The sequence below is a fragment of the bacterium genome (genome assembly GCA_037128595.1).
Lineage (GTDB): Bacteria > Verrucomicrobiota > Kiritimatiellia > CAIKKV01 > CAITUY01 > JAABPW01.
The window spans coordinates 1-57,671 of record JBAXWB010000014.1 but is presented as its reverse complement, the minus strand read 5'-3'; the positions used below and the strand labels follow the sequence as shown (position 1 = coordinate 57,671).

Genomic DNA, 57,671 nt, shown 5'->3' with positions numbered 1-57,671 from the left:
CCCATACCGGCGGAGAAGGCCGCATTGCCGCAGGGTGTGCTCATCATCACAGATGACGGGAATGGACTTGCCGAAACAGTGGCGGACGCCCTCCGCGCTGAGGGGGCCCGTGCGGTGGTGGTTTCGGCAAATGACAAACCGGACGGTACGACCCCCCATTACCCGGCCAATTTTTCAAGCCCGACGAACCTGCATGAGCTAGTCGCCACCATCCGCCGTAACGAGGGCCGGATCGCAGGCCTGATTCACCTGCGGCCACTCCGCCATCTCCCCCCGACCAACGCCATGTCCCTGGACCTGTGGCGCCGGACGATCCAGGAAGACGTCAAAGCGCTCTTCTATCTGGCCCAGGCGGCCGCAGCGGATTTACAAATTCCTCCCGCAGGCCACCAGTGCGTATTCGCGGCCATCGGGACCGCAGACCGGTTCCCTGGCCACGGGGGCCTGACGGGGCTGATCAACACCCTTGCCACGGAATGGCCCGGTCTCAGGGGCCGCACCCTCGCCCTCGACAACCGCGAACCCATTCTCACGCTGGCACACGGGATTATGGATGAACTCCACCGCGATGACCAGGCCCGGTTCATCGTTTTCAATCAAGGCCGGCGACAACAGGTCCGGATCGAGCCGGCCGAGCTGGACTTGAATAAAGGAGAACCCCTGCGCATCGGCCAGGACTGGGTCATCCTGATAACCGGGGGCGCCTGCGGCATCACCGCACAGGTCGCGCTGGAACTTGCGGAACGCTTCAACCCCACGCTCGTGCTGGCGGGACGCTCCGCCTTGCCCGCCGCCACGGAAGCCGACCCGACGCGGGGCGTCGTGGAGCCAGGGGAACTTCGTCGTATTCTTGCTGGAAAATTATCCCACCCCGGCGGCAAGGCAACCATGGCCGAGATCGAGTCCGCCTATCGTCGTCTGTGCCGGGAACGGGAAATTCGAGACACCCTGTCGGCCCTCCGGAAAGCCGGCACCAGAGTAACCTATGTTCAAACCGATGTCCGCGATGCCAAGTCTTTCGGCGACGCCCTGAAACACCTCTATACCAAGTTCGGACGATTGGACGGGGTGATCCACGGCGCAGGTCTGATCGAGGACAAGCGGGTGGAGGACAAGACGCCCGAATCCTTCGACCGCGTGTTCGACACCAAGGCGGATGGCGCATTTATACTAGCCCGGCATTTACAACTCGACTCTCTGAAGTTCCTGGTCTTCTTCTCATCCGTGGCCTCGCTCGGCAACGCCGGACAAAGCGACTATGCGGCTGCCAACGGCGTACTGAACGCCCTGGCCTGCGACCTGGATCACCGCATGGCAGGTCGGGTGATCGCCATTTTATGGGGCCCCTGGCAGTGCGCCGGCATGGCATCGGAAGAAGTCCAGCGCCGGTTCCAGGATCGGGGGGTGCAGATTATCCCCCTCCAGGCAGGCCGGCGTCGCCTCCTCGAAGAATTGCTATACGGCCGCAAGGGTGACGTGGAGGTGCTTTATGGCGACGCCCCCTACTCTTCCGGAGAGGTTCAGGCGAAGGAACAACAATGGGCGTTCCCCCTGATCGCGGGTGATGAATCCGTGATTCATCACCATGGCTCACTCGAAATCGCCTGTATCCTTGATCCTGCGGAGCAGGCGTACCTGCTCGACCATCAACTCGACGGCAAGCCGGTGTTTCCCGCAGCCATGGCCATGGAACTGATGGCGGAATCGGCCCGGGCATTAACGGCACCAAAAACCGGCGGGATTGAAATCACCTCACTACAGATCCAGCAAGGCATTGTGCTGCAGGAGGGGCGGATGCCGCTGCGGGTCATCGGACGCCAGGGGGCCTCACCGCCCGGCCTGGAGCATGCCCGGTCCTGTTCCATGCAAATTTATACTTCCGCAACACCGCAACGCGCGAATTACCTGGCCGAGATTTCACTCGGACTCGATTCAACGCCCTCCTTGATAACCCCCGTAACCTTCGGAACCTTTGAACCCTTTCCGCTCAGTGTGTCCGAGGTCTATGCGCGTTGGCTATTCCAAGGCCCTTGTTTTGCGGGCATCACGGCCATTGAAGGAATAAGGAAAGACGCCATCGCAGGACTATTGCTTTCGGTATCTCCCGCGAAGTGCCTGTCCAAGGCGCCACCCGGAAGCCAATGGCTGATTGATCCCACGGTGGTGGATGCCTCGCTCCAACTCGTGATTCTGTGGGAACGTCACTGGCACGACATGACCCCCCTTCCCATGCAAATCGGGCGGTTCCGTCTTTATCAATCCCTCTCCGATCAACCCGTCCGCTGCCTAGTCAAGCCAACCCTTTCTGACGGCGGGGAGTTGCTGACCGCCGACTTGTATTACACCGATTTGCAGGGCCGTCTGCTTGCGGTGATGGAGGGATTGCAATGTGCTTGCACGCGGGCGCTGAATCGCCTCAGCGACTCCCCCGCCCGCCCAATGGCGCCCCACCGCAGCACGGAAAGGCGGCATGTTGCGGCATGTTGACGGAAGACCCCATCGCTGATACTTTCCGCACGCCCCTGGTGTTTGGTGCTCTCCCAGGCCATCGGGCGCACGGCATTGTCCGGAGCCCGTGGCGACATCCCGTTCAAACGGCGGGCCTCGAACATGGCTGGTGCTGCCAATGTGTGGACGAAAACCGAACCACTGCCTGGAAGGAAACCGCCGCCCCCTTCATTCTGCTCGAGTCCGAGTGGAAACACTGGCGTAACCTGCCGCACACAGACACCCAGCGCCGCTGGTTGCGCGGTCGCGTAGCCGCCAAGGATGCAGTAAGGCTGCTTTTGACAGAGCGTTACAATAGGGCGGCCGCCCTGGAAACCATCAGCGTGCTGCCGAACGAATATGGACAACCCCAGGTCCAGTGTACCGCACTGCCGAATGCGGGCACCTGGGTTTCTGTATCGATCTCGCACTGCGGGAACAGCTCCGTGGCTTTGGCCGCCGAACGTTCTGTATCCAGTCGCGGGGTTGGCCTCGACGTCGCCTCTCAGCTGGATAGCCATGAGGGTCTGGCGGAAGGCGGGTTCGCTTCTACCGAAATAGCCTTGCTGAAAAACTGTCCCGAAGAGGAGCGTAACGACTGGCTTCTGCGCCTGTGGTGCGCGAAAGAGTCCGTCGGCAAAGTCCTCGGTATCGGGTTGATGGGAGACCCGTTGAACTATCTCGTGCGCCGAGTCGACCACGCCAAGGGCGTGGTGGAGGTCGAAATCAAACATAAGTCCGCCGTAACGCACCAAAGCCAGAGACTGATGACTGTCCACGTCGGGTGCGACCGAGGAATGGCTTTCGCAGTGGCGCACCGCGAGGAAAACTGAATGGCCTGGCCCTGGCAAAAACCCGAGAACGAACCGGAGGACACCCTCTTGCAGGAGGTAACCCAGACCCTCGCCCAGGTACTGGGCCGCTCCCCCGGCAGAACTTATGCGGACATTCACCCCGCCGCCCACCTCGGAGCCGATCTCGACTTAAGCTCCATCGCGGTCGCCCGATTGGCGGGCTTGCTGCAAAAACGACACGGCAAAAAACCCCTGCCCTTTCACATGTTGTTCGTGAAGCCGGATGGCTCGATGCTCCGGGACATCCGGGTTTCGGATGTCGTGACGTTTCTTGGGCGGCACCTCTATAATGGACATCCATGAGTACCCCTTCATTAGTGTATTTGGCACGTCCCGCCACCTTTGACGACCTCGATGAGGTCGCGGTTCTGCTTCACCGTGTCTTCGGTGTACAAACAACTGCAGAAGTTTTGAAATGGAAATTTTCCGGATGCGCAGGCCATCTGGTAGGATCCACGGTACTGATCCGCGACCACAAGATCGTTGGTTTTCTTGGCCAGATTCCCCTGCGGATCCGCATGGCAGGCCGGGACCTCCTCGCGGTCCAGGGGGCAGATGTGGGAATTCTGGGGGAACATCGCCGACTCGACGCCTTCCTTAACCTGCTCGTGAAAACCATTGATAATCTCGAGGCACAAGGCGTCGCGCTGTCTTACGGAACCGCCAATGCGAATGCCGCAATCACCCTGTCAACCCTGCTCGGACAATCCACCGTTTCAAAAACTCCTCTGCTCGTGCTGCCGCTCAGAAATACAGTCCCATCCCCGGCCCGACCAGAAGTCCGCCTCCTGACCCGTTTTTTTACGGCCTGCATCCACTGGACAGAACGCTGTGCCGCACGGTTTCCGGCCCCTGCACATCACCCGCTCCGCATGATCCGGCTGGATCGTTTCGACTCCCGTTTTGACACCTTTTGGGAACGAATCCGGGATGACTACCTGATCCTGCTTGTCCGTGACGCCAGTCATTTGAACTGGCGGTATGTGGAGGCGCCCGGTGTCGTATATGAGCGCATCGGCATCGAATCGACCGTCTCCGGCGAAATCGAGGGTTATGCCGTCCTGAGCCTGTCACGGCGGAGGGACCAGCTTCGCGGACGGATTTGCGACCTGGTCACACCGCGGCAGGGAAACCGCCGGGCCGCCCACAAACTGATTGCGACCGCCATCCAATGGTTCCGATCCCAGGGGGCGGATATTGCCGATGTCTGGATGTTTCCTCATACCCATTTGCGCCTCCCGTTACGGTTGCACGGTTTCATCCCCCGCAACACAACAAAGGGACGATTCCAGGCGAACATGTTGACGTCGAGCGCCGCCTTGCACCTTCAGGGGGTGGAGCGTGCGGAAAACTGGTTTCTGGCGATAGGCGATAGTGACACGGCATAAGGCCTCCATGAAAATGGTGACTCACAACACCCTTTACTGGATCCTCACCCTGGGGGTGATAGGCATGATCTATCTCTCGGCGCTGTTATCGCTGCCCCCGTCCGTATTCTGGTCTCCCGACGAAGGCGCCAAATTTATCCAGATGCACAGCCTGCTGACGGACGCCGGGATAGCCCACCCCATTGCCTATGGCGCGGCGGCGCAGGATCCGTTATTCACATTCTATCCCACCGCCCCGATTTATCCACAGCCGCTCTGGCCCAGGGGAGTTCTTAATCACTGGTCCAATTTGTTCCCCCTGGTTTCGTTACCGTTCTTTCAGCTCTTCGGTCTCCGGGGCCTCTATGTCGTTCCCCTGCTCTGCGCCCTTTTGTCGGTAGTCGCCGTTTCTGTCCTAGCCCGGAAAATGGAACCCGGCGCGGCCACCCCGGGGCTGCTGCTGGCTGGACTCGGAACGCCCCTGTTCTTCCAATCCGTTCTATTTCTGGAACATACGCTGGCCGGTGCCCTGGGCCTGGGCGCCCTGCTTGGGGGGTGGGCCGCAGTTTGCACCCCGCCCCACCGCCAGTCGGTTTACGCCGTTGCCATGATCGCATGCCTCATAGGGTTGTTCATCTTGCGCGACGAAACGGTCATTTTCCTTGCCGCCCTGACTTGCACCGGCCTTCTCCTGCTGGGAAAGGGTCGGACCCACACCGGGCTCCGTGCGGGACTCGCGTTGCTCGCATTCCTTATTCTTCTGGCCATGGTGAAGGCCTTAGGCGATACCCTGGGTGACTCTAACCGGGCATCGGAACTTATCCGAAACGTCACCGGGGCTTGGGCCGGACTTAAAGACCCGGTGTTGTGGTGTGCCCTTCCGACCCACCTGCTCCACGTATTCATTAATGACCCCCTGCCATTCGGTGTTCCGTTATCCCAGAAATGGGCCGTGACCGGACTGGCCGGACTGGGCTTGTGTGCGCTGTCCCAAATGACGGGGCCCCGGTGGCAGTTCCCCGGCTGGCTGCTCGGAGCGGTTCTCGTCAGTATCCCCAGTCTCCTCGGGCTCTGTATGTCGGACCGGTACCGGGCGGTACACGGCCTGTTGCTCTCGACGCCCTGCCTGGTTCTGGCCTGGTTGCCATTGCCGGCAGGCCATAAGCCCACTGCCTCGCGCGAACGATTTCTCGTTACATTACTGCCGGTTTATCTGGTCATCTATGCGCTTGCCACCTGGCTTTTCCGCCGCCCCTCGGGCGGGCCGGAATGGGGACTGCGGTATGCACTGCTTGCCTACCTTCTGGCGGCAGCTGTGGGCGCGGTGGCCGTGACCCGGTTTCAACAGACGAGCCGGGGCTGGCGCCGGTTGGCCGGACTCGGGCTGGCCACTTTGCTTGTGGTCATGTCGTGCGCCTATGGCGTGCGCGGCATGATTGAAGTTCAGGTCACCAAGCGGGATCTCCAAGCCTTTGAACAGGAGATTCACGAAGCCCACTGCCCGCTCATCACCGACCAATGGTGGCTGGCGTCGGCCCTGGCACCAGCCTTTGTCCACACTGAATTTTACACCTTGAATCCCCATGCCACTCCCGATTTGTGGCTCGCCCATATCGCGAACAAAACCCCGGCATTCCTCTATGTCAGTTATGACACCCCGCCGGACCCACCCAAAGTCCCCAATGGTCCGAAACTCATCCTGGCCCAGCATCGCCGCATCCAGGGAATGATCTTCTCCCGCTACAGCGTGGAGAAACCATGAACACAACGTCGAGGGTCCAAAAGTCCATGTCCAAAGGTCAAAGTCAACTTCTTGGGTTACTGGTTTTCCTGGCACCCTTCTGCCTCTACTTCAACACGATGGCACCAACGGTCTACGGGCTCGATAGTGCGGAACTGACCACGGGGGCCTATACACTCGGCATTGTGCATAGTCCAGGTTCGCCGCTCTATCTGCTGGTGGGTCGGCTCTTTTGTTTTCTGCCCTTTGGCGACGTGGGCTGGCGGATGAACCTGATGTCGGTCGTAACGGGCTCCCTCAGTGCTTTCTTCATCTATGCCACCGTACTCCGGCTCACCGGCCGGGCCTGGATCGGCGTGGTGACGGCCTGGTTGCTAGCGGCCTCCTATTACATCTGGGTCTGGAACATCGTGGCCGAACTGTATTCGCCGCATCTCTGTATCGTATCGGCCCTGATCTGGCTGATCATTAAGTGGCGGGCCACGCATCACGACGGGCTTCTGTGGGCCACCGGCATCCTGGCCGGACTGGGGGCGGGTAATCATACCGCTTTGGTCCTGGTCGGGCCCGGCCTGGCGTGGTTGGTCTTCACCTCGGATCCGACCCTCTGGCGCCAGCCCGGGCGTTTCCTCGGACCGGGGCTCGCCTGCCTGTGCGCTTTTATCGCGATCTTCCTATACATGCCGATCCGCTCGGCGGCTCACCCGTCCCTGGATTACGTGCGCGATTATTTCCCCCAGGTCAACCTGCTCACGATCAAGGGCGTGATCTGGATGATCCGGGGCGGCATGTTCGAAAGCATGTTTTTCAACGTCACCCTGAACGAGATCGGCCGCCACTTGTTCCGGCTCGGCACTCAACTGCTGGCCAATTTTGGATTTCTGGCAACCGCCGTGGGGCTGCTGGGCCTGGTCTCCGGACTGACCGGTTCACGCGAACGCCGCCACTTCACCCTCTCCTGCCTGCTCATGTTCCTCTTTCACTCTGGCTTCTATGTAACCTACGGCGCCTCGGACATTGAATGGATGTATTCAGTGAGCTACCTGATCCTGGCCTTTTTCTTCTGTATAGGCTTGTCCACGCTGGCCGACCGCCTTTCCGTTTCGACATCGCCGGGAGGGAACCTTTCTGGTATCGCCCTGAAACTTCTCGCGGGGGCCATGGTCTTGTCGCTTAGCTGGTTCAACTACCCCTATCTGGATCTCAGCCGCGATCATTCCGCCCGTGTCGAGGGGGAACATATCTTTGCCTCTCTCGGGCCACAGGCGCTTTTTATCGGCATGTGGGAGCACGAACCCATCCTCAACTATCTGCAATTGGTTGACGGCCTAAGGCCGGACGTCCACGTCATCAACGGGGTTTTCACCGGACCCCTTGGGGCACAGCAGCTCGCCTGCGACGCCCACCACGATGGCCACCCTGTCTACACGACCTATCCCAACCTGTTCAGCCAGGACTTCACCCTCAGCCCGTTTAAGGGAGGGATTTGCTATCGCGTTTTGCCAAACGAGATTCCGCCGCACCAGAAACTAATAGACCGCTAACGTGGCACCAACAGTCGTGGGTGATAATGCGGCACTTGTAAGGAATTTAAATCAATGCAAAACATACTTATTCGGTCATGGAAACCAGTGGCGGTGGTCTTACTGCTTATCGGCATCGACCTTACCGTGAGTCTGCCGATCATGGGGGCAACGTACCGGCCGTTCCAATGGATGACCCTTGCCTCGACGAGTACGTCCGTGCTCTACCCGGTGATCCAAAACCTGTCCTTTATGGGAGGCAAACCCTTTCTGACCGTTCAGACAACCAACGGCCAGACGTGCGTCTTGCAGTGCAACACGAACCTGAAAAATTCAAGCGGATGGGTCAATGTGGTGACCCTAACGGCAACGGGACGGGTGATGCACCTGACGGATACGAATCCTATTCCCCGCAGTTCCGCGTTCTATCGCATCACAAACTCATTCTAAGGACGACATGAAGGCCCTCCGTCCAGACATCGCACTCGTTGGCATGGCGGGGATCTATCCCGGCGCTTCCGTCATCAGCCGACTTTGGAACAACATCGTAGCCAAAATCGAATCGGTCTCCGATGCCCCCGCCAGTTGGAACGCGCCGCATTTTCACGATCCCGCCGCCGGGGGAACTAACAATACCCACACCTATTGCCAACGAGGGGGATTCATCGAGCCATTCGCTGAGTTTGATCCTTTGGACTTCGGGATTATGCCCGGTTCTGTCGATGGCAGCGATCCCGGCCACTTCCTGACCCTGCGGGTCGCCCGCGAAGCGCTGGCTGACGCCGGCTATCTGGAACGCCCGTTTGACCGCCAACGCACCGGCGTCATCATCGGACATGGCAGCTATCCGCATCGTGGGATGACGGCCAGCGGGGCCTATGGCGAAGCCGAGCGGTTTGTTGAAATGCTGCGGTCCATTGTTCCCGACCTGCCACCCCAAGTCATGGATAACCTTGTAAACCGGATCAAAAGTCGGCTCCCGCCATTCACTCCGGATACCTGCCCGGGCCTCATTTCCAATGTCCTTTCCGGCCGCATCGCCAACCGCCTGAACTTAATGGGCCCCAATTACCTGGTGGATGCCGCCTGCGCGTCCTCACTCATTGCACTGGATGCGGGTATACGCGAACTAGTGGCCGGCCGGTGTGATATGATGCTTGTCGGTGGAGCGCAGGAAAACACCAACGCCGGTATCTTCATCGTTTTCTCCATGTTGGGCGCTCTCTCCAAACGCGGCAAGTTACGCCCCTTCGACAAAAATGCCGACGGCACCCTGCTAGGCGAAGGCGTTGGCTTTGCCGTGATCAAGCGCCTGGCGGATGCCGAACGGGACGGAGATCGCATCTATGCCGTGATCAAAGGGATCGGCCTCTCCAGTGACGGGCAGGGACAGGCGTTTCTCGTACCCCGGCTTGAGGGCGAAGTGGCCGCCATGGAACGTGCGTATCAGGCCACCGGCTTCCCCCCCTCCACGGTGGATCTGGTGGAGGCGCATGGAACCGGTACGGCCGTGGGCGACCGCATCGAGATCCAGGCCATGACCCAAATCTTTGGAACCCGCGACGGTCAGTTGCCTCGCTGCGCAGTGGGTTCAGTGAAATCCATGATCAGCCACACGATCCCTGCCTCAGGGATGGCCAGTCTTTTCAAAACTTCGCTCGCCCTATTCCACAAGGTATTGCCCCCGACCCTGTGCGAGGAACCAAACTCCGAATTGGGAATCGACAAGAGCGCTCTATATATCAACACCGAATCGCGGCCCTGGATCCATGGCAAGGCCCACCCCCGCCGTGCGGGCGTGAATGCCTTCGGCTTCGGAGGCATCAACAGCCACGTCGTGCTGGAAGAGTATTCGTCGGATTGTGCGAAGGGCACGTTGCTTCGCGATTGGCCCTGCGAATTGGTCACGGTGCGGGGTGCCTCGCGCCTGGCGCTCAGCGAAAAGGTGCGTATGCTGCGCCAAGGGCTCGCGGACCTTCCGCCGGAGACGGCCCTTCTGGACATGGCCTTCACGCTTAACCGTCTGGACAACCCCGACCCCTCCCCTTGCTGCCTGGCCATCGTGGCGGACTCCCCACAGGATCTGAATTCGAAACTCGATGCCGCCGTTACGGCTCTGGAGGATCCCGCACGCCCCGTCATTCAGGAACGGCAGGGGATCTATTATTTTGACAAGCCCCTGGCCCGTGAGGGGAAACTCGCCTTTCTCCTGCCCGGCGAGGGCGCCCAGTATGCCGGTATGCTCGCGGATCTCTGTATCCATTTCAACGAGGTCCGGAGCTGGTTCGACCGGGCGGATCGAGCGTTCATCGAGCGTGGCCGAAGCCCGCTGCCCAGCCAGATTGTATTTCCGCCCCCGAACCTGACCCCCACCGAGCAGCAGGGCGTGGAGGCCGGCTTATGGAGCATGGAGTATGCCCTGCCCCTTGTCGCCACCGCAGATAGTGCCCTGTATCATCTGCTGCTCTTGCTGGGCGTGCGACCCCAGGCTATCGCGGGACACAGCACGGCCCAGGATCTGGCCGTGGAAGCCGCCGCCTTCGCCGATTGCACCACCCCGGCCAATATCATGGATAAACCTGTGATCGAGGATCGCGTAATTGAACAATGGGTGCGCGACCTGGTTCCTGAGGCGCAACTGCTTTCGGTGGGGGCCTCGGAACCCGCACGTATCGCGGCGCTGGCGGCGGAAAGCGGTGGAACGCTCCATGTGGCCATGGACAACTGTCCAAATCAGGTGGTTCTGTGCGGCAGCCCGGCCGCGATTGCCTCTGCGCGCGCCACGCTGGAATCCGAAGGCGCGCTTTGCCAGTTCCTGCCCTTTGACCGCGGCTACCACACGCCGATGTACCGGCCCATCTGCGACCGGATCGCACGCACGGCCGGCACGTACGAGGACCGAATCCCGAAGATTCCCGTTTATTGCACCACCACGGGCAAACGCCTGCCGGAGACGCCGGCCGAAATCCGGCGCCTCATGATTGACCAGTGGGCTGATCCTATCCGGTTCCGGGAAACAATCGAAACCATGTATGCCGACGGGGTACGCCTTTTCCTGGAAGTGGGCCCGCGCGGCAACCTTACCGGATTTGTGGATGACATTCTGGCCGGGCGCGACTATGCGGCCATCCCCTGCAATCTCGCTTCACGGGGAGGACTCCTCCAATTGCACCACGCCCTGGCCCAACTCTGCGCCCACGGCGTGGAGGTGTCTCTGGATCGGTTTTACTCTCAACGGGGCCCCAGCCAGCTGGCTATGGATGACACTCGCCGGACGGCCAACACGCCGCCGCACCGACACCCGACAAAACTCAAAATGGACATTCCCTTAATAACCATGGATGAAACCGACCGCCGGGAATTACGCGAGCAACTGACCACTATCCTCAGCGGTCAGGCGACCGCGTTAGCAATCCCGGTTCTGCCGACCATTTCTCCACCAACCGATTCGCCCTTGCTGCAAGCCCACATTCAGACATTGGACCGAATCCTGGCAACCCACGAGGAAGTCATGCAAGCCCTGTTCTCCCAGGTCGCCCCCCCCCTGTGATACCTCTATGAAAAATCACTCCTATGGCAATCTGCTCACTGCTCACCGACTGTCTGTCTGCCTCCTTCTTCTTCCTTTTCCCGCGCTCAGTTCCACTCCTCACTCCGCATTTGATCGATACTCGGTCATCCTTACGCGCATGCCCTTTGGTGATGAGTCTGCCGCCTCCACCCTCGCTGCCAGTGCTGTCATGGTGAACCAGCCGCCAGAAGAGAGTTTCACCAAGAACCTCAAAATGTGCGCCATCACCCGCAACCAGTCTAATGGTAAAATTCAAGTGGGCATCGTCAATATGGCCACCCGAAAAAATTATTTCCTCCACGAAGGTGACTCGGAAGACGGCCTGGAAATCATCCAGGCCGATTTCGATAACGAAAAGGCACTGTTGAGACATAACGCAAAGGAAGAATGGATGGATATGACTTCAGCGACGGCGACTACACCCGCGCTCACCTTTGGCCCGCATGGCATGCAAATTATGAAACCATCCCAAACCATCCCGCTTGCAATTTCGACAACGGCAAGCGATCATTCCGCCGATCAGGCGGATATCAGCACGGACTCATCTTCCCCAACAACTTTAGACGCGGAGTTCCAACGGATACTGGGACAGCACCAGGCGGAGCGTGCGATTTCACGGGAGGGTTCTGAAATTGCTTCTGCTATGCCTGCGCCAGTGGGGGGGGGCGGATTTGGGTGGGTGAATAACAGTTCTGCGGTTTCGTCCGGGGCCAAGGATCAGACGGCAACGGCTAGTCCTGCTGCGCTGGAAAGTCCTGCGGCATTGGCATTAAACCAAAGCATGGCGAGCGCGCTGGAAGTGGCTGCAACGATTCCGCCCCCGGATCCGACTCCGATTCAAGTGGCCGCGATGCCTGGTTTTGCAGCGGGAAAGAATGATGCGCCGGTTATGGATTCCACTCCAGACGCGCCGCAGTTAACCGCAGCGTATCTGCAAAAACAACTTCAGGATTACCAGATGGTACTAATCCGGTCCCAAGGCGAACAAGGCCCGCCTCTTCCCATTGTATTGACGCCTTCGATGGACGCCCAGTTGGTCTCCGAGGGTGTCCTGCCCCCCCGAGCGCAGTGACGAATCGGATTCTGATGCAAAGGAAATCAAACCCTCACGAAGGAATGATTCACTACTAATGGTTAAAGGAGATATACAATGACCGTAAAACCCAGTCTGATTAAGGTGGGCCGACAAGGCATTCCGGTTCGGGGTGCGAGGATACCCGCGTCCTTCTTCCGACATCAGATGCCCGGTAAGTGTTTCGTTGTCCTTGACGAAGGGGATCGGCGCCTGATGCATGTCCGCGCCTCAGATCTGAACGCCATCCGGCGCGCCTACGGCGAGTACGTGAGCACCATAGAGAGTCGTGGCCGAAGTAGCCTGGCAAAATAGCAGGCCTCACGTGAAATGAAAAGTTTAGAAAGTTTAGAAGAGAAAGTTTAGGGACACACAAATTGTAGATCGTCCATAACAATTCATCCCATCGCTTCTGTAATTATTAATTCTGAAGGCCGCGCAGCTATTGGTTCCGAACAAATTTAGCGTTACGCATCAGAAAGTTTAGGGACACACAAATTGTAGATCGTCCATAACAATTCATCCCATCGCTTCTGTAATTATTAATTCTGAAGGCCGCGCAGCTATTGGTTCCGAACAAATTTAGCGTTACGCATAATGCCCTCTACCAAAACCAGGCGGAATTCCATCAAATCAGCTCCACCAGCACAATGATGGATTACGGCTTGGCTAAACCGCCTGCCGGTATCATCCTCATGTTTCGATTCCACCCGTCCGGCTATCAGCCGAGTGCGCCAGCCCCATACAGATCCACTCTCAACTGACGCGCCGTAAACATGTCCCCAAAGTCCGCCCCCTTCATCGGACGGGCTCCCGTATCCCGTTTGGCACTAAAATGCTCCCGATGCCTGCAAAACGCGTCCTCTACAAATACCCGGCTCCCGATGATCGCTCCATCCGTGAAATACCGGATCCGACTGCGCAGGATCTCACTCAGAGGTAGCTTGCCCGTATTCGCGATCACCTCTTCTACTGCCTCCGGACTAATCCCTTTCTTCATCGGCTGTCCATCGGCGCGAATTCCCTTCTCCTCGCCTTTTACGAACAGTAAGTGTCGGTAGCGGGCGGCAACAGCTGCCCACCCTTCAGGAACATCGCTATCCTTCATCACCACTATCAGCGCTTCTCTCGCCTCTTTTGATCCACCCATCGCCTCCCCATAGCCGCTATACCTATAGTCTTTCGGATCCTTTACGATCCCAGCCCTGATCGGATTCAAATCAATATACGCGGCCATGGCGCTTAGCGTCCGCGAGGTCCCTTCTATCAGCGCACTCTTGAACCGTTCCTCCCACAACGTCCCCTTCCGCTGGTGGCGCTTGTTGTATGACATGCTCACCCGCTGTTTCAGCGTCTTTACAAATTCGCCCAAGTCATACATCCGGTAGGTGAATTCCCGTTTCCGTGCATCAGCTGCCACATGATTCCCCGCTGCCCTCAAGCATGCCAGGTGTGACCCGATGTTCTCCACCACTGTTTTGTCGTACAGAAACAATAATCGCCTCAATAGTTCTGTATCGCTAACCTCTTCCCGTTTAGGCACATATGAAAGAGCGTGAAAATGGTTGTCCAGCACCACGTACGTCATGATCCGGATCCCGGAAAATGATGCCACCGCTCGAAGTGTCTTCCGGAATCGCTCCTTCTCGTCGTCATCAAACACCATCCTCCGGTCCACCACTCTCGACCAGACATGGTAATAGGCCGATTCCTCCTCGACTATTCTCGAACTGCGCATAAATCCTCCTCTTGACGACTACCCGCTCAGAATCTAAACGCATTTATACCTAGCTTTTATCTTTTTGTATAGATGTTTATTAACTAATTGTATGTCCCTATGGATTTCCTATGGATTTTCGGTTCACCGGTCATGCAAACGCACCTCCACACGATGGATCAGATCCTCGCCACCCACGAGGACATCATGAGTGCCCTGCTTTCCCGCACCGGGGCTCCCGCAGCCACCCAGAACTAATCAATTATTCACGCGCTCCTTTTCAACTCGCAATGGCCCCCCGCTAAGGTCTCCTCCATCGAACGAACACAAGGCGACACGGGGTCACTTTCACCAACAAAGCCGGCCCGTAAGTCCCTGGATCGTTCCGGCCGGAGCGGCCTCACGGCTGCTCCGGTTCTTTTTTTTCCATCAACTTCTAACGCGCCCTCAATCGTTCGCTAATGACTGGCGGCTATTGTTGCCTGTTTCATCACACGAATGAGGTCAATATTATGATCACACCTTTTATCCGCGTACTGGTATTGCCGTTCCTGTCCTTAACCGCCATGGTTCATGCGGCCGGTGACACAAATATCGTGACCGAAATAACCGGGCGGTTCAAACCCACAAAATCCACCGTCATCATGAACTACGACGTGACCTATGCGCTGCTGCATATCCGTTTGAAACGCGTGGCGAATGCCTCGCTCAAGGCGACCGAAGGAGTGTGGCGCAGCCCCCTCTCCCGCGAAAGTATTCCCGCCTGCCTGATAGATTTCCAGGTGGAGTCCCCTCACACCGGGGACGACACAGATGACCACGTTCGCCTGTTTAAGCGAACGGTGTCTGTGCTCACGATGCCTGACCTGAGGATTATTACGTACGCCAAGCATAATGATGAATTCATCAAACCGTTCTTCCGGCAGGCGCGCCGCATGAACTACATCGAGATCTATAACTTTGAGTCTGGCGCCCCCACCTATTGGCATCACGATCTTCTCTCCGGCACCGTAGAAACGAATCTGCCGGGCATGGCGGACCTCGCCAAACAGAGCACCGAAGTGGCCACCGTGTTCCAGACCTTGTATGCCGCCTATAATGAGACACCGGCGCCAAACCAAGCCCTCGCGCCCTCGATTCACTTTAATGTGGATGGCACCGTCAGGACTTTTGATTTAAAGATGAGGAAGGGCCAGATTTCAGCCCTTGCTTTTCCCGGAAAGTTCAGCGCTTTGTCCGCAGACATCCAGCCGGCAAAAGACAGTGATGGTCGGAACGAAAGTTTCTCGATGTGGTGTGTGCCTTTCCGCAAATTCGCCCTTGAGACCGGCGATCCTGAACTCAAGTCCCTCGCGAAAACCAGTTTGGAGTGGTCTATGTTGCCGTTGTCAGGCGACTATGGCCTGTTTCTGGGGTCCATCCAGTGCACCCTCACTAAAATCTTTGTCCAGGCACAAGACAACCCCATTTCGGTCGTTAAGCGGTAACTGGGATTGCCAGTTTTTGAATGGAAGCCGCCATCTGCCTGAAGTCGGGCGGCTTGAGCATGTATTCGCACACTCCCGCTATTCTGGCCTGTTCAGGTGACACGGCTTCGCTGTATCCCGTACAGAGAATCACGGGCAGATCCGGGCGTATTTGCAGGACTTCTTTTGCCAGGTTCACCCCCGTCAGGCCCGGCATGGTCTGATCGGTCACCAGCAGATCAAAGTCCATGGCATGCTGGCGAAACAGCCCCAGCGCCTTGTGACTATCATTCTCCGTCACCACCGTAATCCCATACTTGGGCAGGATCTTGCTGGCCAGGCGGGTAACGGCAAACTCATCGTCCACGAAAAGAATTCGGGTCTTCGGTCTGCGGGCAAGCTGGGAGACCTGGTCCACTTCATTCGTAACGGTCACCCGTGCAGTGCTTCCTTGCGGTTGATTCTTCAAGACGGGGAAATAGAGATGAAACTGGGATCCCTTTCCAACGACACTTTCTACAGAGACAAATCCTCCACAGCGCGACATGATACCATGCACAACGGACAAACCCAGCCCGGTGCCCTCATTTTGCTTTTTCGTCGTAAAGAATGGCTCAAAGATGCGCGATACCATGCCGGGGGGAATCCCCGTTCCCGTATCCGCGACGGAAAGACGCAGGAACTCCCCCAGCAGAAGCTCCGCCCGCATGGACCAACCGAGTACCGGCCCCTGGTGGCGGTCCAACGAAATCTGCATCAGACCGCCCCGCTCGCGCATGGCATGGTAGGCATTGGTACAGAGATTCATAATGACCCGGTGCATTTCATCAGCGTTCGCCATCACCTGATCGCTCTCGACATTCAAGTGCAGTTCAATATCAATGGTGGAGGGCAGGGAGGAAGTGATTAACCGCACCGCATCCTTGATTACAGGCTCCAGGTTCACCTGACCATATTCGTTACTCTGATGGCGACTAAACGCCAGTATCTGCTTCACAATTTCCCGCGCACGCATGGCACTGACGGAAATCTGATCGATGAAATCCTGCTCGATGGGTTCCCCCCTCTTCTGCATGACACTCATGAGCTCGGCATATCCCAGGATAGGGGTGAGGATGTTATTCAGATCGTGAGCAATCCCACCCGCCAGGGTGCCAATGGCTTCCATTTTCTGAGCCTGGACCAGTTGAACCTCGGTTTCGAGGTGGTGTTTTTCAAAAACCCGCAAGACCGCCCGGTTCAGCAGTACCGCCCGGTACTTCCCGCGAGCCGTCAGGACAATGCCATCCGGGTTGGGGTTCTGTGCCGAGGAATCCAGAAGTTCTTTCCTGGTGATTTCCGACGGCAAGACCAGAGTGGGTTTCAAGAACTGCTGCACCGTCTGCCTTTTGACAAGATCGCGGCCAAACTGTGCGTAGGCGTGGCTTTTCAGGTCATATTCCCGCACCACGCCCAACACGCGGTTTCCCGCATCCACTATCGGCAGAAAGGGCCAATCGCTGTGATTGCGAAACAGATCAAAGACGTCCAGCATGGACGCATTGACATCAACGGCCTCAATCTCCAGCCAGATTTCGCTCAACTTCATCGGATGTTTCCGCCTCTGCGCGTATGCTGCGCTTTACCAACAACCCTGGAATCACTCTTGGGATATTGACACAGACCGGTTAGCCAATGGTGAGCCGTTCATGAGTTTTTGAAGATAACCTCACCGGCTGCCGGTTTCAAAGCGAGTTTCCCCGGGGGGCCTCTCCATCTGCCCCCGCTTCACGTGATCCCGGAAAGGCCAACCCTCCCCTTACACACTTCTAACGGGCGTCCAACACCGAGCTAATATCCCGATGATAGGCTTTTAACCATGACACACACGCATGCCTCTGAAGCCCACTCCCTCGATGGCCTGGATCTCAAGCGGATTCGCGGCGGTCTGGGAATGAGCGAAACCGGCGATTCCATCGAATCTCTTCCTTTCGGGGTGGGTGATGTTACGGCGGGCGCGGAAAACGAACTGCTCACCATCACCCATGGCCCCCGTAACCAGGTCGACCTCGCCCGTACCGTGGAGGAATCCAACTACTTCAAGAATCTGACGCGCCGCGCCGCTACGGGCGACGCCCCCAGGCGTTTAGTGAGGGGAATCGAAAACTACCTGTCCGAAAATACCGATAACGACTGGGAAAACAGCTGGGTCTATTTTCCCGCCGACCTGATTACCCCCTACGCCCGGGAGGTGTTCGACGGGGATCTCTTTGCCGATAAACGCGAGCGGCAAATGCCCCGCTCAGACGCCACCCGGTTCGAGGTGGTGCGTAATGGCCTGCGCTGCATCCGTATCCCGGTGAGTTATCTGCTCAAACTGGCCCTGGCTGATGCCATCAGTACCGGGCAGATGCCCCATCCCACCATCCGCCACAAGGGGGAGCAGCTCATGGCTCACTTCCTCAACGACAACACTTCACCGGAGACCCTGTCCTTCCACACCGTCGGCCCGGCGGCCAGAGCCGGTCTGGGCCGCGCCATGGCCGACGAGACACTCCGGCGGCTATTAATGGTGCAGTTGCTGACCATGTACGCCAATGAAAAGTTCGAGTTGCGCTCGCGGGGCCAGGAAACGCGGATCTGCCTGGCGCCGCAAACTCCACTGCGGCAGAAAAAGCTGAACGAGCTGGTCGCCGATTCGTTCTACCGCGATCTCTTCATGAGTCCCTGTCTTTCCGGGTGGGACAAGGGCGAGACCAAACATCAGTACATGATCCTGTGTCATGAAGTGCTCTCACGCAGCCGCTTGAATACGATGGAGAAATTGCGCGAGTCCGGGATCCTGGCCCGGGATCTGATCATCCTGCCAACCGTGTCCAGCACCAGCCTCACCAACAACGGGACCCACATCAGCCTGGGCAGCCAGCGCCTGACCGCGCTGATGACGGCCAACGCCCCGGAATTCACGGTGGCTGACGAAAAACGCATCGGCGACCTCGTGGTGAAAATTGTCGAGCATTTCCTGCCGCTGTTTGTCGGAACCTACACCGCCGCGCCCCATCGCTTCGACTTCCGTGATTTTCACCCGGAAACCGTCCTGGGGTTCCTGCCCCATGAACTCGATTTCACCCACCTGCGCATGTTGTGGCGCCGCTGGAAAGGCAAGGCCGATCTCAAGTGCTTCGGCTTTCCCCTAACCCCCTTCGGCCCGCGCGGCCTGGACCGGGTGCTTGGGGCGGTTCTAGGCCTGCGTGGCGACTGGATTCCCGACCAGCGGCTGATTGACTACCTGGTATCCCCTCTCAGTACCGACCATAGCCCCGCCCTGGATGGAACCCTCGGAAATGATCAGCGGCTCAAGCGGGACCTCTCCGAAATGGGCGTGTTCGATTCACGCATGTCCTCTTATTCCCTGTACCGCCAGCGCCAGTTCGCGAGCATGGGGTTCTGTGGCTTCGAGGGACGCCACTACAGCCAGTTCGCGAGCATTGACAGGGATATGGCGGCCGCCACGGATCTCCAGCGCCTCATCACCGCGCTGGCATACAAGTACGTCCTGAGCGGGAAAGTGACCCATGCCGACATCCCCGACACTCCCGAAGTGGAGAGCGAACGCCGGCAGACCTTTTTCGGCAGCGCCATCGGCATACCCACGTTCTTTGTCGGCGCCCGGACCCCCAACCAGTTCCTGAAACGCATTCTGAGCCGGACGGCACAAACCCGGGACAGCCAGCGCTACCCGGGGCGGACGAGGGTCTATCATCTCGAGTACCGCCGGGCGCTGGTGGCCCTGCTGGAGCAGGACGGGCCCGACCTGATCGAGGCCTTTGAGATGGGCGATACCATCCGGGACTTGAAACAACGCCTGAATCCGGAACATAGCGGCTCCGCCCTGGAGTCGCTCATGGAGGGGATCCTGAACGAAGCCGGAACCTCCACGCCTCTGCGCTCCTCCGCCGAAACGTTCAATTCAGCGGCGGAACGCTTCTACAAGGGCCCTCTGCTCAAGCAGTTTGTCGGTGAAGCCCTGGAGTTATTCACCCGCGACCTCAAGGAGCTGTGTGCGCGCGCGGCGGCAGGCGGCGAAGAGGACTCCGCCGCACTCAAAACGGTTCTGAACGGGGAAGACCCGGTCTCGTTTCTGGCGGCGGTGCGGGGGAATGTGCTGGAGGGCAAGGCATCACAGTCAGTGGTGACTAAACTCGTCAGGCTCATGTTGCTGGTGGTCCACCACCAGTGTGAGTGTCACGGAGGCGGGCGATGACGCGGCATCATTACGTGGACCAGGGAAGCTCCTGTGCGGTGCGCGAAAAGTTTTTCGGCGACCCCATCGTCTCATTCCTCTACTCACATGTACGCGAAGATGCTGGCTGGCTGTTCAAAGCCCTGACCTCATCCCGGCTGACGGAACTCCTGGGAGCGCTGCATTTCGATGTCCGCCCTGCAAGTCCGGAGCGCATGCGCCGTCGTCTGGCAAAGAACCTCGGCATTGCCTTTGAGGAGTGTGTGGATCCGCCGGAAACGCTCGATACCCCCCGCAAGGTTTTTGAGCGTAGGATCCGCTACTGGGCCTGCCGCCCCATGGCGCCAGACCCTACGGCCATCAGTTCACCAGCCGATGCTCGGATTCTGGTGGGTTCCTTTCTGCGAACCTCCCATCTCTACCTCAAGGATAAATTTTTCCGGTATGAGGAGATGTTCGGGAAAGGCAAATTGGCCTGGTATGACGCCTTTCAGGGCGGCGATTTTGCGGTATTGCGCCTGACTCCCGACAAATACCACTTCAACCACCTCCCCGTAACCGGCCTGGTGCGAGATGTTTATGAAATTGACGGCGTGTATCAGTCATGCCACCCCGCCGTCATCATCGCCCAGGCGACTCCCCACTCGAAAAACCGGAGAACGGTGACCATCATTGACACCGACGTCCCAAATGGAACCCAGGCGGGATTGGTGGCCATGATCGAAGTGGTCGCACTGATGATCGGCGATATTGTCCAGTGTTATAGCGCAAATCACTATGACGCCCCCGCTCCCCTCCATGTCGGCATGAAAGTGGAACGGGGCTGCCCCAAAAGCCTGTTCCGCCCGGGGAGTTCAACCGTGGTCCTGATTTTCCAAAAAGAGCGCGTTCAATTCCGCCCTGACATCCTTGCCAACCTTCGCCGCGCCACCCTGAGCAGCCTTTACAGCAAAGCCTGGGGTGACGCGTGGGTGGAAACGGATGTCCCCGTGCGAGCCACCATCGCCCGGGCGATTCAAGGAGGGACCCTATGATTGAGACCTTTATTGTGGTGATGATGGCATTCTGCCTGCTGGCCCTTTTCGCCTGGTCATTTCACCACCTGCCGGCAGAGAAATGGCAGATACTGGCGACGTTCCCAACACACCGGGACGAGAAAGGAACCTGGCGCGGCGTTAACCTGACCTATTATGGTTTTTTCAATGCCTTGGGTGTTGCCGCCGCAGTGGCCGTAACGATTTTTCTGGCAGGCACGGCGGGATTACCCCTGACACATTTGATAGCGGTCATCGTGGCGATCCTGACGGTCTGTATTCCCGCCTCAAAAATAATTAACCGCATGGTGGAAGGCCATTGGCATGGATTCACGATTGGCGGCGCCTCGTTTGCCGGGATGGTGGTGGGCCCCTGGCTGGCCTGGGGAATCGCACACCTGGGACAAAACGCGGGAGGGGGCTCACAAGCGACCCTTTTTGTGCTGGCAGCCATCGCCACGGCCTATGCCCTGGGCGAGGGGATTGGCCGACTTGCCTGCATCAGTTTCGGCTGTTGCTATGGCCGCCCCTTGGCGAAGGCGCCTGCCTGGCTTCAGACGCTGTTCAGTCACTGGGCTTTCGTATTTGAGGGGCCCTTGAAGAAATCCTCTTATGCGCACGGATTTGATGGACAACGGCTTATTCCCGTACAGGCCCTCACCGCCATCATCTCAAGCGCAGCAGGGCTGATGGGCGTGGCCCTGTTTCTGGCTGGCCGACCGATGCTGGCCTACGTTCTGCCAATCCTGATCACACAGCTCTGGCGGTTTGTGTCGGAGTTTCTGAGGGCCGACTACCGGGGCGCCGGTCGGATTTCGGCCTATCAGTGGATGGCCCTTGGGGGAGTCGTGTATACGGCGACCTTCAGCCTGCTATGGCCCCATACCCCGCGACCGGTTCTGGATGTGACTCACGGGCTGGCCCTCTTGTGGACACCCGGTGCCATTCTTCTCATCGAGGCCCTGGCGGTTATCGTCTTCGTCCGAATGGGAATCAGCACGGTCACGAGCGCCCGGATCACCTTTGATCTCAGGCGGCAGAAACCCTAATCAATTTCTAACTTGCCTCTCACTTTCTTCTTACAGGAGTGAGTTTTAATGGACGCCATGAATCAACAACCAACAACAAGGAGAAACAAAGAGATGAAGAAAGTAATGGCAGGATTAGTATTGATGGCAGGCGTAAGCGGAACGTGCCTGGCGGCAGAGACCAATGCGCCCGCGGCCACGCCGGCACCCGCCCCGAAAACCTGGGCGGATTCAATTACCCTCAAGGGTGACTTCCGGTATCGCTACGAAACGATCAATGACGACACCAAGAAAGACGCCAACAAGGAAACCTATACACGCCAGCGCGACCGGATTCGCGCCCGCCTCGCGGCCGAAGCCAAAGTGAATGACCGGACCAAGGCTGTGGTCGGACTTTCCACCGGCGGTAATGACCCCATCTCCGGGAACCAAACCCTTGGTGATGGCGGACAGAAGAAGGACATGAAGTTGGATCTGGCGTATATCGACTTCAAGGCATTTGAGCAAAATGAGACCGAAGTGAGCATTCTGGCTGGTAAAATGAAGAATCCCTTCCTCACCATGAACGATGACCTGGTATTTGACGGGGATCTGTCTCCTGAAGGAGCTGCCGTTAAAGCCCAAACCGGGAATGATGTGGTAACGCTTTACGGGAATGCCGGCACGTTCTGGCTCCAGGAACGTGACAGCAAGGACGCGGGTCAACTGCTGGCCGGTCAAGGCGCAGCAAAATTCCAGTTCATCCCTGAAGTCTCACTGACCGTGGGTGCCAGCTACTACGGCTTCCAGAACATGGAAGGGTATGACGTGATTGACTGGGAAAACAAGAACAACTCCTACGGGAACAGCACGAAAAAGGGCACGGTCAGCGGCGGCACCACCAATAAGGCGTGGGCCACTGAGTTTACCCCCGTGGTCTACTTTGCCTCTCTTGATATGTGGGTGGCAGGCGTACCGGTCTCGATCTTCGGACAGGAACTGTCCAACACCGACGCTAATACCCTGGATCAAGGCCACATGTATGGCGTTTCCATTGGCAAGGCCAAGCGGGAAGGCACCTTTGAGGTCGGCTATAGCCATGCCGAGCTCGAAAAAGATGCCACGCTGGGCATGTGGACGGATTCCGACCGCTGGGGCGGCGGCACCGACGGCAAGGGCCACAAGCTCTATGCCAAATACCAGATCATGAAGAACCTCCAGTTGGGTGGAGCCTACTTCAAGGATGACAAGGGCATCGCCAAGGGCGGAACGGATTATGACCGGATGCAGCTGGATCTGGTGGCGGCGTTCTAAGGAAGTTCTGAGTTGAGAGTTTCGAGTCCAAAGTTAGGGAAATCATTAGTTATGAACAAAATTACAAAAATAGTGTCGATGATGGCGGCAGTGGGAATGGGTGTCGGAGCGGCAGGTGCCGGAGACGCTAACTCGATTGTGGTGGATGGGTCAACCACGGTGGGCCCGGTGGCCAAGGCGTTCGCCGAGTATTACATGGGTAAACACCAGAATGTGAACATTACGGTGAGCGAATCAGGCAGCGGCAATGGGGCTAAAAGCCTGATTAATGCGGCCTGTGACGTGGCCACCATGTCCCGCCCGCTGAAGAACTCGGAGAAAAAGGCGGCCCAGGAGGCGGGCGTCCTCGCCATCGAGCATATCGTGGCGTTGGACGGTCTGGCGGTCATCGTGCACCCTTCGAATTCCCGCGGCAATCTCACGATTGAGCAGATCCGGGATATCTACACGGGCGCGATCACCAACTGGAAAGAACTCGGCGGTCCGGATCAGAAGATTGTGGTGATCAGCCGTGATACCAACAGCGGTACCTACGAGAGCTTCAACACGCTGGTGCTGAAGGATGCCAAACTCAAGGGCGGTGCGGAATATGTTGGCAGCGGTGGCGCCGTCCGCCAGCGCGTGTTGAGCACCGAAGCGGCCATCGGCTATGTCGGACTCGCCTTCACGGAGGGCGTCAAGACGTTGCAGGTGAACGGGATCGCGCCTACGGCTGAAACGGTCGTCTCCAAGACGTACCCGATCGCCCGCCCTCTGTATATGTACACGAATGGCCGTCCGAAAGAGGGCACCGCCCTGTATGACTTCGTGAACCTGTGCAAGACCGATGAAGGTAAGCGCATCATCGAAGATACGGGTTATGTGCCGGTGAAGTAATCCCCTGGGGAGGTTAAAGGTTATTCGTTACGAGTTATTGGGATTTTCCCATTAACAAACAACGAATAACCTTTAACCATTTGGTTACCCATGAACAATAATATGTCCCCATCTCAAGCGGCAACCTCCGGGCACGAAGGCTCATCCCTCTTGTTGAGCCATCGTGCCCGGAGGCAGCAGCGGGCGATGGGGATTCTCGGATCCGGCTTCCTGCTGGCCGTGACCTCTCTTTCGATGTTTGCCGTCTTGTTTATTTTTTATTTCATCACCCGTGATGCCCTGCCTTTTTTTCAGTTACAGGGTTTTAAACAATTTTTTACCAGCACACACTGGTATCCCTCGGCGGCCACTCCGGAATTCGGATCGCTTGCCATTTTTATAGGGAGCGGGCTCGTGACCCTTGGGGCGGCGCTCGTGGCGGTTCCACTCGGCATTACCGCCGCGGTATGCCTGAGTGATGTGCTTCCTTTTTCAGTGAGACAGGTGGTTAAGCCGGTGATTGAGCTGCTGGCCGCCATTCCCTCGGTCGCCTATGGTTTTTTTGCTCTGGTGGTGTTTGCCCCTCTGCTGCAGTCGCAAGGCGGGCACATGCTTCAGGTGGCCAGCTGGCTCATCGGCGCCCCGGTGGCTGTACTCGCCATCGTGGTGGTCAGTGACCTGCTGACCGACCGCCTGGCGACACCTCACCGCTCCCGGGCGCGGTGGACCTTAATGGCCGGCCTGGGCGCGGCCGCCTTCTGGGGACTCTGGACTCTCGGGGTGTCACTGGGCGGCATCACGGTCAGCAGCGGAACCAACGCGTTAAACGTCTCCATCATCCTTGGCATTATGGCCCTGCCCACGGTCGTGAGTGTGGCGGAGGACGCCATCCAGGCGACCGGCCGTGACCTGCGGGAAGGGAGCTACGCGCTGGGGGCCACCCGGTCTGAAACCATTCTCAGAACCATTCTCCCGGCGGCCAGCAGCGGCATTATGGCGGCGGTCATTTTAGGCGTGATGCGCGCCGTGGGTGAAACCATGGTGGTCTGGATGGCCTCTGGCAACGCCGCTCAGATCCCTCAGCCCTGGTATAATATGCTCCAACCGGTCCGCACCCTGACGGCCACGATCGCGGGGGATATGGGTGAGGCGGACCAGGCCACCGGCTCCTCGCGGTTCCATGTGCTTTTCGCCATGGCCCTTTGCCTGCTGCTTTTTTCGTTTGCCTGCAATCTCGCCAGCGAATGGGGCGTGAGACGCACCCGCCGGAAAGTGGGGAAATAAGCCATGCGTCTGGAAACCCGCAAGATGCTGGACCGCTCGTTCACCGCCTCAGGGGTGCTGGCGATTGTATTGATGACCTCCGCGCTGGTGATTCTGCTGGCCCCGATGATTGTCAGGGGCGTGGGGGCCATCTTCTTTACCGGCACCATCGAACACCGGCGGCTGATGATGGAAAAGTTTGAACGGGGCAACCGCTCCTCCATCGAAAGCGAAATGGCCTCGGCCCAGGCTGCCCGCGCGCCTGCCTTCCAGATGGTGGCGGAGTTTGAAAAACAGTTGGAGACCATGCCGTCCGCCGAACGCCGGAAAGTCACGCCGTCATTCAAGGAACTGAAGAAAGCCCTCAACGCCCTTCTGGGGCCCGCCCCCGGCACCCCACGTCCCATGTTGATGCGCGATCAGTTCGGCCAGACCCGCTGGGACCGGGCCCAGGTGAAACTGGAGCGTGTGCTGTACCGGGAAGAATGGGATTACAGCCACCCTGAACGGGGAAGCGTCAAGGTGCTCAAGCCGCGGGCTGAGATTTTTGCCGGTACCGTGCTGGCCCCTCTTTTTCCATACCTTTCTGCCAACCTTGACAAGATGTTGTTGCCCCATAAAACGGTGTATTGGCAGTTTCTGACGGATGAATCCTATGACTCCCATTTTTTTGGTGGTATCTGGCCGGAATTGCTGGGCACGCTCTACCTGACGGTCGGGGCCATGCTGTTTGCCATCCCCATGGGGTTGATTGCCGCCATCTACCTGACCGAATATGCCCCCGAGAACGCCTTCGTGAGTTTCCTGCGGACCTGTATCAGCACTCTGGCCGGAGTGCCCAGCATCGTCTTTGGTCTGTTCGGCCTTGCCTTCTTCATCAACACCCTGGGCGTCTCTCATTCCAAAAGCGTGCTGGTCGGCTCCATGACCCTGGCGTTGATGATTCTGCCGACCGTAATCCGGGCGTCGGAAGAGGCCATCCTCTCGGTGCCCCGGACCTACAAGGAGGCGGCCCTGAGTCTGGGCGCCGGCCGCTGGCACACGGTCATGACCATCATTCTGCCAGCCGCCTTGCCGGGAATTCTCACCGGCATTGTGATCAGCATGGGCCGCGCGGCCGGGGAGACGGCCCCGATTATTTTTACCGCCGCCGTCAGCGTTGGCAAACCCCTTGCCCTCTGGCAGGTGTTCAGCCACCCGACGCCTGCCCTGTCCTGGAATATTTACAATCTGGCGACAGAACACGAGGCGATGGATGAAATCCGGCATGTCCAGTACGGTCTGGTGCTGGTGCTGGTCACGCTGGTGTTATTGTTGAATCTGGCCGCCATTCTGATGCGGGCCCGGGTCGCCAAGCGGCTGAGAGGATGAGAGGAGTGCCACTATGAATCATTTTGAAAATGCGAGGGATAATGAGCGGATAGAAAAGGCCCCTGCCGGGGCCGCCCATGTCCAGGCCTCGGACTTTTCGGTTTATTACCGTGCCAACCAGGCCGTCAAGAATGTCCACCTGTCCTTCAGTAGCGGTTTGGTGACCGCCATTATCGGACCCAGTGGCTGCGGCAAAAGCACCTTGTTAAGGGCAGTGAACCGGATGAACGACCTGGTGCCGGGCTGCCGGACCGATGGGGAGCTACTGTTTGATGGCCAGAATATTTATTCGCCCAGTATTGACGTGGTCACCCTGCGGCGGCGGATCGGGATGGTCTTCCAGAAGCCCAACCCGTTCCCGAAGTCGATCTTCGACAACGTGGCCTATGGTCCTCGCCTCCACCGGCAGGTCAGCCAGAGCGAATTGGCGGAGATTGTCGAGCGCAGCCTGACCGGGGCAGCCTTATGGGATGAGGTGAAGGATCGCCTGCAACAGAATGCGCTGGGCTTGTCCGGTGGACAGCAACAACGGCTGTGTATTGCCCGGGCACTTGCGGTGGATCCCGAAATCCTGCTGATGGATGAACCCACCTCGGCCCTGGATCCAAGGGCTACCCTGAAAATCGAAGACCTGATTGACGATCTGCGCGGAAAATACACCATCATTATTGTCACGCATAACATGCAGCAGGCGGCGCGGGTGTCGGACTTTACGGCCTTTATGTACGAAGGCTCGCTGATTGAATACGGACAAACCACGGCGGTGTTTACCAAGCCGAAGGAAAAACAGACGGAAGATTATATTACGGGCCGGTTCGGGTGAGCCATATCCCCCTCACCTTGATCCTCTCCCTCAAGGGGAGAGGAAACAGACAACCAACTCCCTCTCCCTTAAGGGGAGAGGGCCGGGGTGAGGGTGATGGTTTAGACAGACGAAGGAGACCTTATGAGAATTCATTTTCAACGTGAGATTGACAAGCTGAAGCGACAGATCCTTGAAATGTGTGCCAATGTCGAGGACTCGGTCTCGGATGCGGTGAAAGCTGTGGAGACCCGTGACGCCTCCCTGGCGAAGTCGGTGCTCGAGCACGAAAACCAGACCAACGCCCGGGAAGTGGACGTCGAAGAGGAGTGCCTTAAAATTCTGGCCCTTCATCAACCGGTGGCGGCTGATCTCCGGTACCTGATCGCCGTCCTGAAAATCAATCATGATCTGGAGCGAATCGGCGATCTGGCGGCCCACATTGCCCAGGGAGCCCTGCTCTTATGCGATATGCCACCCATTGATATCCCGCTACAACTGGGTGAGATGGCTGATACGTCCCAATCGATGCTGAAAAAAGTGCTGGATGCCTTTGTCAACGAGGATCTCGCCGCGGCGCGCGGGATCCGCCTGGCGGATTCGCAGCTGGACTCCCTAAACCGCACGATGGCCACCCGCCTCAAGGCGGAGATTACCCGCCGGCCTGAACACCTGGAAGCGTTGCTCAAGCTTATGCATATCTCCCGGCATTTGGAGCGAATTGGGGATCATGCCACGAATATTGCCGAGGACTTGATCTACTTGATTGAAGGTAAAATTGTCCGCCATACCCTTGAGCCGCAATCCTAAGTTGATAAGCCCCGCTCTTTTTGGTCTTATGCGGGTGGGATCTGGGTGGAACTCGTAGCCGCCGCTGATAAGCGGTGGTTATTCTTCGAAGTGTCCGGAACAGTCAAGGCCCACCGCTTATCAGCGGCGGCTACAAGGAATAGGACCTTAATATGGCCAGAAACAAACCAGCGCGGTGCATCGGAATCCTGACCTCCGGAGGGGACTGCCCCGGCCTGAACGCCGCCATTCGCGGCGTCGCCAAGGCCGCGCTCCATCACGACATGAAGGTCATCGGGATCCTCGACGGGTTCCGGGGCCTGGTTGAAAACCGCACCATTCCGATTGAGGACCTGCAGGTGAGCGGCATCCTGACGCTGGGCGGAACCTTCCTGGGCTCCAGCCGTGACAAGCCTCATAAGATGAAAATGGGGAATAAGGTGATGGACATGACGGATGTCGCCCTCGCCAATGCCCGCCGGTTGCAACTGGACTGCCTGGTCTGCCTGGGCGGCGGCGGCACCCAGAAAAACGCACTGCATCTTCACAAATCAGGCGGCATCAATGTGCTCACGCTTCCCAAAACCATCGATAATGATGTGGCCCTGACGGACATCTCGTTCGGCTATGACACCGCGCTGGGAATTGCGACCGAGGCCATTGACCGGCTCCATACCACCGCCACCAGCCATCATCGCATCATTGTCTGCGAGATTATGGGCCATGCGGCTGGCTGGCTGGCCCTGGGGGCCGGCATTGCCGGCGGGGCGGATGTGATTATGATCCCCGAAATTCCCTATGACCTGAAAGTCGTGGCCGAGCATCTCCGGAATCGGCGGCACCAGGGCAAGCGGTTTTCGATTGTCGCCATCGCCGAGGGCGCCATTTCGAAAGAGGAAGCCAAGGTATTGGCCAAGGGGTTTAAGGCCGGCAAGAAGAAACCTGATCCGTTTTCTCCCAGCATTGACACAAACGGGATTCACCTGGTGCAGGAACCGATGTCGAGCCGGGTGGCACGGCAAATCCAGCAGTTGACCGGCCTCGAAGCACGGGTAACGTCACTGGGGCACGTCCAACGCGGCGGCACCCCCTCTGCAACGGACCGCCTGCTCTGCACGCGGCTGGGGACCAAGGCGGGAGAATTGCTCATGGCCGGGGTCTATAATGTCATGGTGGCGGTACGGGGCGAAGAATGTGTGCCGGTGCCGCTGGAAAAAGTGGCCGGCATCGTCAAGTATGTCCCGGTGGATCACCCCTGGGTCAAAACGGCCCGGCTGGTCGGCACCTGCATGGGGGATGTCCCCGGGGTATGAGATGAAACCATCCAAACCTGCACCCCGTCGAAGCCGCCACAAACCCGCGCCGGGCTCCCGCTTCCTGGATCGTGATTTGAACTGGCTGGAGTTCAACCGGCGCGTACTGAACGAGGCGCTTGACGAACGGACCCCGCTGCTCGAGCGGGTCAATTTCCTCGCCATCTTCACCTCCAACCTGGATGAGTTCGTGATGAAGCGGGTCTATGGCTTGCGCGAGCAAATCTGGGCAGGCGTAAAAAGCCCGGATACCGCGGGCGAACAGACCTCCGAGGGATTGCTCCACGCCATCCACGCCTCCATCCAGGAGATGCTGAACCGGCAGGCGGACGGCTACCACTTCACGATCAAACCCGCCCTGGCCGCCGAAGGGATTCATCTCCTCGGCTGGGACAATCTCACGGAAGCCGAAAAAAAGGTGGCCGCTGTGATTTTTGACAAAACCGTATTCTCGGTTCTGACGCCACTCTCCGTCGATGTCGGCCATCCGTTCCCCTTTATCTCCAATCTCTCCCTCTCCCTCGCCATTACCCTGAATGACCCATCCACCGGGACAAGCGCATTCGCCCGGGTAAAAATCCCGAACACCCTGCCACAATGGATCCGGATCGAGACGGCGGCATTTAAGGGGGCCTATCGCTTTGTGTCGCTGGTGGATCTGATCGCCCACCATCTGGACCGTCTGTTTCCCGACATGAAGATCAGCGGCGTCATGCCGTTCCGGGTCACCCGGAATGCCGAGGTGGAGGCGGACCTGGACGATGTTGAAGATTTGCTTCAGGCGGTCGAAGAGCAGGTCCGCCAGCGCCGGATGGAATGCGTGGTGCGGCTCGAGTGCCCCCGGGAGGCCGACCCCATCAACCGGCTGATCCTCATGGAGGCCCTTGAACTGGGGGAGGAAGACGTGTACGAGATGCCGGGGCTGGTTGAGTACCGGAGTCTGCGGGACATCGCCGCACTGCCCTTCCCTGCGTTCCGGTATAAACCCTGGACCCCACTGGTGCCGAGCCGGTTGCAGGCCGAGGATTCTAAAATTTTCAGTGTCATCCGGGCCGGTGATCTTCTGGTTCAACACCCTTATGAATCGTTTGACGACACCGTATTGCGCCTGATCAAGGAGGCCGCCGCCGATCCGGATGTGCTGGCGATCAAAATGACCCTCTACCGGACCGGGAAGGACAGTCCTTTTGTGCCGTTGCTGATCCAGGCGGCGGAATCCGGGAAACAGGTGGCCTGTCTGGTTGAATTGAAGGCCCGTTTTGATGAACACGAGAACATCGTCCTTGCCCAGAAAATGGAGCGTGCCGGCGTCCATGTCGTCTACGGCGTGGAAGGCCTGAAAACGCACACCAAAACCACGCTGGTCGTCCGCCGGGAGGAGGGTGAGTCACGCTGTTATGCCCACATTGGAACCGGCAACTATCACCGCCAGACGGCACGGCTCTATGTGGACGCAAGCCTGCTGACCTGCCGGGCGGAGTTAACGGCTGATATCGCCGACCTGTTCAACTACCTCACTGGCCGGAACCGGAAAGACGATTACCGGAAACTGCTGATTGCCCCGGCGAACATGAAGCAACGGTTCCTGGCGATGATTGAGCGCGAAATCGAACATCACCGGGCAGGCCGGCCTGCCCATATCCTCGCCAAGATGAACCAGTTGGAAGACCGGGATATCTGTAACGCCCTGTATACGGCCAGTCAGGCGGGGGTGTCCGTGGATCTGATTGTGCGGGGCTTCTGCACCCTCAAACCCGGGGTGCCCGGCCTGAGCGAGAACATCCGGGTGATCTCCGTCATCGGCCGCTTCCTCGAACATTCCCGGATCTACCATTTCCGGAATGGGGCGGAGCAGGAAGTGGATGGTGAGTTTTATATCGGCTCCGCCGACTGGATGCATCGGAACCTGGAAAGCCGGGTGGAGGCCATCACGCCCATTGAGGACAAGGATTTCAAGACCGACCTCCAGTGGATCCTGCAAACCCATCTCTCCGACCAGCGCAGCGCCTGGGACATGAACTCCGACGGAACCTATATCCAGCGCAAACCCAAGAATCCCGACGGAACCATGGGCTCCCACGACCTGATGATGCGCCAGGCAACGCTCCGGCACGGGTAAGCCTTCTTCTCCTTGCATCCCTGCAGGGAGAGGTCTATCCTCGACGGCAGGATAGGACGTGATGAGCGCGTCTTCTCCGGGGAGGGTTCGTTATGAAAACGGGTTCACGATCTATCTGGTTCAAGGCCTTGCGTCTCGTCGTTCCGGGATTGTTCCTGGCCGGCGCGGTTCAGGCACAGCAAAAGGAGACCCCTACCATGAGCAGCATCTATGACTTCTCCGTGAAACAGATCGACGGCAAGGCCGGTTCCCTTTCTGAATATAAGGGCAAGGTCCTGCTGATCGTCAATGTGGCAAGCAAGTGCGGATTCACCGGCCAGTATGCTGGCCTGCAGAAGCTCTACGAAACCTACAAGGACCGTGGCCTGGTCGTCATGGGCTTCCCGGCCAATGACTTCCTCTTCCAGGAGCCGGGCTCCAATCAGGAGATTGCCCAGTTCTGTTCCTTGAAATTCCACGTGACCTTTCCCATGTTCGAGAAGATCACCGTCACGGGCGGCTCGATGCATCCGCTCTACAAATTCCTGACCGATAAAACGACCAACCCTGAATTCAGCGGCAAGATCACCTGGAACTTCAATAAGTTCCTCATCGGCCGCGATGGCCATATCCTCAACCGGTTCGGTAGCCGGACGACACCCGAGGACAAGGATGTGATCACGGCCATCGAAAAGGCGCTTGAATCCAAATCCTGAAGGAACGAGGTCTCACAGATGCAGAGGCAGGTTTTGACAGAGCAAAACCCTCCATTAATGCAAAACAACAGAGAGATCTCCTGCAATGGAGGGTTGCGCTCCGTCGCAACCTCTTAAACCCATCGGGATCACGTAGAGAACTAAGGACAAGGATATGGCTGACATTGAAAAAATCCGGATTGGTGTGAGCGCCTGTCTTCTGGGACAGCCCGTGCGCTATGATGGCCAGCACAAGCATGACCATTACATTACGGACACGCTGGGGCAATATTTCGAGTTCGTCGGCGTCTGCCCTGAGGTGGAGTGCGGGATGACCGTCCCGCGCGAGTCGATGCGACTGGTTGGCGATCCCGCCCATCCCCGCCTGATAACCACCCGTACCGAAATCGACCACACCGAGCAGATGCTGAAGTGGGCCGCCCGGCGTGTCACGGAACTTGAGAACGAAGGCTTGTTCGGGTTTATTTTCAAATCCCGCTCCCCCAGCAGCGGCATGGAAAACGTTAAGGTCTATAACGCCAAAGGGATGGTGGGCGGCAAGGCCCCCGGGCTTTTCGGCAAGGCCTTCCAGGCGCATTTCACAACGCTCCCTTGTGAGGATGAAGGCCGGCTGAACGATCCGGACCTGCGGGAGAACTTTATCGAGCGCGTCTTCACGCTCTGGCGCTACCGGAACGCCGTTAAGGCTGCCCCGACCCTGGCGACCCTGATGACCTTCCATGCACGTAACAAACTGCTCATCCAGGCCCACCATGAAGCCCTGATGCGGGAGATGGGCCGCGAATTGGCGGCGTTGAAACCGGCCCAGGCGCGGACCCACATCCCGATCTATGAGGCCAAGCTCATGCGGGCACTCAAGACTTTAGCCACCGTCCCGAAGCATACCAATATCCTGCAGCATATGGCCGGCTACCTGCGGGGCAAGGCCGACGATGCGGACCGGAAAGAACTGGCCGACATTATTGGCCAGTATCACGCGGGTCTGATCCCCCTGATTGTCCCGGTGACCATGCTGCGTCATTACGTCTTTAAACACGACATCGAGTATTTGAAGGAACAGTACTATCTTGATCCGCACCCGCTGGAACTCAAGTTGCGCAATCATGCGTGAGGAGAGAGTCCAGAGTCGTGAGTTACGAGTTGAAAGTTGAATACATATGAATCAAAAACCTGATCCGGTATTGAACGACCTGCTTCATTTCACAAATGGAACGCCTGTCACCTCACAGGCAAGCTGGCAGAAACGCCGCGACGAGATGCGGGAGCTGGTCGTGGGAATTGAATACGGCGGTCTCCCGCCTAAACCCGACAGCTGTTATGCCGAAGAGTTGCACACAACCACCCTGAAAATTCCGGCAGGGGCCCGTTTCAGCACCTGGCGGATTATCATTGGCGCGGATCGCCGGTTCAGCTTTCTCATGACCACCTTGATCCCGCCCGGCGACGGCCCCTTTCCTGTCGTTCTGACCGGTGACGCCTGCTGGCGCTATGCCTCCGAGGAGGTCGCGAAGGAAGTCCTGAGCCGGGGGGCCATTCTGGCGCAATTCAACCGCACGGAAATTGTCCCTGACATCAACCACTCCGACCGCATTTCGGGACTCTACCGGGTTTATCCGGAGGGCACCTACGGCGCCCTCGCCGCCTGGGCCTGGGGCTACCACCGATGTGTGGACGCTCTGGTGAAGATGAGTTTCGTCAATGCCGCCCAGATCGCCATCATTGGCCATTCACGGGGTGGCAAAACGACCCTGCTGGCAGGAGCTACGGACGAGCGCATTGCCCTGACCGCGGCCAACAATTCCGGATCCGGCGGGGCCGGGAGCTACCGGCTCCAGGGGCCTCACTCCGAGACCCTAGCTGATAGTCTGCGCGGCTTCCCCTATTGGTATGGCCCGGCCTTTAAAACCTATCTGGGTCGTGAGTCAGCGCTTCCCTTTGACCAGCATTTTCTCAAGGCGCTGATTGCGCCGCGTGCCCTCCTGACCACCGAGGCGCTAGGGGATCTGTGGGCGAATCCCACCGGGACCTGGCAAACCTATCTGGCCGCAAGGGAGGCCTTCCGGTTTCTCAATGCCGAGGACAAGATCGGTATAGCCTATCGGGAGGGGGGCCATTCCCATGATCTGGCCGACTGGATCGTCTTTCTCGACTTCATGGACTGGCAGTTCAAGGGGCAGCGGCCAGACTATTCATTCGCCCGGAACCCTTTTTCATAACCTTCCCCGCAAACGCAGGGTAGACGCATCTAAATACCCGCGAATCCAAGAGATTTGAACAGAAGTCGCGAAGCTCGCAAACGCCCTTGACGCGCCGCGCGCATAATAGTACTAATATCAGTACTAAAAAGAGGTTTATATGAGTACTTTATCTGCGGCCGATCTTAAGCGCAGAGGCGTGTCTGCGTTTCCCTCTGTATTGCGTCAGGATGGTGAAGCCATTATCACGGTGCATGGCAAGAGCCGTTATGTGGTGATGACCATTGAGAAGTATGACGCCCTGCGCGAATGGGAACTTTCAGGCGCCGTTCGCGAAGCACGGGCGGACTATCACGCCGGACGCATCGCTGACAAGACCGTCAAAGGGCACATCCAACGGATACAGGATGAACTATAACCTTGTCTTCACGCACAGCTATACCCGACGGGCCGCGAAGTTTATCCGAAAACATCCCGCACTGCTAAAACAGTACGAGAAAACCCTGGAATTGATGGAACTGGATCCGTTCCATCCTTCTCTTCGTCTCCACAAGCTCAAGGGACCGCTTGAAGAACTCCACTCGGTTTCGATCAACATTGCCTATCGCATTACCATCGAATTCCTGGTCGAAGGAAAAACGATCATCCCTGTAAACATAGGGACCCATGACGAAGTGTACTGATTGGATTTCCTGTTTCGTTGACGACACCGTCGATACGTCCTATTCTCCCCTCCATCTAATTCGGAGAAAATCATGATCAAAGTAGCGATTGTTGGTGCGGCGGGTCGGATGGGACAGGCCTTGACTCGATGTTTAAAATTGATGCCGCAACTTGAACTGGTGGCGGCAGTCGAATCGGCATCCTCGCCATTATGCGGCAAAGATATCGGCCTGATCGCAGGCGTTGGCGACAATGGAGTTCTCATTACCAGTGATTTGGCGGCCGCCGTCAAAGCGTCGGATGTTTTAATTGACTTCAGCTTTCATGAGAACGTACCAGTCACCCTCAAGCATGCCGTAGCCCACAAGAAAGCGGTCGTCATCGGCACAACGGGTCTGAATCCCGATGAACGTGCTGCGGTGGACCAGTCCGCCAAACTCATTCCTATCGTCTCCGCCCCCAATATGAGTCTTGGCGTCAATCTTCTGTTTGCCCTGGTGGAACAGGCGGGCAAGGTGCTCGGGCTGGATTATGATGTCGAAATTACAGAGGCGCATCACCGGTACAAAAAAGACGCCCCCAGCGGCACCGCACTCCGTCTTGGCGAGAAGGTGGCTCATGGCCGTAAACAGAATTTCCGGGATGTCGTCATCTTTGGTCGCGAAGGACTCGGGGATGAACGGCCCAAGGGCCAGATCGGGATTCACGCCCTGCGCGCGGCCGATATCATTGGCGATCACACCGTCCTTTTTGCCACCGAGGGGGAGCGGGTGGAGATTAGTCATCGTGTCACCAGTCGTGATGCCCTAGCCAAAGGAGCCCTTCACGCCGTCAGTTGGCTCGTTACCCAGAAGCCCGGCCTGTACGACATGCAGGATGTGCTGGGCCTGCGCTAACCGGACGACGCCCTTCAGGGCAGCGGCCAGTAACCAAACAGATATTGCTCCTGGCGGGGCCCGCGTTTCTTGAGGGCCTCGCCCGGCTTTCAGCCCTTCCCCGGCAGGAATATAGCGGCACGATAGGCAAATATCAGCTTTCCCACAAGTCCCGCTTTCTCTATTGTCTGGGATATGGAAATCGGCCTCAGTTTAGGATCAAATCTGGATCATCGTCTCGACAACCTGCGCGAGGCGACCCGGCGCATTGACGCGCTACCCGACACCGTGATTCTCGCCAAGGCGCCCATTTATGAAACGGAACCGGTGGACGTGAAACCGGAATATACCACCCTGCATTTCCTCAATACCGTCGTTATCATCCAGACGTCCATGGAGCTTTCCGCGTTGTCTGCGGCCCTGCATCAAATTGAGGCCGATATGGGCCGGGTTCGCTCGGAAGACCGGAATGCGCCCCGCGTGATTGATATTGATGTGCTCTATGCGGGCAATATCCAGCGGGCGGACGGGATTCTGGATCTCCCCCATCCCCGCTGGGCCCAGCGCCGGTTCGTGGTTCAGCCTCTGGCGGATGTGCGGCCCTTTCTGCGTCTGCCGGGTGAGCCCCGCCAGATTTCTGATGTTCTCAAGAGTCTGCCCGACTCAAACATCACCCTGTACCGGGCTGAACACGAATGGTGAGTAAACGAAAGATTTAAACTACGAAACACACGAAAAGCGCGAAATAATTACGTTCACAACAAATTCCTTTCGCGGATTTCGCGCCTTTCGTAGTTGGTTTTATCTTCAGGATTTGAGAAGGAGTCTTTATGTCTGCCAAACTGATGTTGCCATGCCTCTTGCTTGTCTTATCGCCGTTTGCGGCCACGGCGGAATCGCCGTCGCTACCCGACTTTGATCCGTCCACCTTTCGCACGCTCTCCTGCGAGGCGATCGTCAAAAACTACCAGCAGGTCAACGACCTCCCCTACTACGACGAGAAAACCCGGAATGAAGACGCCTACCTCGCCGAACGCTGCAAGCTGGATATCTTTTACCCGACCCATCAGAAGAATACGCCGGTCCTGATCTTCTTTCATGGCGGCGGCATGACGGGTGGGTCCAAGGAATGGAAGATGGAACTGTACAAGCATCTCGGCTGTGTCATCGTCACGCCGAATTACCGCCTGTCACCCAAAGCCAAGTGCCCCGCCTACCTTGAGGACGCGGCCGCCGCCGCGGCCTGGGTGAAACGAAACATCGCCCAGTATAATGGTGACCCTGACACCGTCTTCATTAGCGGCCACTCCGCTGGCGCCTATCTGGCAACCTGTCTGGCGACAATGCCGCGGTTCCTGGAAAAGGTCGGCTTCACCCCATGGGATTTCGCCGGCACCATCTCCATTAGTGGCGAAATGATCACCCACATGGCCATCCGGGCCGAACGGGGCCTACCTAAGAGCCAGATCGTCATTGATGACTACGCCCCTCTCTCCCACGTCTCCACCAACGTCCCGCCGTTGATTCTGCTGACAGGAGGTACGGGACTGGATGTCGGCAGTCGCCCTGCAGACAACAAACTTATGCACGACGCCATGGTCGCCGCCGGCAACACCAACTGTCTGTATTATGAGGTGCCCGGCACCAACCACGGCAGCATCATGGACGCCGCTTACGCCTACCTGCTCCAGTTCATCCGGGAGACGGTTCAGAAAAAGGGACCTGCTGTAAAACAAGGAAATATCACTCGGCCATGAAACATTTATCCCTCTTTTCAGTATTAGCGTTTAGTTTATTTCAGACCCTGGCGTCGGCCAACCCCACGAATGCCGTCGCTTCACCCAAACCTTCGCCTCTCGACGCGTACCAGGCGCTCACCTTTACTGCGCCACATCAGACCAACGCCCTACTCCGGTACCGGTTTAGCGCACCGCCGAAGATGGAACCCGGCCAACGCTATCCGCTTCTGGTTTGTCTGCACGGGGCTGGCGAACGGGGAACCAACAATACCAGCCAGGTGGGGCATTTCCTGCCGCTGCTCAAGGCCGTGCAGGCCGTAACGCCGTGTTTCGTTGTCATCCCGCAGGTTCCGCCAAGCCAACTCTGGGCAACCTATGGCTGGAGCACCAAAACAGAGACTATGAACGGAGCGCCGACGCCGATGCTGCAGCTGACCAAGCAGTTGATCGACTCACTCGTCGCCGGGGGAGCGGTCGATCCCGATCGCATTTACATTACAGGCTTATCCATGGGCGGGTATGGGACGTGGGAAGCCATCCAGCGCTGGCCTGACTTCTTCGCCGCCGCCATCCCGATCTGTGGCGGCGGGGATCCCGCACTGGCCGGCAAACTCACTACACTTCCCCTCTGGGCATGGCATGGCGAAGTCGATACGGTGATTGAGGTGAATCAGACGCGCCGTATGATTGATGCCATTATTGCAGCCGGCGGCCAACCCAAAGCCACGTATATTCCGAAATGCGGTCACGGGGCCTGGGGGCCGGCCTATAAGGAGGCCTCTCTCTCAACCTGGTTGCTGGCGCAGCGCCGCCCTTCGAAACAGTCTGCAAAATAGCCAATCGCAGGCCCCTCTCAGCCCAACAGGAATTTACGGCGGATGATCCCGCGTTCGAGGGGCTTGGAGAGGATGGTCTTGCGGCCTACGGCCTGACCGGCGCGGAGAACATCCTGATCGATGTTGCGGCCGGAGCCGGACGACTTGCGGAGCCGGGGGTGGCGGACCCGCAGATACGTCGCGAGCTGAATATCCGCCCGCTTCATCAGTGCATAGGTGGCGGGGCTGTCTTTCTCAAGCGCGCTGTCCTGGGTCTTCAGCTTTTCCGAAAAACCGCTCAACAGGCCCAGCGCAAAATCCACCTTGCTGCCGGGCTTGCCGATGCGCCCCTTCTTGAACACCTGCCACTGGTCCTTGATGGTCCGCTTGAGAAAGTCATACACGTAACCGGCCATCTTGACGTTCTCCGTGGTGCCGCTGATTTCAAGAATCCGGCCCATCCGTTCCTTCTCGACCACATAGGCACAGATCCATACGGCTTCCACGAAGTAGTAATCCTGTAGCAACCGGCTCAAGGCGTACTCGTCGGCCGACTGCTTCAGCCGGGGCTCCCCGAGACAGAGGCTGCAATACTGCCGGTGTGCCGGACTGGACAACAGATCAATATTGTAGCGGGCAATAGTCTCGTGGACTTTCGTCATGGCCAGCTCAGCCTCATGCCGGTTGGAACTTCCAGACAGGGCCAGCAGTTTTTTCACACGCAACAGGATCCGGTCATTGTCATCGAGTTCCCCCGTGTTAAGCGTCTCATAGAGAGAAGGAAAGTCCCCCGCCGCGCGGGGATCCGCGTTGACCAGACGACAGGCCTCCTGAAACCGGGTGCCATGCGGCTGATCGGCCCCGCCGAGCACTTCATCCGTCACCTGGTGGGCCAGCTCATGGAGTAGAACCTCCCGGACGGTCATCCACCGGTGGTTCAGGACCAACTTGCGGCTGAAAGCCATGAGCCGCCGGTCGCGATGCCACTCAGCCCACCGCTTTTCAAAATCACGGAGTTCGAAGCCGGGTAAGGCCAGTCGCTTCCTGAGGGGGGGCGACAGCATGCCGACGGCGCTCTTCCATTCACAGATCAGTCCGTGAAGGATGCGCCGTTCCAGTTCCTGGTGGAATTCAGGCGAATGCATAAAATGAATGAAGCCCTGCCCCTCTACCCGCTTCATCCTTCCCGCACGATGTCGGCGCCAAGGGCGCGGAGGCGCTCTTCGACGCGCTCATAGCCGCGGTCAATGCTCTGGGCGTTGTTGATGACGCTCTCGCCTTTGGCGCAAAGGGCGGCAATCAGAAGAGCCATGCCGGCACGGATATCAGGGCTGGCCATATGGATGCCATGGAGGCGGGCGGGCCCGGTAACCAATACCCGGTGCGGATCGCACACCACCACCCCCGCTCCCATGCCAATCAGGTAATCAACAAAATACATCCGGCTCTCAAACATCTTTTCAAAAAAGAGGATGGTCCCCTTCGTCTGCGTGGCCGCCACCAGGGAGACACTCATCAAATCCGACGGGAAACTCGGCCAGGGCCCATCCTCGATCTTTGGAATCGCCCCACCAAAATCCTTGGTGATCCGCATGGCCCGGCGGGGGGAGAGGGATACCGTGGTCCCCTCCATCTGCAATTTAATTCCCAGCTTCTGGAAGGTTTTCCCGATAATCAGCATCGGCTCAGGCTCCACCCCCGTCACCCGCAAATCGCCCCCTGTCGCGGCAGCGGCCGCCACAAAACTACCAATCTCAATATAGTCAGGCTGCACCCGGTGCGTTGCTCCCTGCAGGGCGTCGACCCCGTTGATCACGAGGCGATTGGTGCCCAACCCCGAGATCTGCGCGCCCATCTTGTTGAGCAGCAAGGCCAGATCTGTCACGTGCGGCTCACAAGCGGCATTAAAAATGGTCGTCTGCCCGCGGGCCAGGGTGGCCGCCATCAGCACGTTTTCCGTGGCCGTCACACTGGCCTCATCGAGGACCATGGCCGCGCCTTCAAATCGTTTCCGGCGGAAGACGAAATTCTGGCCACCCTCTACGTCAATCCCCAACGCCTGCAACCCCTGGAAATGAGTGTCTAACCGGCGACGTCCAATCACATCACCACCGGGAGGAGAGAGTGTGACCTTCCCCAGCCTGGCCGCCATAGGGCCTGCCAGCAAAATGGACGATCTGACTTTACTACATAAAACAGGATCCAACTTGCTGCGGCGTAGTCCTTTGGCACAAAGGGTAACCGTATGGTCCTTCACTCCGATCTCCACGCCCAGGCCGGAGAGCAGCTCCAGCATGGTGTGAACATCCTCAATCAGCGGTACGTTTTCAAGCGTCACGGGTTTATCGGTCAGAACACAGGCCGCCAACATCGGGAGCACGGCATTTTTATTGCCGCTTGGAACGTAGGTTCCCGAAAGGCGCTTCCCGCCATGAATAATGAATCGTGCCATATAAATTTAAACCTGCCAGAGCCGAAACAGAAGCGCAAGTACCATTAATCCTCAATCCGTAACTTCATCTCGTCTGAATTGGCCTTCAACTCCGGGGCATACATGGAACTGCCCTTGGTCGGAAGGGCGCTGAACCGGCCGGGGATCTCGGCCCGCAGCCGGTAGGCCACACTGTTCTGGCCTCGCGCCAACTGACGGACAAAGAAACAGACCCGCTCATCACGGAACTCGACGTAGGCCCCCAGATCATTCCCCGTGTAGCCGCTCCGCGCGTCTACGGGCTCAAAGCCCGCCGCCTTCATGTCTTCGAAGAGGATGTATTCGTAGTCGTTCTTGCTCGCGATCTCCAGTTCCACCTCGATCAGGTCTCCGCTCTTGAGGCGATCTCCGTTGGTGAGCCGTTGGCGTTCAAATTTCTCGACCTTCTGGTCCAGCGCCTGACCGCGTGAGCCTGCCGCCTTGATGGTCTTTTTGGCAGGTACGAGCTTATAGAACGACCGGTTGACCTTGATCTCCAGGCCCGCGCGGGTGATCGGGTCTTCCAGCGTGAAGGTGGTCAAGTAGGTGTTGAAATACACCGGCCCGCGCCCCACTCGCCGCACCTCGATCAGATGTTTACCGGTGGTCACGGCGGGACCTTCCATCACCAGCTTGTTATCAAACGCGAAGAGCGTGTCAGCCGTAATCCGGCTTTCCTTGACCTTGGCGCCATCCACATAAATCTGAACCGTCATGTCGGGCTTATCCTCCCCGCTCGCCTTGAGATACTCCGCCATGGCCTCGAGACACAATGCCGTGTCGCGCGTGGAGTTCCAATAGGTGGCATGCTTGCGGTTGTTGAGCAGATACTTGACCAGTTCCGGAGCCACCTCTCCCTTGGGCTCCGTCGCCGCCAGCAGTTTCAGGTAATAGGCATGCGCCTCGGTCTCGCTGCCATACCAGCACCACCTATAGCCGTCGTTCCCGAGGTTGAGGTGGGCGGTCTGGTTTTCAGGATCCCGGACCAGATACTGCCCGATATTGCGCAGGATCATATCCCGCTTTTCAACCTGACCGCTGCGATGCAGGGCGAGTCCGACCATCGCCTTGGCATAGACCGAGAGATTCGTCCGGCCATTGTACAAGGAGTCGCGCATGGCGGAACTGTCCTTGCCCGCATCCACCAATACCATATAGGCGAAGGCATCCATGTCATCGGCATGATCCTTGCCATCCAGGAGGGTGAGATGCAACGCGGTATTCCTCAACTTCCGTAATTCCTCCGCCTGATATTTCCCGAGCCAGTCCACTCCCCGTTCCAGCACGCCGGGCACCAGTGCAACCCCGTTCTGTTTTGCGATCTGAAGGCCATGCACCACCGTGGCCGTGGTGTGCGGCCAGGAGTGTTCGCCCCAGCCGGAGAACCAGCCCCACCCGCCATCGTCACACTGCATGGCCGTCAGCGCCTTGAGCCCCTGCTTCACCATGTCGTTTACCACGGCCTCATCAAACACCGGGTTACGGTCCTGCCCGGAATCAGTCTGATGGCTCCGCTTCCATTGCGCCGCCCGCTCCTTGTCATCGCCGATTTCCTGGGAATTCAGGTTGGTCTGTTTATCCCGGATCGCCGAAAGATCCAGCCCCATCTCCTTGAGCACCTTCTGAACGAGCACCGTGGGAAGGAACCGGTTAAGCGTCTGCTCGGTGCAGCCGTAAGGATAATCCACCATATAGGGAAGCGCATCCACCAGGGCAGCGGCCAGGGTCGGCGAGAAACGGAGCTCCAGCCGGGATGACTCGGGCCGCCGCTCGGCGGGGACCGTGACCGTGACGTCCTGGCGGTCACGGTCCGGCCGCAGCACCCCTGACCAGGATTCAGTCTTGAGCATCCCGTGGACATAGACCGGGAAGGTCATCTCCATGGCATCGGACTCCTCATCCGTCAGGGCCTTCATGCGGACGACGGCCGTTCCTTCGCGAACGACCTTTACGCGCCAATCGACGCGCTGATCCTCGCCCGCTTTGATTTTTATCAGGGTGGCGTTCGACGTCCCGGCGAACGCATTCGGGCTTCCTTGCCGCTTCCCAACAGCCGCCGGGACGGCGGCTGCCACCTGATTGCCCGCAGCGGCTGCGCCCTGCAGCTCCAGACACCCGCCGTCCACTTCCAGCACGGCTTGAACCGATTTGTCGGTCTTCAGGGCGTTATGGATGTTGGCCGAGAGCACCACCTCGTCCTTTTCAACAAAGAAGCGCGGGGCCTGCAACCGGAGCATCACCTTCTTGGCCGTCACTACCTCCGCCACGCCCTCCCCCACTTTCGTGCCCTGCCCCATTACCCAGGTCTTGATTTTCCATCCGGTCAGATTCTCGGGCATCTTGAAGCTGACCTCGGTGATCCCGTTGGAATCAGTATCCAGCGCGGGATTCCAGTAGGCGGTATCAGCGAAGGCTGAGCGCACCACCGGCTCAACGGCCGCGCCGGAACCGCCCCCGCCTTGATCGCCATCCAATGTTGAGGCCAATGCGTTCATACCTTCAGCTGGCGCGCAAGCCGGGGCCGCCATTTCCATCATGCTGCTCTTCGCGGCGGCCATCACCATGCCGTCTTCACGCCCGGCCATTCTCAGGGATCGTGCATTACCGCGGCCTGCCTCACCTTTTCGTTTCACCAGACCAAACGTTTCCCCGACCTCATCGACCACCCCTTCCCCGAATATCCCGAGGTTATCCATGGTCAACATCCGTGGAGGCGTCAGGTTCGAAAGCCATCGATCCAGATTGCTTTCCGTGTGGGGCGTGTGGTGCCGGCGCCATTTCCAGAAGAAGTCACGGATCCCCTCCACGTTGGAGCCGCCGGAAATATATTCGACCGCCTTGTCATACACACTCATCACCGTGGAACCGGCCAGGGGCTGCCCGAAGAAGTCCGTGACCCGCACCTTGATCGTCGCCTGTTCACCGGGCTTGAAGGTTTCGGCCGAGGGCAGCACATCGACATTCAAAACCCGCTTCTCCGGGGGAACGATGATTTCGCGCGTCTGGGTGTAGAGCCGTCCATCAAACACCGTCATGGCTTCGATAAAGAAGTTGGGCATATCTTTCCGGACCACTTCAATTTCCTCGATCGTGCTCTTCCCGGCCAGGCGCAGCAGTTTCGGCTTCAGGTAGACGCCGTTTGACGGCCGCACAAATAGCAGGATGGTGGCCCCGGGATGATCGGTATTGATCATCAGGCGCACCTTGTCGCCCGGCCGGTATTCGCGGGCTTCGGGAATGAGTTCGAGTTCGCTGAACTTGAAGTCCCGTCCATCGAACCCCTCACCGCGGACCACAAACACATAACCGCCTTCGATGGAGTGGCGCTTCTCATCCTTCACGGTGTAGGACAGCCGGTACTGGCCTGCTGCAGAGGCCTGAATCTTCTGGGAAGCCAGCCCCTCCTCATTCGTGTCGAGCTCCCACTTCCGGACTACGCTCTCCACCGGCGTCCCGTTCTTGTAACCGACCCGGTAAAGCACCAGTTCACCCCCGCCCTTGACGGGTTTTCCGTCGAGCGTCCGCGCCGCAAAGTCTGCCTTCACCACGTCACCCTGGCGGTAGTGCCCCCGGTCGACCCAGGCGGTGACCTTGAAGGGCTTACGCGCGACCAGCACCGTACCCTGGCCGACAATCGTCCGCCGTGACTCGTCGGTCACTTCGGCGGTGATCTCATACTTGTGGTCGGTATCGCCGTGCAGTTCCTTCGCCAGCCGGGTATCGATCGGCCACTTCACCGTGCCATCCTCACCGATGGGCACTTCCGCCTCGGCCACCAGTTCGGGCGGGGTAGAGGGAGCCGGCCACCACCAGCTGCGCGGGCACAAGCAACCCCAGTCCCGCCAGCCGGGAAACCAGGCGTAGTCGGACGCAAACCACCAATAGCCGGGCCCATAGAACCAATCCCAGGGCATGGGCGGGTACCAGTTGGCACTGTAACTGGTGCGGGTGACCTTGAGCTTGACCTTCGCCTTCTTCACGGCGGCACCGAAATAGTATTTCGCCTTTATCGTCGCGGTCATCGTCTCGCCCAGCATGACGGGCTCCTTGGGTGCATCAATCGTCACCTCGAACTCAGGTTTTTTGTACTCCTCCACCCGGAAGTTCATTCCACCCCAACTGCTTCCCCCCTTCCAGATATAGGCATAATACTGACCCAGCGCCGCATCCTTCGGGAGCATCAGGTCGCCTTGCAGCCCGGCCACGCCATCGGTCTTGTAGGTTTTCTCAAACACCTTGTCGCCTTTGGGGTTCGTGATGATGACGGCAAAATCCTGATCGGCGTAATCGGAGGTGTTGTCCTCGTCATAACGGGCCTGGCGGATCCAGAATTTGAAGTTCACCTTCTGGTCCGGCCGGTACACCGGCCGGTCGCTGATGCCAAACACTTTGCGCTGATTATAATCCTGACCGGAATATTGATCCTGCCAATACCAGAACGGCGAGAACCCGATGAAGGCGAGGCGGCCGTCGGGGGTGGTAGCCGTGATCAACCACTGGTAGGTGTGCTCGATATCTTTCCGGGAGGCAGTTACCTGGCCATCCGGATCGGTGGTCTCGGCAAAGGCGGTGGTGAGGACATTGTAATGCCGGCCAATGGATTTCCAGTTCTGGATGTAATCCTGCCGGTACCCGAAGAACTCGACGTTCACCCCCTCGAGCGGTTTACCACTGACCGCATCCGCCACATAGAACCAGGCGGCCTTGTCCGATTGCTTGCGGGCGATCACGGTATCGTTCACCCAGACCACGATTTTACTCACATTCCCATTCGCCATCGTTGCGGTCAGCAGATAGGCGCCCGCCGTCTTGAGTCCGGTGTTCACGGTTACCACCCGGTCGAAGTGACGCGGTTTCGGAGTGAGGGGCAACTCCCAGCGGGCCGTTTCACGCCCCAGGTATTTGGTCAGGTTTTTTTCAACCAGCATGAAGCCAATGTTATCGAGGGCTAGCCGCCCGCCATCCAACTCTTTCGGGTTGGACTTCAAGTACTCCTTGATGTCCGCCAGCAGTTCAGGGACGTTGATTTCCCGGGCATCCAACACCACCCGGGTTCCGTTCCGGAAGCGATACTCCAGCGACGCCCCCTGTCCGGCGGGCTGGGTCAGGGCCGGTTCGAACCGCCCCCAGTTGCCGACGATCTGGTCGAGTCGTTTCTGCTTCCAGTTCTCCTGGCCCGCGCCATAGCCCTTGATGCTCTCGCGCCAATAGGCGGCCGCCTGCTCGTATTGGCGCCGGTTGGTGAAGAGTTCGGCCAGGGCGTTGAGGGCGGATTCGGCATCGCTGGATTTGGGTTCGGCGGCGACGTCCCTGTAAAGCCGGATAAAGTCGAACTCCGGTGGCAGGCGGAACCGCTTGATTCCCGCAGCCAGCCGGGCGACGGTCTCGTCATCGGCCAGGGTATGAAGCGCCAGCGTGGCCGTGGCCGCAGTGGGGTCATCCTCGTCAATCCGCGGCATCTGCCAGTTACCCCGGACCAGGGTTTCCACCCCGAATTGCTGACTCAGAAAGCCGGCCCGGGTTATTTTAACGGCAACGGCGCGGGACCGGTCATGGTCCGTCGCCCGTTTCAGCATCCAACGCCAGCGTTCACCATCACTCACAGCGGCGTCGTAGCGGACCGGCACCGGGTAGAGGATCGGGTTTCCGGCTTCATCCACCGGCGCCCCGCGGGTTTCGCCCCGGCTTCGCCAGTAAATATGACCCTCCTCGTAATCCGGCAGGACCGTCAGATCGCTCAGGACCTGGAGCCGCCAGGCGTCCTGATAGCCCCGGGCGCCCATCAGCATGCGGGCAAATTCCTCATAGAAAGCCCCCGCCTCTCCCCCCGGGGAACGGGCCAACCCTTCTATGAGCGTCATGGCCTTGACCATCCATTGCAAGGCCCGGATGCGATCGCGCTCCTCCGAGCTGACATAACGGCCCTGGCCCCGGTGCGGCCCCCGTTCGAAGGTACCCGCCACGATCGTTCCGTTATGATCCCCCTGGGACAGGCACCTCGCCGCCGCCGCCAACGCCATCCAGTTATTGGAGTGGATCTCCACGACCTTCTCGAGAAACGCATCCGCTTCCTTGATCCGGTTGAGTGCGCCCATGGAGTCCACGGCGCTTTGCAGGTCACTTCCCACGAGCCCCGGGGTTTCCAGGGAATCGGTTGCAAGGGATATGAATGCCTCAAGGGCCTCCTTGTAATTCCCCTGCTGCGATTGCTTCCGGGCCTGGCTCCGCAGGGATTCACGGTCAGGATCAGGTTGCCCGGGTTGGGCATGAAGCGCGGGAAGAAGTGAAAGGGCAAAAATCGAGATTAAAGCCGAACTGCGCAGGGTGTTCATGTCGCCTCCTTTGTAGATGGGTCCTTATATACGCCACCCGAACGTATTACTCAAGAACCCGCATTAACCGGACGCGGCGGCTCACCGGGACGGTTCGCCCTACCCAATTACTAGTTCAAGCATACGTGATTTTTTCAGGTAGGGCGAGGCGTCCCTGCCGAGCCGTCTTTATCAGGCTCCGTAAAACCGGGTGAGGAATTCGGCAGGCGAGAGGATGGGGATATGCTTTACGACCTGTTTAGGGAAATGCTTGGCATTGCCGGTGACGATCGGAACATTCAGACCGAAAGCCGCTTCGATAAAAATGACGTCATCGGCATCGGGCAAGGATCCTGCATTCATCACCGGCGCGAACGGGGCGAAAACCGCACGTGACCGGATGGCATCGAGCAACGAATGGATACGGGACGATGGAAACCCGAATTTCGGGCGGCTCAGCACGACTTCATATTCAGCGAGAACGCTGTCGGTCACTACCGGCTGACAGAGTCCGTCGAGAACCGCATTGAGGAGTTTGCCCGGGGATCCATTAGGGGAAAGGACGCCCGAGATCACCACGTTGGTATCAAACACAGCAGCGATCATGGAATGGCCCGGCGGCGGGTTTTACGGGCGGCCTGAATCTCGCCATTGATCTCGTCGAGCGTCATCGCGTCCGTTCCCTTGCGGCGGCTCGCCGTACGCAGGTCGGAGAGTGCCAGATGCGCGCGCGCCAACCGGATCGCTTCGGCCAGTTGATCGGGATTCTCCCCCTCAGCCAGGTCCACCAGCATCGCCATGGGTTTGCCATTATTCGTCACCAGGGCCGTGCCATAGGCGGCGAGGGTTTCGCGAACCCGTTTCGGCGCTTTCAGATCTTTTACAGCCAGGTAATTCATAAGGACATAATAATCTGATAATCAGGTGATTGTCGAGCCAAAAAAAGGGTTACCGGGGAGTTGACTCCCGGTAACCCGTGACAAACCTACTCTTATCCCAGCACTTCTTTCGCCAGTTTCACCACATTGGCAGTGGTAAAGCCGAATTTCTCGGCCAGCACCTGCGCGGGCGCCGAAGCACCGAAGGTATCCAGGCTCAGGGTCCGCCCCTTGCACCCCACATACTTGGCCCAGCCCATGGAGCAACCGGCTTCGATCGCCAGGCGTTTTTTGCAGTCCGCCGGCAGCACCTGCGCCCGATACTCGGCACTCTGCTTCTCGAAAAGATCCCAGGACGGCATGCTGACCACCCGGACGATCTTGCCGCCCTTGGCCACTTCCTTTGCGGCCTCCAGCGCCAGGCTGACCTCGGAGCCCGTTCCAATCAGAATCAAGTCGGGTGTGCCTTCAGCGCTTTGCCAGAGCACATAGGCGCCCTTCTCCAGGTTCGAGGCCGCGGGATAGACCTTGCGGTCCAGCACCGGCAGGTTCTGGCGGGTCAGCAACAGCACCGTCGGACCGGATTTGTTTTTCAGCGCCGCAATCCAGGCGGACACCGTCTCCGTGGGATCGGCCGGACGAATCACCGATACATTGGGCATACAGCGGTAGCTGGCGAGCTGCTCGACGGGCTCATGCGTCGGACCGTCTTCGCCGACATAAAAGCTGTCATGCGTGAACACATAGATCGTCGGCAGGCTCATCAGGGCGGCCACGCGGATGGTAGGCCGGCAATAATCGGAGAACACGAAGAACGTGGCGCCGAACACCCGGAAGCCGCCATGCAACTGCAGACCGTTCATCACGCCCGACATCCCGAGCTCGCGTACCCCGAAATGCAGATTGCGTCCCTCAAACTTGCCGGGCAACACCGAGCCCATTCCCTCCAGGAAGGTCTTGGTGCTGGGCGCCAGGTCGGCCGCGCCCCCCACGAACCAGGGCATCGTCTTGGCCAGGACCTGCATCACTTTACCCGAGGAGACACGGGTCGCCTCAGGCTTTTCAAAGGTCGGCATGAGTTTCTCAAGATCCGCCGGCAGCTCCTGCTTCGTGCAGTCCTGCCAGGTTTTGGCCAGCTCCGGATAGGCGGCGGCGTACTTCTTGTAATCGGCCTCCCAGGCCACCACCTTGGCCTCCAGCTCACGGGCGCGGACTGCAAACAGCTCCCGCACCTGATCCGGCACGTAGAAATCCTTGTCTTCCGGTAGCCCCAGGGCCTTCTTGGTGGCCTTGACTTCCGCCACGCCCAGCGGTTCGCCATGCGCCTTGTGGGAATCGTGTAAATTCGGGGATCCCTGGGCAATGTGGGTATTGGTGATGATCAAGGTGGGCCGGTCTTTCTCAGCCTTGGCCGCCACAATGGCCTTCTCGATCTCATCCATATTGTGCCCGTCGATCTCCAGCACATTCCACTTGTACCCGACAAACCGTTTGCGCACATCGTCACTGTAGGACAGGGAGGTGCCGCCCTCGATGGTGATCCGGTTGCTATCATAGAACACGACCAGCTTGTTCAGCCCGAGGTGGCCGGCCAGCGAAAAGGCCTCGTGCGAGATCCCTTCCATGAGATCGCCATCACCGCAGAAGACAAACGTGTGGTGATCCACCGGGGCAAAGGCGCCGGAATTGAAGCGGGCGGCCATCATGCGTTCCGCCAGTGCCATCCCGGTGGCCATCGCGCACCCCTGCCCCAGCGGACCGGTGGTGGCTTCGACGCCGGCGGTGTGACCATACTCAGGATGCCCGGGGGTTTTGCTGCCCCACTGGCGGAATTGGGCGAGCTCGCTGAGCGGCAGATCATAGCCCGTCAGGTGGAGCATGCTGTACAGCAACATGGACCCATGGCCGCCGGACAGCACAAACCGGTCGCGATTCGGCCAGTCGAGGCGGGACGGGCAATGGTTCAGGTGGTTCATGAACAGTACGGCCGCCACATCCGCCATCCCCATCGGCATTCCCGGATGCCCTGAGTTTGCTTTTTGCACGCCATCCATTGCCAGACCACGAATAGTATTTGCCACGACCTCAATTGCTTTGCTCACAGAACGACTCCCTTTTTCATTATTTTCTTCAAAAATCTACAAGAAACCCCTTGCGGAGAACCTTTACCTTCCATATATTGGAACGGTTAATGGTAGCGATTCACGTTCGGTTGTCCAGTCTGCAATTCTGCAGGCATCCGGCGAGCCCCTGTCACGATACTCATTTCGTGGCCGAACTTTGCCGAAGTTTTGATTTTAAGGGACACTGTAACGGCATATTAGGATCGATCTCTGTTTTTAAGCAGTAAATTAGTGGTAGTTTCGCGTCGCAAGTTGCGCCGCGAGTCAAAATAAAGAGGAGTAACGGTAATGGCAGCGACGAGTGATAAAAAGTATGTGTATAGTTTCGGCCGCGGTAAAACCGAGGGCGGAGCCAGTGATAAGAACCTGTTGGGCGGCAAGGGTGCAAACCTTGCGGAAATGTGTCATCTTGGACTTCCCGTGCCGGCAGGCTTTACGGTGTCCACGGAATGCTGTGTGGATTTCTTTGCGAACAAGTCCCGCTTCCCCAAGAGCCTCGCCACGGAAGTGGAAGTGGCCCTGCGCCAGGTGGAAACCGACATGGGCATGAAGTTCGGTGACGTCAAGGATCCCCTTCTGCTGTCCTGCCGTTCGGGCGCCCGCAAATCCATGCCGGGCATGATGGAAACCGTGTTGAACGTCGGCCTTTGCACCAAGACCATTCCCGGCCTGATCTCCAAGACCGGCAATGAGCGTTTCGTGTACGACTCCTACCGCCGCCTGATCATGATGTACTCTGACGTGGTGATGGAGAAGTCTGAAGGCGTCGAACCCGCCGAAGGCAAGGGCATCCGCATGCAGCTTGAAGGCATCATGCACGAGCTCAAGGCCAAGAAGGGCTACAAGTCCGATACCGACATGACCACCGAAGACCTGAAGGGGTTGTGCGAGAAATTCAAGGAGCGCGTCAAAAAGGTGCTGGGCAAGGCGTTCCCGGATGATCCGATGGATCAGATGTGGGGCGGCGTCGGGGCCGTGTTCAAGAGCTGGAACGGCAAGCGCGCCATCTCCTATCGCCGCATCGAAGGCATTCCGGATGAGTGGGGTACCGCCGTCAACGTTCAGGCCATGGTGTTCGGCAACATGGGCGATTCGTCCGCCACCGGCGTGGCGTTCACCCGCAATCCCGCCACCGGCGAGAACAAATTCTACGGCGAATGGCTGATCAACGCCCAGGGCGAAGACGTGGTGGCGGGTACCCGCACCCCCAGTCCGCTGAATGACGACACCAAGAACGACCAGAACAAGCACCTGCTTTCACTGGAAGGTCAGATGCCGCCGATCTACAAGCAGCTTTGCAAGATCCGCGAGACGCTTGAGAAGCATTACAAGGATATGCAGGACATTGAGTTCACGATCCAGGAAGGCAAATTGTTCATGCTGCAATGCCGTAACGGCAAACGCACCGGCACCGCCGCGCTGAACATGGCCATGGACATGCTCGCCGAAAAGCTGATCGACGAGAAAACCGCCGTCCTGCGTCTGGAACCCCAGCAGCTGGACGAGCTTCTGCACCCGGTGGTGGATCCCAAGGCGGAGCAGACCCTCAAGGCGCTCTGCAAGGGCCTGCCAGCCGGACCCGGCGGCGCCTGCGGCCAGATCGTGTTCACCTCCACCGAGGCGGTGAAACAGGCCAAGGCCGGCAAGACCGTGATCCTGGTTCGTGAAGAGACCAACCCCGAAGACGTGGAAGGCATGCGCGCCGCCATGGGCATTCTGACCGCCCGCGGCGGCATGACCAGTCATGCGGCCCTGGTGGCCCGCGGCTGGGGCAAGTGCTGTATTGTCGGCGCGAGCGGCCTGCACGTGGATGTGCACGCGAAGAAGCTCACCGTTGGCAATGTGGTGTTGAAAGAAGGCGCAGTGGTGACCCTGAACGGGAGCCGCGGCACCGTCTTCAACGGCAAGGTGGCCTTGGTGGACAATTCCGAGAATCCCCGCTTCCAGAAGTTCATGCAGCTGGTGGACAAGTTCCGCACGATGGGCGTCCGCGCCAATGTGGAAACCGCCGAGGATGCCCGCAAGGCCCGCGCCTTCGGCGCCGAGGGGATCGGCTTGTTCCGGACCGAGCACATGTTCTACGGCAAGGGATGCGATGAGCCTCTCTTCCTGCTCCGAAAAATGATCCTGAGCAAGTCAGCGGAAGAACGGGTGTCGGTCTTGAAGAAACTCTTCCGCTTTGTGAAGAGTGACATCAAGGCGACCCTGGCGGCCATGGACGGCCTGCCGGTCACCGTTCGGCTGTTGGACCCGCCCCTGCATGAATTCGTGCCCCAGAGCCCGGCCAAGCAGAAGGAACTGGCCGTCAGCCTCGGCATTTCGCCCAAGGAAGTCAAAGCCCGTGGCGAGGCCCTGCATGAATCCAACCCGATGATGGGACACCGTGGTGTGCGTTTAGGCATCACCTATCCCGAAATCACGGAAATGCAGATCCGCGCCATCTTCGAGGCAGCGGCGGAACTGATCAAGAGCGGCAAGAAATGCCAGCCCGAGATCATGATCCCGGTCACCTGCGACATCAACGAGTTGAAGCATCAGAAGGCCATTGTCGTAGCTGTCTACGAGGATGTGATTGCACGTAAGAAGATCGACGCCATCCCCTACTTATTCGGGACGATGATCGAGATTCCGCGTGCGGCGCTCCTGGCGGACCGTATGGCGCAGGAAGCCGACTTCTTCTCCTTCGGAACCAATGACCTGACCCAGATGACGTTCGGATTCAGCCGTGATGATATCGGCGGATTCATGGGCGAATACCTGGAACAGAAGGTCGTTGCGGCCGATCCCTTCCAGACGATTGATCAGGATGGCGTGGGCCAGTTGATCAAGATGTCGGTGGAAAAGGGCCGTCAGACCAAGAAGCACCTGAAGGTCGGCATCTGCGGCGAACAGGGTGGCGATCCCGAGTCGGTGAAGTTCTGCTTCAAGACCGGTCTGAACTATGTGAGCTGCAGTCCGTATCGGGTGCCGATCGCCCGCTTGGCGGCCGCTCACGCGGCGCTCAAGGGCTGACACGCCTGACTGAGCACGTCTGAAAAGACAACGCCCCGGAGTTACCTCCGGGGCGTTTTTTTGTGCCGGTATCCCGGCGCGCTTACGACTTCACTTCGGGACAGGTTACTCAGCCGCAGGCGGCGGCGGAACGGCGCCATCGGGCTTCCCGTCCCCCTTATTCATCCTGCCCCCGGGGTGCTGCCCCTCATGTTTTGCCATAAATTTCTTCATCATCTCCCGCATCTTGAGACGCTGATCAGCCGTCAGGATTTTACGGGCCGCCAGCATCTGCTTGATCTGAATCTTGGCCGTATCGGAACGGACTTTTCCGATCTCATCCGCCAATTGGAGAATGGCCGCTTCATCCACCGGCTCAGCGCCCATCAAGCCGGCCTGCTTTTTCGCCAGGGTCTGCATCTGCTCGCGCAGGGCGGTCATTTCGTTCGACGCGGAGCCGACCACTGCGGCAATTTGCGCCTGCTGCTCGGCCGTTAGTTGCAACTCTTTTACCACCGCCGGGCGCATCAACATCATCATATCGCCGCCCTCTCTCATTTCGCCCCGGCCTTGGCGCATCGGCTGAGCCGGTCGCGCCGCTTGCTCAGCAGGTTCGTTCGCCATCGCCATCATCGTCATCCCCATCAGGCTCCCCATAATCAGTCCAAAACGGTTCATCGATTGCCATCCTTTCATTAATGTTTAACGATCTCTGGTCTACAGAACGGGCGTACCCCTCGGAATATTGCACGCCGTATCTTAATCGTAATCAAAAATAGGCAAATATCAGGGCTTTTTACGATCCGCTTGCAGGTTGTTAATTTCTTCGCATTCATATACCATTCAAAACGAATAGGTTACATTTTTTTCACCCATTTTGGACTCTTTTTTAACGACTTGAATCATCCACATTTGCCCGATTATGATTATTTAGTTTTATGACGATAACACCACCCCTTGTGGCGTCTAGTTAAATAAAATCAACCTGTCGTAGGTCTAAAATATTTTGCGCAAAAACGATAAATCCCCTTGCCTGCTTATATTTTCTCCCCTATTGTCCTGCGTCAGCGGGTACGAGAGAAGACAACAAGTGATCTGTTAACAACTTGTTAATAACTCCGGAAACCCTTCGCTTTATTGGGCGATTATTAGTTTTTTATTTTGATCTGCGTCAAATGGCATCTGTTTCGTTGAAGGATTGCCAGAGGGAGTTTTACTGTGTCAGGAAATCATGCGTCTGCTGTGTGGAGCGCGGCTTGCGATCATCTGGGCAAGCTGTTGCATCCGGATATTTATTCGCGTTGGATTGCCGTCATTGAGCCGGGAAGCATTGAGGGACAAACTCTGACCTTGCGCGTCGGTAATAATTTTTACCAGACCTGGCTTGAGGAAAACTACCTGCCGCTGATTAAAGCCGCAGTGACTTCGGTATCGGGCGAATCGTACGACATTGTATTTCAAGTGGCGAAACGGATGCTGGAGCCGGTCTCGGCACCCACTCCTCAGGCCGTCACTGAACCTGTGGCCGTACCCCGCCGCCCGTCCGGAGTCCGTCAGCCCGGAGGCCCGGTGTTCAATGCCAACTTCACCTTTGATGCCTTTGTGGTGGGCCCCTCCAATAACTTCGGGCATGCGGCGGCACTCGCCGTGGCCCAGTCGCCGGCCCGCGCTTATAATCCCCTCTTTATTTACGGCGGTTCCGGACTGGGGAAAACGCATCTGATGCAGGCCATTGGCCATCATGTCCTGAAAAACTCAAACGCGAAGATTGCGTATTTGTCGTCCGAAAGTTTTACCAATGAATATATCGAGGGGCTTCAGAATAAAACTTTGGTTCAGTTCCGGAAAAAATACCGGAGCATGGATCTCCTGCTGATTGATGATATCCACTTCCTGGCTGGCAAGGAACGGATGCAGGAGGAGTTTTTCCACACCTTCAACGCCCTCTTCGATGCCCATAAGCAGATTGTGCTGACCAGTGACCGTCCTGCCAGCGAGATTCAAGGCCTTGAACAACGTCTGGTCACCCGCTTTGAATGGGGGCTGGTCACGGAGCTTCAACCGCCGGATCTCGAGACCCGTATTGCCATTCTCCGCAACAAACAGGCGCAATGCGGATACAAGCATGCCGACGAAATCATCCTGTTCATTGCCAAAACCATCCGTTCCAATATCCGGCGGCTTGAAGGGGCGTTGATCCGTGCGACCTCCTATGCCTCGCTGATGAACCGGGCCCTGACCATTCAGGATCTCGAAACCCTGCTGCGCGACACCATTGACCAGGAGAAGCAGGAAGACCTGACCTTTGAGCACATCATGAAAGCCGTGGCGGATCATTATGACATCCGTCTGGTGGACATGACCAGCAAGAGGCGCCCTGCGGCCATCACCATGCCCCGCCAGATCGCGATGTACCTCTGCCGGTCACTGACCCCTTCCTCCCTTCCTGAAATCGCGGGAGCGTTCGGCAAAACCCATGCCACGATTTTGCATGCCTATCGGGAAGTCGCCCGCAAAATGGAAACGGATTCCGATCTCCGTCAGAATGTATCCCATCTCAGTCGTCTTCTGGAGAAGAAGAGTTGACAACAGTGTTCATAACCATGAGAAATAGTGTTGGTAACTGGCTCAAAGCATGTTATCACACGTTGCTCACACCCAATCGAGGGGTGTCATTAACAGGTGGGGTGACCCTATTTTCATCTGTTTTTGTGGTCGTTTCGCGATATTCTGGGGTTATTGACGTTGTGAACAGGGTATAATACGGGTGATATTTAAAAGATTATATAAAGATTACTATTACTGAATTGTTGATAGTTTGAACCGGGAGGATAAATGAAACTTGTTATTGCCAAAGATGCCGTCATGTCAGGACTTCAAATGGTTCATGGTGTGGTGAATGTACGTCCGACCCTTCCCGTGCTCTCCAACGTTTTGCTGGAAGCCAAGAACGACCGCCTGTGGATGACCACCACCGACATGGATGTGACCATGCGTTGTGCCGTGGATGCCAAAATCGGTAAACCCGGCGCCACCACCATTCCGGCCCGCAGATTATTCAGCATTATCCGTGAACTTCCGGCCGATAATATCGAAATCGAAGTAGATGAAAAGAATGCGGCTTCAATCACCTGCGGTTCCGCTTTTTTCAAGATCAACGGATTGCCGGATGACGAATTTCCCGCCATTCCTGCCAACGAAGGGGGACATACCTTCTCGGTGGATCAGAAGGCCCTGAAACAGATGCTCCAGAAGACGTTTTATGCCGCCTCAACGGATGAAACCCGCTTTATTTTGAACGGGACCCTGATGAGTTTCAAGGGCAATAAGCTCACCCTGGTGGCCACCGATGGCCGCCGTCTGGCCTTGACGGAAACTGAAATTGAATTCCCGAAAGAAGCCGAATGTGAAGCCATTGTGCCGACCAAAGCGGTCAATGAGCTGATCCGCATCCTGAAGGATGAGGGTATGGTCAAGATCTTCATTGGAAAAAACCAGGCGACGTTTGAATTTGATGAGGTCACGCTGACCACCAAGCTGATCGAAGGTACCTATCCGAATTTCCGCCAGGTGATTCCCGGCCAGTGTGAACAACGTATCGCCGTGGATCGGGAAGTGTTCCTGACGGCCCTGAAGCGCGTGGCCCTGCTGACCAGCGATAAATCCAGTTCGATCAAGCTGACCTTCGGCAAGAATAAACTTAAAATCAGTGCCTCTTCGCCTGATGTCGGTGAAGCCCATGAGTCCGTGGCCATTAAGTACAATGCCAAGGATATCCAGGTGGCGTTTAATCCCGATTACATCATGGAGCCCCTGCGGAACATCGCCAACGATGAGATTTACGTCGAATTGACGGATGAACTCAGTCCCGGTGTGATCAAGTGCGATGTGCCGTTTATCTACGTGCTGATGCCGATGCGGATTTCGTAAGTAACGGTTATTGGTTAGAGGTTATGGGTTAATGGGGTTTCCCAAGGGTGGCCGACAAAATTCTGATGGGAACACAAAAAGGCGTGTTTTTTTGGTTGC

Annotated in this window: 44 protein-coding genes (1 of these 44 running past the window's edge); 35 read left to right on the top strand and 9 right to left on the bottom strand. The window is 58.0% G+C overall.

The genetic code is table 11. The features are described 5' to 3' along the window. The 10 genes from WCS52_10240 to WCS52_10195 form a co-directional block, all read left to right on the top strand. A protein-coding gene (locus WCS52_10240) for an SDR family NAD(P)-dependent oxidoreductase (protein MEI6167564.1) crosses the window boundary here: on the top strand, nucleotides 1-2,487 show its 3' portion. Its footprint begins 5,430 nt before the window's first position; only the last 2,487 of its 7,917 coding nucleotides appear in the window; its start codon lies off the left edge, out of view; it ends in the stop codon at nucleotides 2,485-2,487. Beyond that, on the top strand, nucleotides 2,388-3,320 hold the full coding sequence (locus tag WCS52_10235; GenBank protein ID MEI6167563.1) for a 4'-phosphopantetheinyl transferase superfamily protein: 933 nt from the start codon (nucleotides 2,388-2,390) through the stop codon (nucleotides 3,318-3,320). Before WCS52_10240 ends, WCS52_10235 begins: the two co-directional genes overlap by 100 nt. After that, nucleotides 3,321-3,644, top strand: a complete 324-nt coding sequence (locus WCS52_10230) for a hypothetical protein (GenBank protein MEI6167562.1) — start codon at nucleotides 3,321-3,323, stop codon at nucleotides 3,642-3,644. Further along, nucleotides 3,641-4,729 (top strand): GNAT family N-acetyltransferase, encoded by a 1,089-nt coding sequence (locus tag WCS52_10225; protein MEI6167561.1) that lies wholly within the window; start codon nucleotides 3,641-3,643, stop codon nucleotides 4,727-4,729. The genes WCS52_10230 and WCS52_10225 overlap by 4 nt, the downstream gene beginning before the upstream one ends. A gap of 7 nt (nucleotides 4,730-4,736) precedes the next feature. Next, the gene (locus tag WCS52_10220; protein ID MEI6167560.1) at nucleotides 4,737-6,470 is read left to right on the top strand and encodes a hypothetical protein; all 1,734 of its coding nucleotides are present in this window, start codon (nucleotides 4,737-4,739) and stop codon (nucleotides 6,468-6,470) included. Beyond that, on the top strand, nucleotides 6,467-7,993 hold the full coding sequence (locus WCS52_10215; GenBank protein ID MEI6167559.1) for a DUF2723 domain-containing protein: 1,527 nt from the start codon (nucleotides 6,467-6,469) through the stop codon (nucleotides 7,991-7,993). The genes WCS52_10220 and WCS52_10215 overlap by 4 nt, the downstream gene beginning before the upstream one ends. 54 nt (nucleotides 7,994-8,047) lie before the next feature. Then, complete coding sequence (locus WCS52_10210) at nucleotides 8,048-8,422, top strand: hypothetical protein (GenBank protein MEI6167558.1); 375 nt, start codon at nucleotides 8,048-8,050, stop codon at nucleotides 8,420-8,422. Between the two features lie 7 nt (nucleotides 8,423-8,429). After that, nucleotides 8,430-11,522, top strand: coding sequence for a type I polyketide synthase (locus WCS52_10205; protein ID MEI6167557.1), 3,093 nt, complete (start codon nucleotides 8,430-8,432; stop codon nucleotides 11,520-11,522). A 7-nt stretch (nucleotides 11,523-11,529) separates the two neighbouring features. Then, nucleotides 11,530-12,615 carry a hypothetical protein gene (locus tag WCS52_10200; GenBank protein ID MEI6167556.1) on the top strand — a complete coding sequence of 362 codons (1,086 nt, stop codon included), beginning with the start codon at nucleotides 11,530-11,532 and terminating at the stop codon, nucleotides 12,613-12,615. A 78-nt stretch (nucleotides 12,616-12,693) separates the two neighbouring features. Continuing rightward, nucleotides 12,694-12,930, top strand: a complete 237-nt coding sequence (locus WCS52_10195; protein ID MEI6167555.1) for a hypothetical protein — start codon at nucleotides 12,694-12,696, stop codon at nucleotides 12,928-12,930. Nucleotides 12,931-13,336: 406 nt separating this feature from the next. On the opposite strand, the gene WCS52_10190 is transcribed toward WCS52_10195, so the two are convergent. Continuing rightward, nucleotides 13,337-14,353, bottom strand: coding sequence for a transposase (locus WCS52_10190; GenBank protein MEI6167554.1), 1,017 nt, complete (start codon nucleotides 14,351-14,353; stop codon nucleotides 13,337-13,339). Between the two features lie 99 nt (nucleotides 14,354-14,452). Here WCS52_10190 and WCS52_10185 point away from each other — a divergent pair, with 99 nt between their 5' ends. Next, nucleotides 14,453-14,590, top strand: coding sequence for a hypothetical protein (locus WCS52_10185; protein ID MEI6167553.1), 138 nt, complete (start codon nucleotides 14,453-14,455; stop codon nucleotides 14,588-14,590). A 254-nt stretch (nucleotides 14,591-14,844) separates the two neighbouring features. Beyond that, nucleotides 14,845-15,819 carry a hypothetical protein gene (locus tag WCS52_10180; GenBank protein MEI6167552.1) on the top strand — a complete coding sequence of 325 codons (975 nt, stop codon included), beginning with the start codon at nucleotides 14,845-14,847 and terminating at the stop codon, nucleotides 15,817-15,819. On the opposite strand, the gene WCS52_10175 is transcribed toward WCS52_10180, so the two are convergent. Then, on the bottom strand, nucleotides 15,809-17,386 hold the full coding sequence (locus WCS52_10175) for an ATP-binding protein (GenBank protein MEI6167551.1): 1,578 nt from the start codon (nucleotides 17,384-17,386) through the stop codon (nucleotides 15,809-15,811). The two genes, WCS52_10180 and WCS52_10175, sit on opposite strands and share 11 nt — an antisense overlap. 270 nt (nucleotides 17,387-17,656) lie before the next feature. Between WCS52_10175 and WCS52_10170 the strand changes: the two genes are divergently transcribed. The 20 genes from WCS52_10170 (at nucleotide 17,657) to WCS52_10075 (ending at nucleotide 38,890) form a co-directional block, all read left to right on the top strand. After that, nucleotides 17,657-20,041, top strand: coding sequence for a hypothetical protein (locus WCS52_10170; protein MEI6167550.1), 2,385 nt, complete (start codon nucleotides 17,657-17,659; stop codon nucleotides 20,039-20,041). After that, entirely contained in the window at nucleotides 20,038-21,054 is a 1,017-nt protein-coding gene (locus WCS52_10165; GenBank protein MEI6167549.1) for a phosphatidylserine decarboxylase, read from the top strand. Before WCS52_10170 ends, WCS52_10165 begins: the two co-directional genes overlap by 4 nt. Beyond that, nucleotides 21,051-22,103 (top strand): prolipoprotein diacylglyceryl transferase family protein, encoded by a 1,053-nt coding sequence (locus tag WCS52_10160; protein ID MEI6167548.1) that lies wholly within the window; start codon nucleotides 21,051-21,053, stop codon nucleotides 22,101-22,103. The genes WCS52_10165 and WCS52_10160 overlap by 4 nt, the downstream gene beginning before the upstream one ends. Before the next feature lie 93 nt (nucleotides 22,104-22,196). Continuing rightward, nucleotides 22,197-23,375 (top strand): putative porin, encoded by a 1,179-nt coding sequence (locus WCS52_10155; GenBank protein MEI6167547.1) that lies wholly within the window; start codon nucleotides 22,197-22,199, stop codon nucleotides 23,373-23,375. 51 nt (nucleotides 23,376-23,426) lie between these two features. Beyond that, on the top strand, nucleotides 23,427-24,251 hold the full coding sequence (locus WCS52_10150; GenBank protein ID MEI6167546.1) for a phosphate ABC transporter substrate-binding protein: 825 nt from the start codon (nucleotides 23,427-23,429) through the stop codon (nucleotides 24,249-24,251). Between the two features lie 102 nt (nucleotides 24,252-24,353). Then, nucleotides 24,354-25,514 carry a PstC family ABC transporter permease gene (locus WCS52_10145; protein ID MEI6167545.1) on the top strand — a complete coding sequence of 387 codons (1,161 nt, stop codon included), beginning with the start codon at nucleotides 24,354-24,356 and terminating at the stop codon, nucleotides 25,512-25,514. Between the two features lie 3 nt (nucleotides 25,515-25,517). Continuing rightward, entirely contained in the window at nucleotides 25,518-26,864 is a 1,347-nt protein-coding gene (pstA, locus tag WCS52_10140; GenBank protein MEI6167544.1) for a phosphate ABC transporter permease PstA, read from the top strand. Between the two features lie 13 nt (nucleotides 26,865-26,877). Next, nucleotides 26,878-27,687, top strand: a complete 810-nt coding sequence (pstB, locus tag WCS52_10135; protein ID MEI6167543.1) for a phosphate ABC transporter ATP-binding protein PstB — start codon at nucleotides 26,878-26,880, stop codon at nucleotides 27,685-27,687. A gap of 123 nt (nucleotides 27,688-27,810) precedes the next feature. Beyond that, a complete protein-coding gene (gene phoU / locus WCS52_10130; protein ID MEI6167542.1) occupies nucleotides 27,811-28,476 on the top strand; it encodes a phosphate signaling complex protein PhoU in 666 nt (221 codons plus the stop codon). A gap of 152 nt (nucleotides 28,477-28,628) precedes the next feature. Next, nucleotides 28,629-29,768 carry an ATP-dependent 6-phosphofructokinase gene (locus WCS52_10125; GenBank protein ID MEI6167541.1) on the top strand — a complete coding sequence of 380 codons (1,140 nt, stop codon included), beginning with the start codon at nucleotides 28,629-28,631 and terminating at the stop codon, nucleotides 29,766-29,768. 1 nt (nucleotide 29,769) lies between these two features. Next, complete coding sequence (gene ppk1, locus WCS52_10120) at nucleotides 29,770-31,887, top strand: polyphosphate kinase 1 (protein MEI6167540.1); 2,118 nt, start codon at nucleotides 29,770-29,772, stop codon at nucleotides 31,885-31,887. Between the two features lie 92 nt (nucleotides 31,888-31,979). After that, complete coding sequence (locus WCS52_10115; protein ID MEI6167539.1) at nucleotides 31,980-32,582, top strand: glutathione peroxidase; 603 nt, start codon at nucleotides 31,980-31,982, stop codon at nucleotides 32,580-32,582. 154 nt (nucleotides 32,583-32,736) lie between these two features. Further along, entirely contained in the window at nucleotides 32,737-33,693 is a 957-nt protein-coding gene (locus tag WCS52_10110; protein ID MEI6167538.1) for a DUF523 and DUF1722 domain-containing protein, read from the top strand. Between the two features lie 46 nt (nucleotides 33,694-33,739). Further along, nucleotides 33,740-34,798 carry a hypothetical protein gene (locus WCS52_10105; protein ID MEI6167537.1) on the top strand — a complete coding sequence of 353 codons (1,059 nt, stop codon included), beginning with the start codon at nucleotides 33,740-33,742 and terminating at the stop codon, nucleotides 34,796-34,798. Between the two features lie 139 nt (nucleotides 34,799-34,937). Further along, nucleotides 34,938-35,195, top strand: a complete 258-nt coding sequence (locus tag WCS52_10100; GenBank protein MEI6167536.1) for a type II toxin-antitoxin system Phd/YefM family antitoxin — start codon at nucleotides 34,938-34,940, stop codon at nucleotides 35,193-35,195. Continuing rightward, nucleotides 35,185-35,460 carry a plasmid stabilization protein gene (locus WCS52_10095; protein MEI6167535.1) on the top strand — a complete coding sequence of 92 codons (276 nt, stop codon included), beginning with the start codon at nucleotides 35,185-35,187 and terminating at the stop codon, nucleotides 35,458-35,460. The genes WCS52_10100 and WCS52_10095 overlap by 11 nt, the downstream gene beginning before the upstream one ends. A 72-nt stretch (nucleotides 35,461-35,532) precedes the next feature. Continuing rightward, nucleotides 35,533-36,336, top strand: a complete 804-nt coding sequence (dapB, locus tag WCS52_10090) for a 4-hydroxy-tetrahydrodipicolinate reductase (protein MEI6167534.1) — start codon at nucleotides 35,533-35,535, stop codon at nucleotides 36,334-36,336. A gap of 174 nt (nucleotides 36,337-36,510) precedes the next feature. Next, nucleotides 36,511-37,017, top strand: coding sequence for a 2-amino-4-hydroxy-6-hydroxymethyldihydropteridine diphosphokinase (gene folK / locus WCS52_10085; GenBank protein ID MEI6167533.1), 507 nt, complete (start codon nucleotides 36,511-36,513; stop codon nucleotides 37,015-37,017). Between the two features lie 128 nt (nucleotides 37,018-37,145). Further along, nucleotides 37,146-38,072, top strand: a complete 927-nt coding sequence (locus WCS52_10080) for an alpha/beta hydrolase (GenBank protein ID MEI6167532.1) — start codon at nucleotides 37,146-37,148, stop codon at nucleotides 38,070-38,072. After that, nucleotides 38,069-38,890 (top strand): prolyl oligopeptidase family serine peptidase, encoded by an 822-nt coding sequence (locus WCS52_10075; protein ID MEI6167531.1) that lies wholly within the window; start codon nucleotides 38,069-38,071, stop codon nucleotides 38,888-38,890. Before WCS52_10080 ends, WCS52_10075 begins: the two co-directional genes overlap by 4 nt. Before the next feature lie 17 nt (nucleotides 38,891-38,907). Here the strand turns inward: WCS52_10075 and WCS52_10070 are convergent, their stop codons facing one another. From WCS52_10070 to tkt, 6 genes are all read right to left on the bottom strand, one after another. Beyond that, nucleotides 38,908-40,050 carry a DUF2786 domain-containing protein gene (locus WCS52_10070; GenBank protein MEI6167530.1) on the bottom strand — a complete coding sequence of 381 codons (1,143 nt, stop codon included), beginning with the start codon at nucleotides 40,048-40,050 and terminating at the stop codon, nucleotides 38,908-38,910. Beyond that, nucleotides 40,047-41,321 carry a UDP-N-acetylglucosamine 1-carboxyvinyltransferase gene (gene murA / locus WCS52_10065; GenBank protein ID MEI6167529.1) on the bottom strand — a complete coding sequence of 425 codons (1,275 nt, stop codon included), beginning with the start codon at nucleotides 41,319-41,321 and terminating at the stop codon, nucleotides 40,047-40,049. The genes WCS52_10070 and murA overlap by 4 nt, the downstream gene beginning before the upstream one ends. 44 nt (nucleotides 41,322-41,365) lie before the next feature. Next, nucleotides 41,366-47,671, bottom strand: coding sequence for an MG2 domain-containing protein (locus tag WCS52_10060; protein MEI6167528.1), 6,306 nt, complete (start codon nucleotides 47,669-47,671; stop codon nucleotides 41,366-41,368). A gap of 171 nt (nucleotides 47,672-47,842) precedes the next feature. After that, entirely contained in the window at nucleotides 47,843-48,256 is a 414-nt protein-coding gene (locus tag WCS52_10055) for a putative toxin-antitoxin system toxin component, PIN family (protein MEI6167527.1), read from the bottom strand. Then, entirely contained in the window at nucleotides 48,253-48,549 is a 297-nt protein-coding gene (locus tag WCS52_10050; GenBank protein ID MEI6167526.1) for a hypothetical protein, read from the bottom strand. The genes WCS52_10055 and WCS52_10050 overlap by 4 nt, the downstream gene beginning before the upstream one ends. A 92-nt stretch (nucleotides 48,550-48,641) precedes the next feature. Further along, a complete protein-coding gene (gene tkt, locus WCS52_10045; protein MEI6167525.1) occupies nucleotides 48,642-50,630 on the bottom strand; it encodes a transketolase in 1,989 nt (662 codons plus the stop codon). A gap of 309 nt (nucleotides 50,631-50,939) precedes the next feature. Here tkt and ppdK point away from each other — a divergent pair, with 309 nt between their 5' ends. Next, complete coding sequence (gene ppdK / locus WCS52_10040; GenBank protein ID MEI6167524.1) at nucleotides 50,940-53,663, top strand: pyruvate, phosphate dikinase; 2,724 nt, start codon at nucleotides 50,940-50,942, stop codon at nucleotides 53,661-53,663. Between the two features lie 105 nt (nucleotides 53,664-53,768). Here ppdK and WCS52_10035 read toward each other — a convergent pair whose 3' ends face one another. After that, nucleotides 53,769-54,320 (bottom strand): Spy/CpxP family protein refolding chaperone, encoded by a 552-nt coding sequence (locus WCS52_10035; protein ID MEI6167523.1) that lies wholly within the window; start codon nucleotides 54,318-54,320, stop codon nucleotides 53,769-53,771. Nucleotides 54,321-54,860: 540 nt separating this feature from the next. Between WCS52_10035 and dnaA the strand changes: the two genes are divergently transcribed. Together dnaA and dnaN are read left to right on the top strand one after the other, a co-directional pair. Next, nucleotides 54,861-56,228 (top strand): chromosomal replication initiator protein DnaA, encoded by a 1,368-nt coding sequence (gene dnaA / locus WCS52_10030; protein ID MEI6167522.1) that lies wholly within the window; start codon nucleotides 54,861-54,863, stop codon nucleotides 56,226-56,228. 249 nt (nucleotides 56,229-56,477) lie between these two features. Next, the gene (gene dnaN / locus WCS52_10025) at nucleotides 56,478-57,572 is read left to right on the top strand and encodes a DNA polymerase III subunit beta (GenBank protein ID MEI6167521.1); all 1,095 of its coding nucleotides are present in this window, start codon (nucleotides 56,478-56,480) and stop codon (nucleotides 57,570-57,572) included. Nucleotides 57,573-57,671: the final 99 nt, after the last annotated feature.

Coding starts and splice junctions, on each gene's coding strand:
- WCS52_10220 (MEI6167560.1), top strand. CDS start 4,737: ATGAAAATGGTGACTCACAACACCCTTTACTGGATCCTCACCCTGGGG.
- WCS52_10165 (MEI6167549.1), top strand. CDS start 20,038: ATGACGCGGCATCATTACGTGGACCAGGGAAGCTCCTGTGCGGTGCGC.
- phoU (MEI6167542.1), top strand. CDS start 27,811: ATGAGAATTCATTTTCAACGTGAGATTGACAAGCTGAAGCGACAGATC.
- WCS52_10115 (MEI6167539.1), top strand. CDS start 31,980: ATGAAAACGGGTTCACGATCTATCTGGTTCAAGGCCTTGCGTCTCGTC.
- WCS52_10095 (MEI6167535.1), top strand. CDS start 35,185: ATGAACTATAACCTTGTCTTCACGCACAGCTATACCCGACGGGCCGCG.
- WCS52_10080 (MEI6167532.1), top strand. CDS start 37,146: ATGTCTGCCAAACTGATGTTGCCATGCCTCTTGCTTGTCTTATCGCCG.
- murA (MEI6167529.1), bottom strand. CDS start 41,321: ATGGCACGATTCATTATTCATGGCGGGAAGCGCCTTTCGGGAACCTAC.
- WCS52_10185 (MEI6167553.1), top strand. CDS start 14,453: ATGGATTTCCTATGGATTTTCGGTTCACCGGTCATGCAAACGCACCTC.
- WCS52_10150 (MEI6167546.1), top strand. CDS start 23,427: ATGAACAAAATTACAAAAATAGTGTCGATGATGGCGGCAGTGGGAATG.
- WCS52_10070 (MEI6167530.1), bottom strand. CDS start 40,050: ATGAAGCGGGTAGAGGGGCAGGGCTTCATTCATTTTATGCATTCGCCT.
- WCS52_10170 (MEI6167550.1), top strand. CDS start 17,657: ATGACACACACGCATGCCTCTGAAGCCCACTCCCTCGATGGCCTGGAT.
- WCS52_10200 (MEI6167556.1), top strand. CDS start 11,530: ATGAAAAATCACTCCTATGGCAATCTGCTCACTGCTCACCGACTGTCT.
- WCS52_10145 (MEI6167545.1), top strand. CDS start 24,354: ATGTCCCCATCTCAAGCGGCAACCTCCGGGCACGAAGGCTCATCCCTC.
- WCS52_10100 (MEI6167536.1), top strand. CDS start 34,938: ATGAGTACTTTATCTGCGGCCGATCTTAAGCGCAGAGGCGTGTCTGCG.
- ppk1 (MEI6167540.1), top strand. CDS start 29,770: ATGAAACCATCCAAACCTGCACCCCGTCGAAGCCGCCACAAACCCGCG.
- folK (MEI6167533.1), top strand. CDS start 36,511: ATGGAAATCGGCCTCAGTTTAGGATCAAATCTGGATCATCGTCTCGAC.
- pstB (MEI6167543.1), top strand. CDS start 26,878: ATGAATCATTTTGAAAATGCGAGGGATAATGAGCGGATAGAAAAGGCC.
- WCS52_10110 (MEI6167538.1), top strand. CDS start 32,737: ATGGCTGACATTGAAAAAATCCGGATTGGTGTGAGCGCCTGTCTTCTG.
- dapB (MEI6167534.1), top strand. CDS start 35,533: ATGATCAAAGTAGCGATTGTTGGTGCGGCGGGTCGGATGGGACAGGCC.
- WCS52_10060 (MEI6167528.1), bottom strand. CDS start 47,671: ATGAACACCCTGCGCAGTTCGGCTTTAATCTCGATTTTTGCCCTTTCA.
- WCS52_10225 (MEI6167561.1), top strand. CDS start 3,641: ATGAGTACCCCTTCATTAGTGTATTTGGCACGTCCCGCCACCTTTGAC.
- WCS52_10035 (MEI6167523.1), bottom strand. CDS start 54,320: ATGAACCGTTTTGGACTGATTATGGGGAGCCTGATGGGGATGACGATG.
- WCS52_10190 (MEI6167554.1), bottom strand. CDS start 14,353: ATGCGCAGTTCGAGAATAGTCGAGGAGGAATCGGCCTATTACCATGTC.
- WCS52_10075 (MEI6167531.1), top strand. CDS start 38,069: ATGAAACATTTATCCCTCTTTTCAGTATTAGCGTTTAGTTTATTTCAG.
- WCS52_10210 (MEI6167558.1), top strand. CDS start 8,048: ATGCAAAACATACTTATTCGGTCATGGAAACCAGTGGCGGTGGTCTTA.
- WCS52_10230 (MEI6167562.1), top strand. CDS start 3,321: ATGGCCTGGCCCTGGCAAAAACCCGAGAACGAACCGGAGGACACCCTC.
- pstA (MEI6167544.1), top strand. CDS start 25,518: ATGCGTCTGGAAACCCGCAAGATGCTGGACCGCTCGTTCACCGCCTCA.
- WCS52_10160 (MEI6167548.1), top strand. CDS start 21,051: ATGATTGAGACCTTTATTGTGGTGATGATGGCATTCTGCCTGCTGGCC.
- WCS52_10205 (MEI6167557.1), top strand. CDS start 8,430: ATGAAGGCCCTCCGTCCAGACATCGCACTCGTTGGCATGGCGGGGATC.
- dnaN (MEI6167521.1), top strand. CDS start 56,478: ATGAAACTTGTTATTGCCAAAGATGCCGTCATGTCAGGACTTCAAATG.
- WCS52_10235 (MEI6167563.1), top strand. CDS start 2,388: ATGTGCTTGCACGCGGGCGCTGAATCGCCTCAGCGACTCCCCCGCCCG.
- WCS52_10180 (MEI6167552.1), top strand. CDS start 14,845: ATGATCACACCTTTTATCCGCGTACTGGTATTGCCGTTCCTGTCCTTA.
- WCS52_10215 (MEI6167559.1), top strand. CDS start 6,467: ATGAACACAACGTCGAGGGTCCAAAAGTCCATGTCCAAAGGTCAAAGT.
- WCS52_10155 (MEI6167547.1), top strand. CDS start 22,197: ATGAAGAAAGTAATGGCAGGATTAGTATTGATGGCAGGCGTAAGCGGA.
- WCS52_10125 (MEI6167541.1), top strand. CDS start 28,629: ATGGCCAGAAACAAACCAGCGCGGTGCATCGGAATCCTGACCTCCGGA.
- WCS52_10055 (MEI6167527.1), bottom strand. CDS start 48,256: ATGATCGCTGCTGTGTTTGATACCAACGTGGTGATCTCGGGCGTCCTT.
- WCS52_10105 (MEI6167537.1), top strand. CDS start 33,740: ATGAATCAAAAACCTGATCCGGTATTGAACGACCTGCTTCATTTCACA.
- WCS52_10195 (MEI6167555.1), top strand. CDS start 12,694: ATGACCGTAAAACCCAGTCTGATTAAGGTGGGCCGACAAGGCATTCCG.
- WCS52_10050 (MEI6167526.1), bottom strand. CDS start 48,549: ATGAATTACCTGGCTGTAAAAGATCTGAAAGCGCCGAAACGGGTTCGC.
- WCS52_10175 (MEI6167551.1), bottom strand. CDS start 17,386: ATGAAGTTGAGCGAAATCTGGCTGGAGATTGAGGCCGTTGATGTCAAT.
- ppdK (MEI6167524.1), top strand. CDS start 50,940: ATGGCAGCGACGAGTGATAAAAAGTATGTGTATAGTTTCGGCCGCGGT.